Here is a 56694-nt window from a genome sequence, read left to right as displayed (position 1 = left end):
CGCGAGGTGTTCCTGACCGTGCCCACCCGGCTCAAGGAATCGGCCTACGCGCTCGGCTCGACGAAGTGGGAAGTCAGCTGGGACATCGTGCTGCCCTACACCCGCTCGGCGGTGATCGGCGGCATCTTCCTCGGCCTCGGCCGCGCGCTCGGCGAGACCATGGCGGTCGCCTTCGTGATCGGCAACTCGACCCGCTTCACCGCGTCCCTGCTGGAGCCGGGCACCACCATCGCCGCGCTGATCGCCAACGACTTCGGCGAGGCGACCGAGACCTACCGCTCGGCGTTGCTGCTGCTCGGCTTCGTGCTGTTCATCGTGACCTTCATCGTGCTCGCGATCGCACGCCTGATGCTCGGCCACCTGTCGCGCAGGGAGGGCAACTGATGGCCGCCGTCGCGGACAGCGCCACCTTGCGCACCGCCGACGCGCTGTACCGTCGGCGCAAGATCACCAACGCCGTGTCGCTGGTGCTCGCGTGCCTGGCGGCCGGGCTTGGCCTGCTGTTCCTGGGCTGGATCCTGTGGACGCTGGTGGCCAAGGGCATCGGCGGCATCGACCTGGCGCTGTTCACGCAGGACACGCCGCCGCCGATGAGCGCGGGCGGCCTGCGCAATGCCTTCTTCGGCAGCGCGGTGATGTGCCTGATGGCGATCGGCATCGGCACGCCGCTGGGCATCGCCGCCGGTACCTGGCTGGCCGAGTACGGCGCGGCCAGCAAGATCGGCACCGTGGTGCGCTTCGTCAACGACATCCTGCTGTCGGCGCCGTCGATCGTGCTCGGCCTGTTCGTGTACACGCTGCTGGTGATGCAGGCCGGCGGCAACTTTTCTGCGGTCGCAGGCGCGGTGTCGCTGGCTTTCATCGTGCTGCCGGTGGTGCTGCGCACCACCGACGAGATGCTGCGGCTGGTGCCCGCGCAGATGCGCGAGGCGGCGCTGTCGCTGGGCGTGCCGCAGTGGAAGGTGATCGTGCAGGTGATGTATCGATCGGCGATGCCGGGCATCGTCACCGGCATCCTGCTCGCTCTTGCCAGGATCAGCGGCGAGACCGCGCCGCTGCTGTTCACCGCCTTCGGCAACCAGTACTGGAGCGCCGACGTCACCGGCCCGATGGCGAGCGTGCCGGTGGTGATGTACCAGTTCGCCGGCAGCCCGTACACGTGGTGGCAGGATATCGCCTGGGCCGGGGCGCTGGTGCTGACCGGTTTCGTGCTGCTGATCAGCCTGGCGGCGCGCGCGATCGTCTCGCGCAAGCGGGTGAGCCATGACTGAGCTGGCTTCCCGCGTCGCCACCCCCTCCTCCATTCCCATTCGGGCCACGCCCATGAACGACGTCCCCCTTCCCCGCGTCGCGCCAACCGGCCGGCCCATCGAGGCCGCCGCGCCCGCAAAGCTGGCGGCCCGCGGACTCGACTTCCATTACGACCGCTTCCACGCGCTCAAGGGCATCGACCTCGATATCCCGGAGAAGCAGGTCACCGCGCTGATCGGGCCCTCGGGCTGCGGCAAGTCGACCCTGCTGCGCGTGTTCAACCGGATCTACGCGCTGTATCCCAAGCAGGTCGCATCCGGCCAGGTGCTGCTGGACGGCGAGGACATCCTCGACCCCAGGTATCCGATGAACCGGCTGCGCAGCAAGGTCGGCATGGTGTTCCAGAAGCCGGTGCCGTTCCCGATGACGATCTTCGAGAACATCGCCTATGCCATCCGCCACCACGAGAAGCTGTCGAAGGCGGAGATGAACGTCCGCGTCGAGCATGCGCTGCGCCAGGCGGCGCTGTGGGACGAGGTCAAGGACAAGCTCGGCCAGAGCGCGCTGGGCCTGTCCGGCGGCCAGCAGCAGCGGCTGTGCATCGCGCGCGCCGTGGCGCTGCGGCCGGACGTGCTGCTGCTCGACGAGCCGACCTCGGCGCTGGACCCGATTTCCACCAGCCGCATCGAGCAGCTGGTCGAGGAGCTGAAGGTCGACTACACCATCGCCATCGTCACCCACAACATGCAGCAGGCCGCGCGCGTGTCCGACTTCACCGCCTTCATGTACCTGGGCGACCTGGTCGAGCACGGCCCGACCGAGACGATCTTCTCGAACCCGGCGAAGCAGCAGACCGAGGATTACATTACGGGGCGGTTTGGGTGAGGGATGCGCACATCGGACGCCTTCAGGGCGTCCGATGCATCCCGAACGCCCGGCCATGAATGGCCGGGCCGGGCGACCCGGCGCCCGCACTCCCTCGCCAGGGATGGCAGCGACACCCCATCGAACGAAACGCGACCCAGGACACGCCATGACCACCCAACCCCACAGCCACATCGTCAAGAGCCACGACGAAGAACGCAATCGCGTCATCAGCGAGATCCTGCGGATGGGTGGCATGGCGGCCGCGCAGCTGGAGGCGGCGCTGGACGTTCTCGAACGGCGCGACGACAAGGCCGCCGAGCGGATCATCGGCAACGACGAGGAGATCGACAAGCTCGAGCGCGAGATCAGCCAGGACGCGATGACGCTGGCGCTGCGCGGCCCGCTGGCGCGCGACCTGCGCGAGATCCTCGCGACCCTGCGCATCGTTTCGGACATCGAGCGCATCGGCGACTACGCAGCCAACGCGGCCAAGCGATCGATCGCCCTGAACACCCTCCCGCCATTGCCGCACACGCGCGGGCTGCGCGGACTTGGCACGCTGGCCGTGCAGCAGCTGCGCGACGTGCTGGAGGCCTATCGCGACAACGATCCCGACGCCGCGCAGCGCGTCCGCGCGCGTGATGCCGAACTCGACATGGCCTACACCAGCCTGTTCCGCGAGCTGCTGACCTACATGATGGAAGACGCGCGCGCGATCACGCCGTGCACGCACCTGCTGTTCATCGCCAAGAACCTCGAACGCGTCGGCGACCACGTCACCAACATCGCCGAGAACATCTGGTTCCAGGTCCACGCCGACGCGCCGCTGCCGCCGCGCGAAAAGCGCGACGAGACCAATACCGCGACCTGACGCACCGCACTTGCACGGCCCGGCAAGCGCACCGGGCCGCGCCTGCGGGCGAAAGCCCTGAATGCGGGCAGGAAGACAGCCGGCCAGGGCAATTCCACATGTCGGCCGGCGCGGTACCATCGCCTCTCCATACCCGGGCTCCCGCCCGCCCCCAGGAGAGAAGCCATGACCCAGAACAGGAAACCCGTCGCCCTCGCCATCGGCGCCACGCTCGCCGGTGGGCTGATGCTGTCCGGATCGGCGTTCGCATCCACCCCGCTCGCCCAGGGCTACCTGCTCGGCGCGCAGGAAGCCGGCAGCGCCGACAAGGCCAGGGAAGGATCCTGCGGCGCCGACAAGGCGAAGGAAGGCAAGTGCGGCGTCGCCGCGATGGATTCGGACAAGGACGGCAAGGTCTCGCGCGCCGAGTTCGCCGCCGCGCACGCCGACAAGGCCGGCAAGTTCGACGAGATCGACACCAACAAGGACGGCTTCATGGACGCCGAAGAAGGCAAGGCGCACCACGAAGGCCGCTGCGGCTCGGACAAGAAGGCCGACGGCGCGAAATCCGCCGACAAGACCGGCATGGAAGGCAAGTGCGGCGAGGGCAAGTGCGGCGGAATGTGATGCCAGCGCTTCGCCACGCATCGCACGCTGCCAACCGCTGTCGTTGAGGGTCGCTCGAGCGTGGACCTGAAGGACGACGGCGTGGGCCTGGGCCTGCGGCGCTCCCTGCTGGGATCGCTGCGGGCTGCGCCGGCCGGCACGTTCGACTTCCTCGAAGCCGCGCCGGAAAACTGGATCGGCGTCGGCGGCACGCTCGGCGAAGCCTTTGCCGGGCTCGTCTCGCGCCACCCGCTGGTCTGCCACGGACTGTCGCTGTCGCTCGGAGGCCCGGCCGAACTCGACGAGACCTTCCTGCAGCGGCTGCGACGGTTCCTCGATACGCACGACGTCGCGATCTACAGCGAGCACCTGAGCGCCTGCGGTGACAGCCGCGGCCAGCTCTACGACCTGCTGCCACTGCCGTTCACCGCCGAGGCCGTCGCCCACGTCGCGGCGCGCATCCGGCGCGCGCAGGATGTCCTCGGCCGGCGGATCGCGGTCGAGAACATCTCCTATTACGCCGCGCCCTTCCAGGCGATGGACGAGATCGACTTCGTCAACGCAGTGCTCGCCGAAGCCGACTGCGACCTGCTGCTGGACGTCAACAACATCGTCGTCAACGCCACCAACCACGGCTACGACGCGCAAGAATTCCTGCGCGCGCTGCCCTCGGCGCGCGTCCGCTACATCCACGTCGCCGGCCACCGCGACGAAGCGCCGGACCTGAAGATCGACACCCACGGCGCCGCCGTGTCCGACCCGGTCTGGGCGCTGCTGGCCGAGGCCTACCGTGTGCATGGGCGGCGACCGACGCTGCTGGAGCGCGATTTCAACTTCCCGCCGTTCGCGGAACTCGTCGACGAACTCGACATCGTGCGCCGGCAGCTTGCGGATGCGGGCCACGGGGCGCGCCATGTCGCCTGAAGCGCCTGTCGACGGCCTGCACGCGCAGCTCGACGCGCTCGCAAGCTGGATTCGCGAGCCGGCCACGCAGGCGCCGCCGCCGGGCGTCGAACAGCGTCGCCTGGACGTCTACCGCGAACTGTTCTTCAACAATGTCGCCGGCCTGCTGGGCGGTAATTTCCCCGTGTTGCGGCGCATCCACGGCGACGAGCGCTGGCAGGCGCTGGTGCACGCGTTCTACCGCGACCACGACAGCCACACGCCGCTGTTCACCGAGCTTGGGCGCGAGTTCCTGCGCTACCTCGAAGCGCGCGACGAGGACGCGGCGATGCCGTGGCTTCGCGAGCTTGCGCACTACGAATGGGCCGAACTCGCACTGCAGATCAGCGAGGCCACGCGCGAAGACATCGCGCACGACGCGCATGGCAATCTGCTTGCCGGGCGCCCGCTCCCGTCGCCGCTGGCGTGGCCGCTGGCCTACGCATGGCCGGTGCACCGCATCGGTCCCGACTATCAGCCGATGGAGCAGCCGACCGAGCCGACCCTGCTGCTGTTGCGTCGCGAGCCGGATGGGCACGTCAGCTTCCACAGCCTCAGCCCACTGACCTTCCGCCTGTTGCAGCGGCTGGAGCAAGCGCCGGAGCTTTCCGGCCACGAGCAGCTCGAAGCCCTCGCCGCCGAAGCGGGCGCACAGGACGCCGATGCCTTCGTCCGCGACGGCGCCGCAATGCTGGCGCAGCTGCTCCACGAAGGCACTCTCATCGGCACCCGCCCGTAGGTCGGGGCTACGCCCCCGACGCCTTGTCCCTCAACCACGACAGGATGCACGGCGTGACGGTCGACGGACGGTGCGGGCGTCGGGGTCATGCCCCCGACCTACGGCATCGGCCGCGGGACCGTCTGCTAGGCTGGCGCGATGACGCAGACCGACACCGCCGCCCCCGCCTTCCGCAAGATGTCCGAACGCTTCCGCGGCTACCTGCCGGTCGTGGTCGACGTGGAAACCGGCGGCTTCGACTGGAACCGCCACGCGCTGCTGGAGATCGCGGCGATCCCGATCGAACTCGACGACGCCGGCGAACTGGTGCCCGGCGAAGTGGCCTGCGCGCACGTCGTGCCGGCGCCGGGTACCGAGATCGACCCGAAGTCGCTGGAAGTCACCGGCATCATCCTCGACCATCCCTTCCGCCTCGCCAAGCCCGAGCGCGAAGCCCTCGACCACGTCTTCGCCGCGGTGCGTGCGGCGGTGAAGAAGCATGAATGCCAGCGCGCGATCCTGGTCGGCCACAACGCCCACTTCGACCTCAACTTCCTCAACGCCGCAGTGGCGCGCGTGGCGCACAAGCGCAACCCGTTCCATCCCTTCAGCGTGTTCGACACGGTGACCCTGGCGGGCGTGGCCTACGGCCAGACCGTGCTGGCACGCGCGGTGAAGGCCGCGGGTCTGGAGTGGAACACCGAGGAGGCACACTCGGCCATCTACGACGCCGAGCGCACCGCGCAGGTGTTCTGCCGGATCGCCAACGCCTGGCCGCGGGCGGTGGGCGACGACGCGCCCGTTCCGCCCCCCGCGAACCCGTAGGAGCGGCGAAAGCCGCGAGCTTTTGCCTTGGCCCCTCCCCCTGCGAAGGCAGGGGGAGGCTGGGAGGGGGTGCCCACGGTTCGCGCCGATCTCGAAGACACCCCTCCCCAACCCGTCCGGCCCGCCAGCACAGCTGGCGTGCGTTCGTCGGCGCGCGAGCCAATGGCTCGCAAGCGCGCCTCCTCACCCCCTGCCTTCGCAGGGGAGGGAACAAAGCTCGCGGCTGAAGCCGCTCCTGCAAGGACCAGGGGCGCTGCCGAAGATCAGCCCAGCCGCTGCCGCACCGCCTCGAACAGCGTCACGCCGGCCGCCACCGAGACGTTGAGGCTTTCGACGCCCTGCGCGGCGTCGCCGGGCATGGGGATGGTCACCAGCTGGTCGCACTGTTCGCGCGTGAGCCGGCGCAGGCCGTCGGCCTCGCCGCCGAGCACGAGGGCGACGTTGCCGCGCAGATCAAGCGCGTACAGCGATGCATTCGCATCGCCGGCCAGGCCGTAGATCCAAACCCCCAGCTTCTGCACCTCGCGCAGCGTGCGCGACAGGTTGGTCACGCGCACCACCGGCACGCTGTCGGCGGCGCCGGCCGAGGTCTTGCGCACGGTGGCGTTGACCTGCACCGCCTTGTCCTTCGGGATCACGACCGCGGTCGCGCCGGCCGCCGCCGCGCTGCGCAGGCAGGCGCCGAGGTTGTGCGGGTCCTGCACGCCGTCGAGCACCAGCAGCAACGCCTTGCCTTCGGCCGCTTCGACCAGGCCGGGCAATGCGTCCTCGTCCCAGGTCTTCGCCGCGGCGTAGCGCGCCACGGCGCCCTGGTGGCGCAGGCCGCCGGCGACACCGTCGAGTGCGCTCGAAGCGACCCGGCGCACGTCGATGTCCTTGCGTCGCGCGCTGGTTTCGATCTCGGCGATGCGCGGGTTCTTCGCACCTGCCTCGAGCAGCACCTCCCGCACGTTGCCGGCGTCATGTTCGACGGCCGCGGCCACGGCGTTGATGCCGGCGATCCATTGGTTGTCTTTGCTCATGGAGTTGTGTGTTGAAAGGAGGCTGGAGATTGGGGAAAAGTCTGTGGGAGCGGCTTCAGCCGCGAGCTCTTGCTCTGGCCCCTCCCCCTGCGACGGCAGGGGGAGGCTGGGAGGGGGTGCTCACGGTTCGCGATGATCCAGAAGGCACCCCTCCCCAACCCGTCCGGCCCGCCAGCACAGCTGGCGTGCGTTCGTCGGCGCGCGAGCCAATGGCTCGCAAGCGCGCCTCCTCACCCCCTGCCTTCGCAGGGGAGGGAGCAAAGCTCGCGGCTGAAGCCGCTCCCACGACAAAGTTCACTACTGATCCCGCTTTATCCGTGTCGTTCCGTGAAGATCCGTGGCTAATACTTCTTCTTGACCCGCTTCGCCGGCTGCCCCCGCGGCGGCAGCGGCTTCACGCCGTCGCCATCGCCATCCCCGCGAACCAGCCGGAAGTCGATCTTGCGCTCCTCCAGGCTGGCCTTGAGTACCACGATGCGGGCGCGGTCGCCGAGGCGGTACTGGCGGCCGGAGCGCTCGCCGGTGAGGGTCTTGCGGATCGGGTCGAAGTGGTAGTAATCGTTCGGCAGCTGGGTCACGTGCACCAGGCCGTTGACCTTCGACTCGTCGAGCTCCACGAACAGGCCGAAGCTGGTCACGCCGCTGATCACGCCGTCGAACTCGCTGCCCACGTGCTCCTCCATCCACGCCGCGCGGTAGCGCTCGTCCACCTCGCGCTGGGCCTCGTCGGCGCGGCGCGAGCGTTCGGAGCACTGCAGCGACAGCGTCGACATGTCGCTGTGCGAGTAGCGGTAACGCTCGGCGTCGCCGCCGGCCAGGGCGTGCTTGATCGCACGATGCACCAGCAGGTCCGGGTAGCGGCGGATCGGCGAGGTGAAGTGCGCGTAGGCCTCCAGCGCCAGGCCGAAGTGGCCGATGTTCTCCGGCGCGTACACGGCCAGGCTCTGGCTGCGCAGCACCACGGATTCGAGCAGCGCCGCATCGGGGCGCTCGCGCACGGTTTCGAGCAGTTTGCGGAAGTCCATCGGCCGCACCTTCGCCCACGTCGGCATGCGCAGCTTGAACTCCTTGAGGAACTCCAGCAGGTCGGCGTACTTGGCCTCCGGCGGCTTATCGTGGTCGCGGTACGGCGCCGGAATGCCGGCGTCGAGCAGGAACTTCGCCGCCTCGACGTTGGCCGCGATCATGCATTCCTCGATCAGCTTGTGCGCATCGTTGCGCTGGATCATGCCGGCCTGCGTGACTTCGCCCTGCGGGCCGAGCACGAAGCGCACTTCGGAAGTCTCGAAGTCGATCGCGCCGCGCTGGCGGCGCGCCTTGTCGAGCACGCGATAGAGCTGGTGCAGGCGCTCGACCTGCGGCATCAGGTCGCCGATGAAGGCGCGCGCCTGCTGGCGATCCTCGTCGGGTACGCCGTCGCCGACCGCGTTCCAGACCTGGGTATAGGTCAGGCGCTGGTGCGAGCGCATCACCGCCTCGTGGAACTTCGACTTCACCACCTGCCCGCTGCGATCGACCTGCATGTCGCAGACGAAGCAAAGGCGGTCGACCTTCGGCTTCAGCGAACAGATGCCGTTGGACAGGGTCTCGGGCAGCATCGGCACGACGAAGCCCGGGAAGTACACCGACGTGGCGCGATTCTGCGCCTCGTCGTCGAGCGGCGTTTCCGGGCGCACGTAGTGCGAGACGTCGGCGATCGCCACCACCAGGCGGAAGCCGCCGCGGTTGGGCTCGCAGTACACCGCGTCGTCGAAGTCCTTGGCGTCCTCGCCGTCGATGGTCACCAGCGGCAGGTCGCGCAGGTCCACGCGGCTCGCCGCTTCCGACGCCTGCACGTCCACCGGCACGGCCGCGGCCTGGGCCAGCACCTCGGGCGGGAACTCGTGCGGAATCTCGTGGCCGTGGATCGCGGCCTCCACCGCCAGCGATGCGGTCAGCTTGTCTCCCAGCACCGCCAGCACCCGGCCGATCGGCGGGCGCTGCGCGGTCGGCGGCTGCACGATCTCGCACACCACCAGCTGGCCGGACTTCGCGTCCAGCCGCGCGTCGGACGGGATCTGCACGTTGCGCTGGATGCGCGCGTCGTCCGGCACCACGAAGCTGATCCCCGACTCCATCTCGAAGCGGCCGATCATGCGGTTCAGGCGCCGCTCCAGCACCTCGACGATCGCGCCTTCGCGGCCGCGCCGGTCCATGCCGGTGACCGATGCCAGCACGCGGTCGCCGTGCAGCACCTTGCGCATCTCGGCGGGCGGCAGGAACAGGTCGTCGCCCACACCCGAGTCCGGGCGCAGGAAGCCGAAGCCGTTGGGGTTGGCGATCACCGTGCCCGGGATCAGGTCCAGCCGCTCGGCGGGCACGTAGCCACCGCGACGGTTCTGCAGCAGCTGGCCGTCGCGGACCATCGCCGCCAGGCGCTTGCCGAGCGCGTCGAAGCGGTCGGGCTCTGTCAGCCGCAGGCGCTCGGCCAAGGCTTCGGCCGACTGCGGGCCGTCCGCGTCCACCAGCAGCTGCAGGATCGCCTCGCGGCTGGCGATGGGGTTCTCGTAGCGACCGGCCTCGCGCGCCGCGTGCGGGTCGTGGATGCCGCCCGCCCGCAACTTGCCGGCCGCGGGCATCGCCGCCGCGGGCTTGCCCGCACGGGCCGGCTTCGCGGCCGTGGCGGTATCGGGCATCCAGCCCGGCAGCTTCCTGCCTCCCGTCTTTTTGCCGGCGGTTTTCCCGCTGCTGCGCTTCGCCGCCGGCTTGCCGCTTCCGGCACCGGTCTTGCCGCGGCCACTGCCGCGCTTGCTGGGTGTTTTCGCCATCGCGTGGATGTTACACGGCCGCCTGCCACGGCCAGGTGGTCAAGGCGTTGACAAGCCCCGCCTTGCACCGCAACATACGCGGCCTGCACCCGCCCGGGTGGCGGAATTGGTAGACGCACTAGCTTCAGGTGCTAGCGGGGGCAACTCCGTGGAGGTTCGAGTCCTCTCCCGGGCACCAGGTTGTAGAAGACCCCCGCTTGCGGGGGTTTTTCGCGTGTGTGCCCGCGGCCTTCCCGGCCGCCGGGCGCTTGCCGGCCGCCGGCTTCGGGGCTAACTTCGAACCATCTCACCTGATCCGCGGACGACGCGCTCAGCGCGCCGTCCCCTTCCGCCTTGGAGTTCGTCATGGCTGCACCCGAATCACCGCGACCCTCGATCGTCATGTCGCGCCTGGACTACGACCGCATCGAGGCGCTGATCGAAGGCGCCAACGAGCGCGGCGTCGACACCTCCGCGCTGGAGGCCGAGATCACCCGCGCCGACGTCGTCGAACCGGCGCAGATGCCCGGCGACGTGATCAGCATGAACTCCACCGCCCGCTTCCTCGACGAGAACAGCGGCGAAGAGCGCGAGCTGACCCTGGTCTACCCGCGCGACGCCACCGGCGAGCCGGGCCGGGTCTCGATCCTGGCGCCGGTCGGCAGCGCCCTGCTGGGCCTGCGCGTTGGCCAGAGCATCGACTGGCCGATGTCGGGCAACCGCACCATCAACCTGCGCGTGCTGTCGATCAAGTACCAGCCGGAGGCGGCGGGCGAGCTGCATCGCTGAGCCTCCGCAAGCCCGCTGTCCGAAGCCCCCGCCTCCGAGCGGGGGCTTTTTTTGTTCTTCACCCAACTGAAGGGCGGTGGCCAGGCAGAGATCGCGGGCTTCGGAAACAGCGACGTCCCGGCCGCCAGGGCACCGCGGCCCACCAAAGCCCTGTCAGTCAATTGGGCCGCCTCACGCGGATTGGCGAAGAGCCTTTTCTGTTCGGCGTGCCGACCGGTGCGGCCGGTAGAATTGCCTGATCGATTCCGATCCAGGCTTTCCCCGCATGACCGACCCCGAAGTCCGCCCCGCCTTCCACGGTTTCGAGCAGATCCCGCTGCGCGAATACGCCGAGCGCGCCTACCTCGACTACTCGATGTACGTAGTGCTCGACCGCGCCCTGCCCTTCATCGGCGACGGCCTCAAGCCGGTGCAGCGGCGGATCATCTACTCGATGAGCGAACTGGGGCTGGGCGCGACGGCCAAGCCGAAGAAGTCGGCGCGCACCGTCGGCGACGTGATCGGCAAGTTCCACCCGCACGGCGACAGCGCCTGCTACGAGGCGATGGTGCTGATGGCGCAGCCGTTCTCGTACCGCTATCCGCTGATCGACGGCCAGGGCAACTTCGGCTCGCAGGACGACCCCAAGTCGTTCGCGGCGATGCGCTACACCGAGTCCAAGCTCACGCCGATCGCCGAGGTGCTGCTGGGCGAGCTGGGCCAGGGCACGGTCGACTGGGTGCCGAACTTCGACGGCACGCTCGAGGAACCGAGCTGGATGCCGGCGCGGCTGCCGCACCTGCTGCTCAACGGCACCACCGGCATCGCGGTCGGCATGGCCACCGACGTACCGCCGCACAATCTGGGCGAAGTCGTCAGCGCCTGCGTGCGCCTGCTCGACGACCCTGACGCCTCGGTGCGCGACCTGTGCGAACACGTGCGCGGCCCCGACTACCCGACCACCGCCGAGGTCATCACCCCGGCCGCCGACCTGCTGGCGATGTACGAGACCGGCAACGGCAGCATCCGCGCGCGCGCCACGTTCGCCAGGGAAGGCGCCAACATCGTCATCACCGCGCTGCCGTACCAGGTGTCGCCGTCGAAGGTGATCGAGCAGATCGCCGCACAGATGCGTGCCAAGAAGCTGCCGTGGCTGGAGGACATCCGCGACGAGTCCGACCACGCCAACGCCGTGCGCGTGGTGCTGATCCCGCGCAGCAACCGCGTCGATGCCGAACAGCTGATGGGCCACCTGTTCGCCACCACCGATCTGGAACGCAGCTACCGGGTCAACCTCAACATCATCGGCCTCGACGGCCGGCCGCAGGTCAAGAACCTCAAGGCGATCCTGTCCGAATGGCTGTCGTTCCGCGCCGACACCGTCACCCGCCGCCTCAACCACAGGCTGGAGAAGGTCGAGCGCCGCCTGCATCTGCTCGAAGGCCTGCTGGTCGCCTTCCTCAACCTCGATGAAGTGATCCGCATCATCCGCACCGAGGACGAGCCGAAGGCCGCGCTGATCGCCCGCTTCGAACTGTCCGACGAACAGGCCGAGTACATCCTCGAGACCAAACTCAAGCAGCTGGCGCGGCTGGAGGAGATGAAGATCCGCGGCGAGCAGGACGAACTCGACTCCGAGCGCGACCGCCTGATCGCCACGCTTGGCTCGAAGGCGAAGCTGAAGAAACTGATCAAGGACGAGCTGCTCGCGGACGCGAAAAAATTCGGCGACGACCGCCGCTCGCCGCTGGTCGCGCGCGAGGCCGCGCAGGCGCTGGCCGAGACCGACCTGGTCGCCAGCGAGCCGATGACCATCGTGCTCAGCGAGAAGGGCTGGGTGCGTGCGGCCAAGGGCCATGACGTGGACGCGGCCTCGCTGTCCTACCGCGACGGCGACGGCCTGCTCGCCGCGGTGCGCGGGCGCAGCACGCAGCAGGTGGCGTTCCTCGACTCGAACGGCCGCAGCTACTCGACGCTGGCGCACTCGCTGCCGTCGGCGCGTGGCAACGGCGAGCCGCTGACCGGCCGCTTCTCGCCGGCCGCCGGCGCGTCGTTCCAGGCACTGGCCACGGGCGACAACGACGCCCGCTTCGTGCTCGCCTCGTCGCACGGCTACGGTTTCGTGACCCGCTTCGAGAACCTCACCGGACGGCAGAAGGCGGGCAAGTCGCTGCTGTCGCTGGGCAGGGACAGCGGTGCGCGCGTGCTGCAGCCGGCGCCGGTCGCCGCGGTCGACGCCGATCGCATCGTCGCGGTGACCAGCGCCGGGCACCTGCTGGCGTTCCCGGTCTCCGAGCTGCCGGAACTCGACAAGGGCAAAGGCAACAAGATCATCGAGATCCCCAAGGCCAAGCGCGGCACCGAGCACGTGGTCGCGATCGCCGCGGTGTCGCCGGGCGGCACGCTGTCGGTGAAGTCCGGCGCGCGCACGATGTCGCTGTCGTTCAAGGACCTGGACCAGTACATCGGCGCCCGCGCCAGTCGCGGCGGGCTGCTGCCAAGGGGCTGGCAGAAGGTCGAAGGACTGTCCGTCGAGTAGGTCGGGGCTACGCCCCCGACATGCTTCTGGATTCCGCACGAAAAGCCGTCGGGGGCGTAGCCCCGACCTACGGACGGACACATGGACCCTGATTTCTGGCACCAGCGCTGGCGCGACAACAGGATCGGCTTCCACCGGGACCGCGTGATGCCGCTGCTCGAACAGCACTGGCCGTCGCTCGGCCTCGCTCCGGGCAGCCGCGTGTTCGTGCCGCTGTGCGGCAAGTCGCTGGACATGGCGTGGCTGGCGGCGCAAGGGTATCGGGTACTGGGCGTGGAACTGTCGCAAATCGCGGTCGAACAGTTCTTCGATGAGCACGACCTGGCACCGACGACCCGCGAATCACCACTGGGCACGCATTTCACCGCCGGTCCGATCGAGATCATTTGCGGCGACGCCCTCGCGCTCGACGCGCGAACCCTCACCGACTGCGTGGGCGTCTACGACCGCGCCGCGCTGATCGCCCTGCCACGCACGATGCGCGACGCCTACGTGCGCGAACTGCAGGCGCGGCTGCCCGCCGGCTGCCGCGGGCTGCTGATCACGCTCGAATACCCGCCCGGCGAGAAGGCCGGCCCGCCGTTCCCGGTCGACGCCGACGAAGTGCGCCGGCTGTACGACCGCGACTGGCAGGTCGAACAACTCGAACGCCGTGACATCCTCGCAACCGAGCCGAGTTTCGCAGCCGAGGGGGTGACGGCGCTGCATACCAGCGTGTGGCAGATGGAAAAGCGGCACCTGTAGGAGCGACGGAAGCCGCGAGCTTTTGCCCCTCGCAAAGGCCGGGGGGAGGCTGGGAGGGTGCCCACGGTTCGCGCTGATGCTGAAAGACACCCCTCCGCAACCCGTCCGGCCCGCCAGCACAGCTGGCGTGCGTTCGTCGGCGCGCGAGCCAATGGCTCGCAAGCGCGCCTCCTCACCCCCTGCCTTCGCAGGGGAGGGAGCAAAAACCCGCGACTTCCGTCGCTCCTACAATGGCCGGACGCCGGCGGCCGATCCGCTGGGTGCAACCACGGGGAAAGGACGCATGGTCCGTTGGCTCAAACGCATCGCACTGCTGGTCACCACGCTGCTTATCCTGGCCCTGGTCGCGGCCTGGATGCTGTTGCGGGGCAGCCTGCCGAAGCTCGATGGCGAAGCTGCGCTGCCCGGGTTGTCCACGGCGGTCACCGTGCAGCGCGACCGGCTGGGCGTGGTGACCATCGATGCCGCGAGCGAGGCGGACGCGATGCGCGCGCTGGGCTACGTGCACGCGCAGGAACGCTACTTCGGGATGGACCTGATGCGGCGAACCGCGGCCGGTGAACTCTCGGCGCTGTTCGGTCCGGTCGCGCTCGACTTCGACAAGCGCCAGCGCGTGCACCGGATGCGCGCACGCGCAACCGCCAACCTCCGCGACATCGCGGGCGACCAGGCCAGCGCGCTTCGCGCCTACACGGAAGGCGTCAACGCCGGCCTTGCCGGACTCCGCGCGCACCCGTGGCCCTACCTGCTCCTGGGGCAGGCGCCGGAACCCTGGCGCATGGAGGATTCCGCGCTGGCTGGCTACGCGATGTACTTCGACCTGCAGGACGCCGACGGCAGCCGCGAACTGGCACTGTGGAAACTGCAACAGCACTTGCCGCCGGCGCTTTACGCGCTGCTGGCCCACGGCGGCACGAGCTGGGACGCTCCCCTGCAGGGCGGCGCGATCGGCGACGCGGTCCTTCCCGGCCCCGACGAGGTGGATCTGCGCGGATTGCCGGCACCGGCGCGGGGTGAGGTGAAGGGGTCGCGGGCGGCTGCCCTCACTCCACCATCCGCCCTGCGGATGGCCCCCCTCCCTCCCGCGGTGCGGAAGAGAGGCGTCGGCGGGTCGGCCGCGGAGACCGACCTCCATCCGGGCAGCAACAACTTCGCCGTCTCCGGTGCGGTGACGCACGACGGCCGTGCGATCGTCGCCAACGACATGCACCTGGGCCTGCGCGCACCCGGCACATGGTTCCGCGCGCGCCTGCGCTACCCGGACCTGCGCGCGCCGGGCGGCAAGGTCGACGTGCAGGGCTTCACCCTGCCCGGCCTGCCCGCCGTGGTGGTCGGCAGCAATGGCCACGTGGCATGGGGATTCACCAACAGCTACGTCGACAGCACCGACTGGAAGCGCGTCGTTCCCTGCGCGCCGGCGAAACCTGCAACCGCGTCGTGCATCCCGATCACCACGCATCGCGAAATGATCGACATCGCCGGCGCGGACGCCGTGACGCTGATTGTCGAAGACACCTCCTGGGGTCCGATCCTCGAACACGAACCCGACGGCAGTGCGCTGGCGCTGCGCTGGACCGCCCACCTGCCCGGCGCGCTGAACCTCGGGTTGAGCGAGTTCGCCCGCGCCGAAGACCTCACCGCGGTCCTGCGCGCCGCCGACGGCGCGGCCATCCCCACCCAGAACCTGCTCGTCGCCGACAGCGCCGGACACATCGCCTGGCGGCTGCTGGGTCCGCTGCCGCAGCGCACGGGGGGCTGCTCGGCGCAGCGACTGGTCGAGGGCCCCCGGACGGCCGCTCCGGTCGAAGCGGGAACCGCGCCGCCGACGACGGGCTGCCGAGCATGGACGATCTCCACCGCCGCCGCGCCATTGATCGCCAACCCGCCCGACAACCGGCTGTGGACGGCCAACGCTCGCGTCGTCGCCGACGGCGACCTGCAGCGCGTCGGCGACGGCGGCTACGACCTGGGCGCGCGCGCGGCGCAGATCCGCGACGACCTGTTCGCCAGGCAACGGTTCAGCGAGCGCGACCTGCTGGCGATCCAGCTCGACGACCGCGCGCTGTTCCTGCAGCGCTGGTGGCAGCTGCTGCGCGACGAAGCCGCACGCGCGAAGTCGCCGGCGCTTGCCGGGCTTGCGGACGCCGCCGCGCAGTGGGGCGGCCGCGCGAGCGCCGACTCGGCCAGCTATCGCATCGTCCGTGCATGGCGGCTTGCGGTCCTCGCGCGCATCGGCGACGGCCTGGCCGCACCTGCGCAGGCGGCGCTGGGCGACGGATTCGAGATGCCCAAGCTGTCGCAGCTCGAAGGGGTGGCATGGCCGCTGCTGCAACAGCGGCCGGCGCACCTGCTGTCGCGAAGGTTCGCGACCTGGGACGCGCTGCTGGAGGATGCCGCGCAAGAGGTGCGCGACGGTTTGTCCGCGCAAGGACCGCTTGGCCAGCGCACCTGGGGCGAACGCAACACCGCGCACATCTGCCATCCGCTGGCCAGCGCGATTCCCCTGCTCGGCGAGCGCCTGCTGTGCATGCCGCCGGACCAGCTCGACGGCGACGGCAACATGCCGCGCGTGACGGCGCCCGAGTTCGGCGCATCCGAACGCATGGTGGTGTCGCCCGGCCACGAGGCCGACGGCATCGCGCACATGCCCGGCGGCCAGAGCGGACACCCGTTGTCGCCGTTCTGGGGCGCTGGCCACGACGACTGGGTGCACGGAAGGCCAACGCCGTTCCTGCCCGGCAAAACCGAACACACCCTCACCCTGACCCCGTAGGTCGGGGTTACGCCCCCGACGTGCCTGTCGTTACGGGCGAAGGGCCTTCCACGCCGTAGGTCGGGGCTACGTCCCCGACGGCTCTTTGCGGCGAAAAGCGTGTAGGGGACGTAGCTCCGACCTACGGCGCGTTGTGCACGTCCGCGACCGCGCGGCCGGATGGGTCTGCGGCGGCCGCGAACGCCGCATCCCATTCGATCGCCACCGGCGACGAACACGCGATCGACTTGCCACCGGGCACCGTGCGCGCACAGGCGTCGCCGGGAAACGCTTCCTCGAACATGCTGCGGTACCAGTACGCCTCCTTCGTCTGCGGCGGGTTGACCGGAAAGCGCGCCGCGGCCGCGGCGAACGCTTCGTCCCCGACTTGCTGCTCCGCATGCGCCCTGAGTCCGTCGATCCAGCCGTAGCCAACGCCGTCGCTGAACTGTTCCTTCTGCCGCCACAGGATTTCGTCCGGCAGCACGCCCGCGAACGCCTCGCGCAGCACCGCCTTCTCGATCCGGCGCACGCCGTCGGCACGCGTGCCCACCATCTTGTGGCGCGCGTCCATGCGCATTGCCACGTCGAGGAACTCGATATCGAGGAACGGCACCCGCGCCTCCACGCCCCAGGCCATCATCGACTTGTTGGCGCGCAGGCAGTCGTACTGGTGCAGCGCATCGAGCTTGCGCACCGTTTCCTCGTGGAAGGCGCGCGCATCAGGCGCCTTGTGGAAGTACAGGTAGCCGCCGAAGGCCTCGTCGCTACCCTCGCCCGACAGCACCATCTTCACCCCCATCGCCTTGATCCTGCGCGCCAGCAGGAACATCGGCGTCGACGCGCGCACGGTGGTCACGTCGGAGCTTTCGATGTGGCGGATCACGTCCGGCAGCGCGTCGATGCCCTCCTCCACCGTGTAGGTGAAGCCATGGTGCACGGTGCCGAGCGCGTCGGCGGCAACCTGCGCCGCGGCAAGGTCCGGCGCGCCTTCCAGCCCGATCGCGAACGAATGCAGCCGCGGCCACCACGCCTCGGAGCCGTCGTCGTCCTCGATGCGCCGGCGCGCGAAACGTGCCGCGCAGGCGGCGACCAGCGACGAGTCGAGCCCGCCCGAAAGCAGCACGCCATAGGGCACGTCGCTCATCAGCTGGCGGTGTACGGCGCGCTCGAAAGCCTCGCGCAGTTCCCGCGGCGACACCTCAACGCCGAGCGTCGCATCGTGCTCGCGCCAGGCGCGCCGGTAGTAGCGCTGCAGCTGCCCCGTGTCGCTGTCGTACCAGTGGCCGGGCGGGAACTGCGCAACGTCGTCGCACAGCCGCACCAGCGCCTTCATCTCCGACGCCACCCACAGGCGGCCGTCGCCATCGTGGCCCCAGTACAGCGGGCATACGCCGATCGGATCGCGCGCAATCACCGCACGCCCGCGCACTTCGTCCCACAGCGCGAAGGCGAAGATGCCGTTGAGCCGGTCGAGCCACGCGCCCGGATCGGCATCCTGCGCATACAGCGCGTTGATCACCTCGCAGTCGGAGCCGCTCTGGAAAGCGTAGCCGGCAGGCAGCGACTGCTCGAGTTCCTGGTGGTTGTAGACCTCGCCGTTGACCGCGAGCACCAGCGATCCGTCAGCCGACCTCAGCGGCTGCGATCCGCCGGCCGGGTCGACGATGGCCAGGCGCTCGTGGACCAGCAGCGCCCGGCGGCTGGCATGCACGCCACTCCAGTCGGGACCGCGGTGACGCTGGCGTGCGGACAGCGAAAGCGCGAGCGGCCGCAGCGGTCGCAGGTCTGCGCCGGGCCGCAGGTCGAATGCACCGAGGATGGAACACATGGGACAACTCCTTGTGGCCGGCCATGCCGGCGGTGGGAGCGCCCTGCGCAGGAACGAAAACCCGCGCCGGGCGCGGGTTTCGGGATTCCTGGCTGGATCTGTTGCTAGTGGCCTGCCCGGTTGCCCGCCCGCGGATTGCGCACGCGATTATTCGAACCGCGGTTGTTGCGGTTGGACAGGTTGCGGGCAATGGCGGCGGGACGGCAGGACATGCGTCGAAACTAGCGACCGCCGCGGGCGCGGTCAAGCAGCACCGCAATCCTCCTCCACGCCAGTAGTCCCTGAACGGGGGCCGGCGTGACGGCCCGGAATCACCGCCAATTCATCCGTCCTCCCCAAACTTGGACCCCACACACACGCATGGAGAGAACACCATGACCAGCAACCACGGACTGCACGCACTGGCGCTTGCCGTCGGCCTGGGCCTGGGGCTTGCCGCCACCCCCGCGCCTGCGCAGACGGTCGGCTACAACATCCGTACCGGCGACGTCTGGGTCGATACCCGCCTGGGCGAGATCAACGATTACGGCCGGCACTACCGCGACCCCTTCATCGACGAGATGTCCGGGTACTACGGTGCGCCGCGCCCGCTGCTGGTCGAACTGCTCGACCAGCGCGGCTGGGCGCCCGGCGACGTCTACTACGCCTGTGCGATCGCGCATGCGCTGGGCATTCCCTGCATCGACGTGGTGCGCGATTACGACCGCCATCCCGGCCAGGGCTGGGGCGCGGTGGCCAAGCGCATGGGCATCAAGCCGGGGTCGGCCGCGTTCCATGCGCTCAAGCGTGGGCAGGTGGATACCTATCGCCGCTGGGGCCAGACCATCGTGATCGACCGCCCGGTACACGTCGACTGGTCGCGCTCGGGCAACCGCGGCCACTCGCAGGGCAATTCCGGGAACGGCAACCGCGGCAACCAGGGCAACGGGAACCGCGGCAACGCCGGAAACAACAAGGGCAACAACGGCCGCGGCAACAACGGCAATGGCCACGACAACAACGGTCGCGGCAACAATGGCAACGGCAACAACGGAAAGGGAAAGGGCCACGGCAAGCCCTGATCGCTCGCGGTACATCCCTTGAAGCGACGGCCATCCGGTTCCGGGTGGCCGTCGCCGCATCACGGGCCGGTCAACCCGGCAACAGGCGTTCGAGCAGCGCCAGGTAAAGGTCCGGCAGCGCTTCCAGGTCGGCCACGCGCACGTGTTCGTCGACCTTGTGGATGCTGGCGTTCACCGGCCCGACCTCGATGCACTGCGCGCCCAGCGGCGCGATGAAACGCGCGTCCGACGTGCCGCCGCCGGTGCTCTCTTCCGGCGGCCCGCCCGCGAACGCCGCCAGCACCTCGCGCGCAGCGACGCGCAGCGGGCCTTCCGGGGTGAAGAACGGTTCGCCGCTGCGGTGCCAGGACAGCGCGAAGTCGAGGCCGTGGCGTTCGAGCATCGAGGCGATCTCCGCCTCCAGCTTCGCCGCGGTCCAGTGCGGGTTGTAGCGCAGGTTGAACAGCACCTGCAGCTCGCCCGGGATGACGTTGCTGGCGCCGGTGCCCGCGTGCACGTTGCTCATCTGCAGGCTGGTCGGCGGGAAGCTGTCGTAGCCGTCGTCCCAGCGCCGCGCGGCCAGCTCGGCCAGCGCTGGCAGTGCCTCGTGCAGCGGATTGCGCGCCTGGTCCGGATAGGCGACGTGGCCCTGCACGCCGCGCACCACCAGCGTGCCGGTCAGCGAACCGCGGCGGCCGACGCGCAGCAGGTCGCCGAGCACGCGCGTCGACGAGGGCTCGCCGGTGATGCACCAGTCGATGCGCTGGCCGCGTTCGGCAAACTCGCGCGCAACGCGGCGCACGCCGTCGATCGCGTCGCCCTCCTCGTCCGAGGTCAGCAGCAGCGCCACGGTGCCGGCATGGTCCGGATGCGCGGCGACGAAGCGCTCCAGCGCCACCACGAACGCGGCCACGCTGCCCTTCATGTCCGCCGCACCGCGGCCGTAGAGCGCGCCGTCGCGGACCTCCGGCGCGAAGGGGTCGCTGGTCCACGCCTGGCGCGGCCCCGGCGGCACCACGTCGGTATGCCCGAGCAGCACCAGCACCGGGCCGCCCTGGCCGTGCGTCGCCCAGAGGTTGTCGACCTCGCCGAAGCGCAGCTGCTCGCAGGCGAAACCGGCGCGACGCAGGCGGGCGGCCAGCAACGGCTGGCAGCCGGCATCGTCGGGGGTCACGGATGGCCGCGCGATCAGTTCGCAGGCCAGATCAAGGACATCGCTCATGCGCCTATCCTAGCCGTAGGGCGGGTCTCGACCCGCCGTTGGCACGTCGGGCCCTTGCGGGAGACGCGCATCCGGCAAGGAAGGCGGGTCGAGACCCGCCCTACTGGATGCCGAAACGTTTCTTGAAGCCGTTGTCGCTGAAGCCCTGGGTCATGACGCCGTCGTCGGTGACCACCACCGGGCGCCGGATCAGCTGCGGGTACTCGCGCAGCAACAGCTTCCACTCCGGATCCGACGCCGCGGCCTTACGGTTGTCGGGCAGCTGCCGCCAGGTGGTCGAGGACTTGTTGACCAGCGCCGCGAAGCCGCCCGCCTGCCGCGCCCATTCCACCAGCATCTCCGGGGTCGGCTTGTCCTCGCGGTAGTCGACGAATGCATGCACCACGCCGAAGCGGTCCAGCCACTTGCGCGCCTTGCGGCAGGTGTCGCAGTTCTTCAGTCCGTACAGGGTGGTGGTCATGCTGTGCCCCGGGTGTTCACGATGCACGGCATGATGCCGAAAACCGCGGCGCGCGGCGACCGGAAGCCGCCACGCGGGCAGGCCGGTCGCCTCAGCGCTTCACAACCGGCAGCTCGATGTAGCTGGCCGCGTCCGCCGAATGATGCACGGCGTTGTCCGCCACCACCACCTCACTCTCGGTTTCGTTGGAGCCGCCGGTGTTGAGGTTGCGGGCGAACTTGGGGAAGTTCGAACTCGTCACCTCGACACGGATGCGATGCCCCTTGTCGAAGCGGATCGATGTCGTGATCGGCGTCGGCTTGAGGGTGTACACCTGCCCCGCCTGCATCAGCTCGGGCTGCGTGTAGCTGTCGCGGTAGCGCGCGCGCTGCATCGTGTCGCCGATGATCCAGGCGGTGCCGTCCGGCGCCACGTCGACCAGCTTGACCGCGAAATCGGTATCGCGCGCACTCGACGACACCTTCAGCACGGCGTCGACGAAGCCGCTGACCTCCATCGGCTCTTCCAGCGGTTCACTGGTGTAGACCAGCACGTCATGCCGCGATTCGATCTGGCGCTGGTCGAATGCGCCCGCGGTCACCAGGCCACCGTTGCAGCAGTCGCCGCCACCGATGGTCTGCACCGGGTTCGCGGGGTCGTAGCGGTAGCGATCAGCCGGCTCATCGCCGGCCGGTGCCTCGAACGACAGCACGCCGTCGCCGTACATCGAGTTCGCGTGTCCGTCCGAGCGCAGGTACATGCGCACCGGTTGCGCGGCCTTGGGCGGCCACTGGCTGTCGGACTGCCAGCGGTTGGCGCCCATGGTGAAGTAGCGCACGTGCGGCGTGCCCGATGCGAACGCGGCCGGCTTGTCCTTGAGCCAGCGGTCGAAGAACGCCCAGATCTGCTCGTCCACCGGGAAGCTCGCATCGCCCATCTCGCGGTCGCCGACCTTGTAGTCCTCACCGAGCCTGGAAAACTGGCAGTGCGGGTTCGGGCCGATGACGACGTACTGGTTGGCGCTGGCCTCGCGGTCGGAGTTGACCGTGCTGGCGTGGTTGAACAGTTCCATGTTCGGGCCGATCGACACGTCGTACCAGCTGTTGAACCACAGCGCCGGCACGCCCCAGCCCATCGAATCGTCGTACAGGCCGCCGGTCTTCCACGCCGGGTCACCCGGGCCGCGCGCGATCAGCTCCTCGAAGGTGCCCGGCGGCTCGTCCAGCGACGACAGCAGTTCGGCGTACGGCAGGTGGCGGATGTGCTTCGGCCAGTCGACCTTGGGCTTCTCCGTGTCCAGGTCGTTGTACTGCGCCACGCGCGCGCGCATTTCGCCCTTGAGGTCCTGCGGCAGCTGCGCGCGCAGCGGGTTGTCGACGCCGTACATCCACACCGCGAACAGCGTGCGCGGCACGCCGCCGGTGTAGAAGTTGCCCTGCTCCCAGAAGCGGCCGACCTTGCCGATGCCCGCACCTGCCGCCATCGGCACCATCGCCGCGTGCGCCGGATGGTCCATGCCCGCCAGCGCGAGCTGCCATTCGGCCGACGACGAGCAGCCCAGCGTGCCGACCTTGCCGTTCGACCAGGGCTGGTCCGCGATCCATGTCAGCATGTCGTAGCCGTCGGTCTGCGGATAGCCGAGGATCTCGTAATCGCCCTGGCTGAAGTAGCGGCCACGCTCGTTCTGGACGATGAAGGCGTAGCCGCGGCGCACGGCCTCGATCGCGTAACGCGCAGTGCCACCGCGCACGTTGTGTTCGTTGTACGGCGTCTTCCACAGCACCGTCGGCAGCTTGCCGGTCGCGCCCTTGGGGCGCCAGATGTTGGTCGACAGCCCGATGCCGTCGCGCATCGGCACCAACACCGCCTTCTCCGAATCCGCGATCGCGGACAGCTCCTTGCGCAGCCCTTCATCGCTGTAGCGCGACAGGTCCTGCGCGGAGGCGGCCGACGCAACCACGAGCGCCGCTATCAGCAAAATGGTGGAAAACGACTTCTTCATCACGTGCCTCCCCTGCAACGATCCCCCGTGTGTCGCACGCCCGGCGCCCGGCTACCCCTGCCGGAAGTCATGCCCGCGCGATTCAGTCCGCCAAACCGCGCAGCAGTTCATTGATCGAGGTCTTCGATCGCGTCCTCGCATCGACCTGCTTGACGATCACCGCGCAGTACAGCGAATGCGAGCCGTCCTTCGCCGGCAGCTGGCCGGACACCACCACGCTGTACGGTGGCACCGAACCGTAGCTCACTTCCCCGGTCGCGCGGTCGTAGATGCGCGTGCTCTGGCCGAGGAACACGCCCATGCCGATCACGCTGTGGTGGCCGACGACGAACCCCTCGACAACCTCCGAGCGCGCGCCGATGAAGCAGTGGTCCTCGATGATCGTTGGCGCCGCCTGCAGCGGCTCCAGCACGCCGCCGATGCCCGCGCCGCCGGAGATATGGCAGTGCTTGCCGACCTGCGCGCAGGAGCCGACGGTGGCCCAGGTGTCTACCATCGTTCCGGCGCCGATGTGCGCGCCGATGTTGACGAACGACGGCATCAGCACCACGTCCTTGCCGATGAAGCTGCCGCGACGCGCGATCACGCCCGGCACCACCCGCACGCCGAGCTTGCGGAACGCGGCCTCGTCGAACTCCTCGAAGCGCAGCGGGATCTTGTCCCAGAACGGCGACGGATAGCTTTCGACCAGTTCCATGTCCTGCACGCGGAAGTACAGCAGCACGGCCTTCTTGAGCCACTCGTTGACCGTCCAGCCGCCCTTGCCGTCGGGTTCGGCGACACGCAGGTCGCCGCTCTCCATGCGTTCGATCACGCGCTCGACCACCGGACGCGTCGAACCCTCCATTTCCTCGGGCGTGAGCGTGCCGCGGCGCTCCCAGGCGCTTTCGACCATGAACTTCAGTTCATCCTGCGCCGGCGGCGCGGGGGTGGTCTTCTTCGTTGCCGCCTTCTTCGTGGTCTTCTTCTTCGCGGCGGCCTTGGGGGGACTCATCGTTTCACTTCTCCATCGATGCGCGACAGCAGCGCGTCGCGCAGTGCGTCGCGGCTGTCCTGGTTCAATGCGGTGTTGTCGGGTTCGCTGATGCGGAACACGTCCTCCGCGCGCTCGCCGAAAGTGGCGATGCGCGCATCGTGCACGCGCAGGTGGCGCTTGCGCAGCACGTGCGCGATGTCGGCCAGCAGTCCCGGGCGGTCGGTGCAGACCAGGCTGAGCACGGTCTGGCCGCCCTCGGCGCCGTCGTCGAACTGGATGCGCGGGACGATGCGGAAGTGGCGCAGGTGGCGCGGCTGGGTGCGCCGCGCCGGGCGGATGCGCTCGAGCGGGCCGGACAGGGCCTCGGTGAGCCGGCGTTCGATCGCCGCGATCGACGTCGGCTGGCGCGTGTCGCCGGGCAACACCTGGAAACTGTCGAAGATCGTCCCGCCGGGGCCGTCGAGCGCACGCGCCTGCTGGATCTCAAGGCCCAGCCGGTCGAGGCTGATCACGATCGCGGCGAACAACCCGTCGCGGTCGGGCGAATGCACGAACACTTCCAGCGCATGGTCGCCGGCATCGAGCGAACGCACCGCGACCACCACATCCCCCGGCGCCGCGTCGCGCAGCGCCAGCGCCTGCCAGGCCACCTGGTCGGGCCGCGCGCGCAGGAAGCTGTACTCGGGGAAGCGCAGGAACAGCGTGCTGGCCTCGTCGTCATCGATGTCGTGCGTCGACAGCAGCCCGCGCACCGCCGCGCGCGTCTCGGCGATGTGCTCGATCGCCGCGACCGGGTGTTCCACGCCCTGCCGCAGCGCCAGCCGGGTGAACGTGCGCAGGTCGGCGAGCAGGCGGTCCTTCCATGCGTTCCACAGCTTGGGCGAGGTGCCGGCGATGTCGGCGCAGGTCAGCAGGTAGAGGTAATCCAGGCGCTCGCGGTCGGCGACCTGGGTGGCGAAGCGGTGGATCACCACCGGATCGGAGATGTCCTGCTTCTGCACGGTGATCGACATCAGCAGGTGCTTGCGCACCAGCCAGACGACCAGCGCGGTGTCGGCGGCCGGCAGCGCGTGCGCGGCGCAGAACGCCTGCGCGTCCTCGGCGCCGACTTCCGAATGGTCGCCGCCCCGGCCCTTGGCGATGTCGTGGAACAGGCCGGCCAGCAGCAGCAGCTCGGGCTTGCGCAGCGTCGGCCAGACCTCGCGCGCGGTGGCGAACCGGTCGTCTTCGGGCGCGGGTTGCCCGAACGAGGCCAGGTTGCGCAGCACCGCCAGCGTGTGCTGGTCGACGGTGTAGACGTGGAACAGGTCGAACTGCATTCGCCCGGAGACCTGCGCGAACGCCGGGATCCAGCGCCCCAGCACGCCCAGCCGCGCCATCCGTTCAAGCGTGGGCACCGGCCGCTCGCCGCGCAGCAGGGCCATGAAGCGCCCGCGCAGCTCCGGAGTGGCCGCTGCGTAGCCGGGCACCAGGTCCAGCGCCTCGGCCAGCGCGCGCGCGGTCTGCGAATGCAGGCCGCGGGCATCGCGCCGCGAAGCCCAGGTGGCGAACAGCTCGAACACCTGCGCCGCATCGCCGTGCGGCCAGTCCGGGTCGCGCGCGGCCAGGTAGCCGCGGCGCAGTTCGAAGCGCGCATCCAGCGGCTCGGGCGCGGCGGTGCCGTCGAAGTGCTCCTCGAAACGCTGCAACAGGCGGTCATTGACCCGGCGCACGATCGCAGCGGCGCGATAGAACACCTGCATCATCTGCTCGACGCCGAGGTTGCGGGCGTCGTCGGCGTAGCCCAGGCGCGCGGCCAGCGTCTTCTGGTAGTCGAAGCGCAGGCGTTCTTCATGGCGGCCGGCGACCAGGTGCAGGCCGAAGCGCAGGCGGCCGAGCGCCTCCTGCTCGCGCTCGAGCGCCGCGGCCTCGTCGGCGCCGACGTGGCCGAGCCCGACCAGCGCATCGAGCTCGCGCGCGCCGAAGCTGCGCAGCGCCATCCAGCCCAACGTGTGCAGGTCGCGCAGCCCGCCGGGGCCGTCCTTGAGGTTGGGCTCGAGGTTGTCGGATGTGTCGCCGAAGCGTTCGTGGCGCTGGCGCTGCTCCTCGGCCTTGGCGAGGAAGTAGTCGCGCGCGGGCCAGACCTTGTCCGGCGCGATCGACGCGGCCAGCGCGCTGCGGTCGGCGATGTCGGCGACCAGCGGGCGGGACTCGAGCAGCGCGGTGAGCACGGTCGGATCCGCGGCGGCCTGGGTGCACTGCGCGGGCGAACGCACCGCGTGGCTGGCCTCCAGGCCGATGTCCCACAGCAGCGCGAAGAAGCAGGCCAGCGCGTCGCGGCGGGCGTGCTGCTCTGCTTCGTCGGCCAGCACCAGCAGGTCGATGTCCGAATGCGGGAACAGCTCGCCGCGGCCGTAGCCGCCGACGGCGAACAGGGCCAGCTGCGCGGCGCCGGGAACGCAGCGCGCCCAGGCGTCGCGGATCAGGCCGTCGATGGCACGGGCACGATCGGCGACCAGGCGGTCGACCGCCTCGCCCCGGTCGAAGCGCGCCGCCAACGCGGCATCGGTGCGGGCAAGCGCGTCGCGGGCGGCCTGCAGCCAGGCCGCCTCGTCGTCCGCGCCTGCAGGGGTCGCCGCGTCGGAGGGTGCGGCGTCGTTCACGTCAGCCGCCGGCGGCGTCGCCCGGCCCGAGCGTGAGCACGTCCACGCCGGTCGCGGTCACGGCGATCATGTGCTCCCACTGCGCCGACAGCCTGCGGTCCTTGGTGACCACGGTCCAGCCATCGGGCAGCACCTTCGCGTGGCGCTTGCCCTCGTTGATCATCGGCTCGATGGTGAAGGTCATGCCCTCCTGCAGCACCAGGCCCTCGCCCGGCCGGCCGTAGTGCAGCACCTGCGGTTCGTCGTGGTAGACCTTGCCGATGCCGTGGCCGCAGTACTCGCGCACCACCGAGAAGCGCTCGCCTTCGGCGTACTGCTGGATCGCATGGCCGATGTCGCCCAGGGTCGCGCCCGGCTTCACCGCGCGGATCCCGCGCCACATCGCCTCGTAGGTGGCATCGACCAGCCGCCGCGCCATCACCGACGGCGTGCCCGCGTAGTACATGCGGCTGGTGTCGCCGTGCCAGCCGTCCTTGATGACGGTGACGTCGATGTTCAGGATGTCACCGTCCTTGAGCACCTTCGACTCATTCGGGATGCCGTGGCAGATGACGTTGTTGACCGAAATGCAGGTGGCCTTGGGATAGCCGCGGTAGCCGACGTTGGCCGGCGTGGCCTGCTGCACGTTCACGATGTGCTCGTGGCAGATGCGGTCCAGCTCCTCGGTGGTCACCCCCGGCTTCACGTGCGGGGCGACGACCTGCAGGACTTCGGCGGCAAGGCGGCCGGCCTCGCGCATCTTCTCGATCTCGGCGGGGGTCTTGAGGTGGATGGTCATCCGGAAATTATCGTCGATCCGGCCCGGTTCCGCTGGACTGGCCGGGTAGTCGCCCCGCGCGCAGGTGTCCGCCCCGGCGAACGCTTTGCGCCCTGCCCCCTCATGAATCCCGTGTGAGCAGTGTGAACTTGGCGGCTGAAATGTGACGCCACACCCAAAATGCGACGTTGTACGTCACATTTCCCCGCTTTTTTTTCCGTTCCTGCGCCTGGAGCCCTGCGGGCGGAGGGCGTTTCGTCTTCGCTAACACGCTCCGCGGGATTGGCACGCTTCATGCATCGGAGCTCCGGTGACCGGATGTCATCGAGATCGTCCAAGGGGACGGGGCCGCCCGGCGCCCATCGTGCCGATCTCGAGCCGGACCCGGCTTTTCCGAATCCGAAATCCACAAACCCGAGGACACCACGATGCGCCTGCTCACCAAGACCCTGCTCGCCGCCGCCGCGATCGCCGCCATGCCGATGGCCGCCAACGCCGAATCGCAATACGTCAGCGGGAGCGGCAGTGCCAATGCCCGCCTGGACTTCCAGGTCACCGTCCCGCGCATCCTGTTCCTGCAGGTGGGCACGGGCGCCGACGGCACCACCAACCCGGCGATCGACCAGATCTCGTTCGTGGTGCCGGCCGCGAGCCTGGGCAACGGCACCGCCGTGGCCGCCACCGCCGGCTCCGGCGACGTGGGCAACGGCACCGTCACCGCCAAGGTGCTGGGCAACAACGGCACGATCACCTTCACCTCGACCACGCTCGGCGCGCTGGAGAACGGTGCCGGCGACAGCATCTCGTACAGCGAGGTCAACACCGCCGTGGCACCGCTGACCAGCGCCATCCCGCTGCAGCACCCGACGCTGGCCGACGGCGCGACCACCACGCTCACGCTGAGCCCGGCGACCGGTAAGCTCGTCCAGCGCGATGCGCAGTGGACGTACACCTACGCCAACTCCGTCGTGGCCGCGCCCGGCACCTACGGCGGCGTCAACACCAACAACAGCCGCGTGACCTACACCGCGGCGATGCCGTAAGGGCACGACCGAAGCCACCCGGACCGGCCTTCCAGGCCGGTCCCTCCGCTCCCGTCAGGAACCAGCATGAAATTCCGCCGCGCGATTCCACTCGCGCTGTGCCTGGCGCTGTCCGGCATGGCGCCCGCCACGCAGGCCTTCGTCGTCAACATCGACGGCAGCGGCCTCCTGGGCGGTGCATCGGTCTACCTGCGCGTGGGCGACGGCGTGTACAGCGGCAACTTCATCAACCACGGCACGCCGGGCAACGGTGGCCCGCTGAACCGCGTCTCCGTCACCGTACCGGCCGCGATGCTGGGCAACGGCAGCAACCTCGCGATGACCAGCAACGCCACGGAGCCGCGAAGCTTCTACGACAGCTTCGTCTTCTGCAACGTACCGCAGCAAGTCTATGTCGGCGGTTTCAACCGCGGCGGCCTGCTTACCGGCGGCGACACCGTGCTGACCGTGACCGCGCCAACCCACCTGGTCAGCGCGAACGGCGACACCATTCCCTTCTCGCAGATCAGCTGGACCAGCAGCGGCAACGGCGATGCCGCCGGCTCACAGCCGTTTCCTGCCGGCACCTTCAGCGGCGGCACGCAATCGCTGGGAAGCTTCCCGAAAAACACCTGGCGGGAAAGCTGCCACACCTTTTCCTACGGCAACGATGCGATCGTTCCCGCCGGCACATACAACGGGCGCGTGACCTACACGCTGACGGTGCCATGAGAGCGCGCAGCCGCCACCCGTTCTGCGCGGCATTGTTGGCCGCGGCCTGGCTTGCGGCGGCCGTCCCCGCCGTCGCCGGGCAGACCTACCCCGTCGACGACAGCGCCAGCCAGGTGCTGGGCAGCACGCTGCGGCTCAAGCCAGAGGTGATGCCGGCGCGCGGACGCCCGCTGTACATGGTCTCGGGCGAGATCGCGGTGCAGGTACGCCTGGATGTTTCGCCCTGGCAGGGCCGCAACGGACGCATCTACATGCTGCTGCCGGACCAGCCCGCGGGCGCGCTGACCGCCACCTGGACCACGCGCGGACGCCTGCTGCCCGGCGTGCTGCGCGCCGGCGAACGCGCGCTGGTCTACGCCGGCCCGCTCCCCGCCCGCCTGCTCGAGGACACCATGCGCCTGCGCGTCGACGCGGACGGACGCAGGTTGCCGCCGTCCGAGCAAGTCGCCTTCTCGTTCGAAATCGACCTGGATTCACCATGACGCTCCGACGCCAACGCACCGTTTCCGCGCTGCTGCTCCTGGCCTGCCTGTCCTGCGGCAGCGCATTCGCGCAGGGCTTCTCCGCGCTGGTCTCCCCTCCCCGCTTCGAGGACAGCGCCAGCGCCGGCGACACGTACCGCAACGTCATCGAAATCAACAACGTCTCCGGCAGCGCCACCCACTTCACGGTGCAGACCGCGGACTGGACGTTCAAGCCCGATGCCACCGTCGAGTTCTCGGACGCGCTGGCCCCGGGCAGCTGCAGGCCGTGGGTGGGCCTGGAGTCCGCGGAGATCGACCTTGCGCCCAACGCCAGGCGCCGCTACCGGTTCGAGGTGCGTGTTCCGGCCGATGCACCGGCCGGCGAGTGCCGCTTCGCGATCATGATCGAAGGCGACCCGCAGACCGTGGGGGGCGGCGCCGCGGTACCGGTGTCCGGACGCATCGGCGTGATCGTCTACCTGGCGATCGGCGACGCCGCGGCCAACCTGGAAGTCGTCGGCCACGAGGCACGCACGATCGAAGGCAACCTCGTTCCGGTGCTGACCGTGCACAACCACGGCAATGCACACGGGCGCCTGCAGGGCTTCGTCGACGGGACGGACGCCAGCGGCCGGTCCTACGCGCTGCAGCCCGCGACGCTGCCGATCCTGCCTGGCGAAACCCGCGACATCGCGCTGGTGCCGCAGGCCGACAACGAGGCCGCCGCCGCACCGGTGATCGCCTGGCCGCTGCGGCTGCACGGCCGCCTGGACTGGGGCCGGCAGCGCCTCGACATCGCCGCGACCATCGACAAATGACGATCCCCGGCCACCGGCGCCTGGCGCTCGCGATCGCGATCGCCGGCAGTCTCTCGATGGGCGCGGCACGGGCGCAGGAAGCCGCGGGCGCGGCGCAAGAGCCCTACGTCGACCGCATCATCTCGCCGCAGCAGCTGCAGCCCCTGCCGCCCGAGGACGACGAAACGGCCGACGACACCGGCCTGCCGCGCTCGTTCCGGATCGAGGCCGTGGCCAGCCGCAACGAGTACGGCGACGACAGCTTCGACGAACAGGGCCTTTCCATCGGCGGCTTCCGTGAGACCGCGTCGTGGGGCGCCTTCTCGCTCGACGCCACCGTCTTCCACAGCGATCGCCGGCGCTTCAACGGACTCGGCGCCAATGACGGCGACATCGGCGGCCTGGCCACGCTGTGGCAGCGCAACCTGTACCTGGGCAACGGCTGGCGCGTGGACAACGGGCTGGGCGTGCTGAACACGCCGGCGCCCCCGCTGCAGCGCAGCCAGTACCGGTTCTTCCTGCCGACCGTCGCCTTCGCCGGCGCCAGCAGCGAATGGCACAGCGCCGGAAACGGCCTGCTGCTGCAGGGCGGCTTCGGCCGGGCTGGCGTCTATACCGGCACGCGCGTGGTCGGCTTCGACGTCGCCGACGGCAACGTCGCGGCCCTGGGCGCGCAGTGGCAGTGGGCGCCGCAGTGGACCGGCGCGGCCTCGTTCCTCGGCACCCACGGCCGCATCGTGCCCGACGACCTGGGCGAGCCGGTGTTCGAACCCGGCGACACGCAGGCGCTCTACGCGGCTGCCGCATGGCAGGGCGAACGCGACCGCGCGCAGTTCAACGTGCTGGGCAGCGACGGCGACCCGGGCAGCGCGACCGGCGCCTGGATCGATATCGACTCCGTGCGCGGGCGCTACCGGCACAACTTCGGCGCCTACCGCCTCGGCCAGGGCCTGGCATGGGGCGCGCTGCCGATCAACAACGATGTCGAGGGCGGCTACTACCGGATCGGCTACCAGTACGGGCGCTGGAACTGGAACGCCGGACTCGACGGCATCCATTCGCTGTCGGGTGATGGTTTCGACGGCCTGTACGCATCCGGGTACGTGCGCTACCAGGCCAGCAGCACGCTGGGCTACGGCGGCAGCCTGAACCTGCGCGACGCCATGGACACCAGCCACAGCCTGCAGCTGTTCCTCGACAAGCAGACCGGCTGGGGCCAGACCCGGGTACAGGTCGACGAAGCCAGCTCCGGGGGGCGTTCGGACAGCTGGCAGGTCAGCCTCGACCAGGCATTCCCGCTGCGGCAGGGCACGCGGCTGTCGGCCTCGATCGCGCACGGCTCCCTGCACTACGACGACGACATCGACGCCACCACCACGACCACGCTGGCGCTGTACGGCGGCCGTGAGCTGACCGATCGCCTGACCGTCGACGGCAGCGCGCGCTGGACCCACGGCAACGGCAGCGAGGCCTTCCGCGGCACCGACCTCAACATCGGCCTGAACTGGCGCGTCACGCCGCGCTGGTCGCTGAGCGCGGCGTTCTACCAGAGCCGGGGGTCGCGGCGCTCGCCGTTCATCCTCGACCCGCTGGTGACCGGGACGCCCTTCATCTCGCTGCCGCGCAATCGTTCGGTGTTCCTGACCCTGCGCTACGAACTCAGCGCAGGGCGTCCCCAGGGCGTGATCGGCGGCGCGCCGGGCGGCCCGACCGGCACCGTCGCCGGCAGCCTGTTCCTGGACGACAACGGCGACGGCGTGCGCGGCGCGAGCGAGCAGGCCGCGGCCAACGTCACCGTGCTGCTGGACGGTCGCTTCGCGGTGCGCACCGACAGCCTCGGCAACTTCGAGTTCCCGCGCGTGGCCGCCGGCAGCCACACCCTGACCGTGGTCCCGGACAACCTGCCGCTGCCGTGGTTCGTCGCGCCCGGCGACGCGCAGCGTACCGTGCAGGTCCGCGTGCGGCAGGCGACCCGGGTCGACATCGGCGCCCGGCGGCAACCCTAGGCCTGGCCGGGCCTTCCACCGGCCGCTGCGCGGCTGCCGTGCATGCGCGGGCCCCGTTGCCCGTGGCCGCCCAGTCGTTTGCCTCGCGGCCTTCCGGACCGCTATAATCCCGCGGTTCCCCCGGCCGCGGCCGGGAAACCGCCCACGCCGGGCGTCACCGGCGAATACACACCCGCTGCAAACACCCGTTCCGGGGTGTCTTTCGCCAGTCTGGAGCCAAGGCTCCGGCACGTTTGACTGGCGGGGGATCTGGACACGGAGGCAGCGGGGAGGCCCAACCCCGGAACCGTCGCCCAGGCCGCCCATGCGGGCAGCCGGCGAGCCGCCCCTCCTTCCGGCGGCCAGGTTCCCCATCAGGAGTCACCAGCAATGCCCCAGATCACCATGCGCCAGATGCTGGAAGCCGGCGTGCATTTCGGCCACCAGACCCGCTACTGGAACCCCAAGATGTCGCCGTACATCTTCGGCGCCCGCGGCAAGATCCACATCATCAACCTCGAGAAGACCGTGCCGCTGTTCGGCGACGCGATGAACTTCATTTCCAGCATCGCGCAGAAGCGCGGCATGATCCTGTTCGTCGGCACCAAGCGCAGCGCGCGCGAGGCGATCAAGGAAGAAGCCGAGCGTTGCGGCATGCCGTACATGACCCAGCGCTGGCTGGGCGGCACGCTGACCAACTTCCGCACGGTGAAGGCCTCCGTGTCGCGCCTGAAGACGCTGGAAGCCGGCGAGACCGACGGCAGCTTCGACAAGCTGGTCAAGCACGAAGTGCTGGGCCTGCGCCGCGAGCGCGAGAAGCTGGAAGCCTCGCTGGGCGGCATCAAGGAGATGGGCCGCCTGCCGGACGCGCTGTTCGTCATCGACATCGGCCATGAAGACATCGCCATCAAGGAAGCCAGGAAGCTCGGCATCCCGGTGATCGCCGTGGTCGACACCAACTACGACCCGGCCCTGGTCGACTACCCGATCCCCGGCAACGACGACGCCATCCGCGCCGTGCAGCTGTACGCCGCCGCCGCCGCCGACGCCGTGCTGGAAGGCAAGGCCGCCGCGCCGAACGTGGCCAGCGTGCGCGAGGAAGAGTTCGCCGACGCCGATGGCGACAAGCCCGCCCGCCGCGCCCCGGCGAAGAAGGCCCCGGCCAAGCGCGCATCGGCCAAGGACGATGGCAAGGCCGAGGCGCCGGTTGCTGCCGAGGCCGCTGCTGCCGAAGCCCCGGCCGCGACCGAAGCGACGCCGGCTGCGGACGCCGCAAAACCTGCCGCGGAGTAATCCGCCGGTCACGCAGCCGCGCCAGAGTGCGCGGCTGCCCATTTCCCTTGCGGGAGCGGCTTCAGCCGCGAGCTTTCCACGATGCCACGCGCCACCAGGGCCGGACGAGCGTCGCCGGGCCTGGCAGTCATGTATTGCCAAGCGAGTGGTCCGCCCCCATTTCGACCGCATGAAGCTCGCGGCTGAAGTCGCCCCCACACCCACGAATCACGAGGTTTTATCCATGGCTGAAATCACCGCATCCCTGGTCAAGGAACTGCGCGAGCGCACCGGCGCCGGCATGATGGAATGCAAGAAGGCACTGACCGAGACCAGCGGCGACGTCGATGCCGCCGCCGAGGCGCTGCGCAAGTCGGGCCTGGCCAAGGCTGACAAGAAGGCCGGTCGCGTCGCCGCCGAGGGCCGCATCGCGATGGCCCGGGAAACCGGCAAGGCCGTGCTGGTCGAGGTCAACTCCGAGACCGACTTCGTCGCCAAGGACACCAACTTCATCGCCTTCGCCGAAGCCGTCGCCAACGCCGCGCTCGGCGCCACCGATGTCGAGGCCCTGAAGTCGGCCAGCGTCGGCGGCAAGACCGTCGAGGAAGCGCGCGCCGAGCTGATCGCCAAGATCGGCGAGAACGTGCAGGTGCGCCGCATGGTCCGCATCGACAGCGACAACAACGTCGCCGCCTACGTGCACGGCGGCCGTATCGGCGTGCTGGTCGAGGTCAAGGGCGGCGACGCCGAGCTGGCCCGCGGCCTGGCAATGCACGTGGCGGCGATGAACCCGCCGCACATCAAGGCGTCCGACGTCCCGGCCGACTTCGTCGCCAAGGAGAAGGAAATCGAGCTGGCCAAGATGTCCGAGAAGGACAAGGCCAAGCCGGCCGAGATTCTGGAGAAGATCATCGGCGGCAAGATCGCCAAGATCGTCAACGAGGTCACCCTGTACGGCCAGCCGTACGTGCTCGACACCAACCAGACCGTCGAGGCCGTGCTCAAGGCCGCTGGCGCCGAAGTGGTCGGCTTCCAGCGCCTGGCCGTCGGCGAGGGCATCGAAAAGGTGGTCGAGGACTACGCCGCCGAAGTGATGAAGCAGGCCGGCCTGGCGTAAGCCGCGCCGACGCCGTCATCCTGAAAAGGCCGCGGGGAACCGCGGCCTTTTTCTATGGTTCTTCCCGGAACCAACAAGGGACGGTGGCAATCCAGGCAGGTGACCTGTATCGCGGGCGTCGGAAACAGCGTTGTCCCGGTTCGTTGACGCGGCTTTTGTCAGCGCCGAGAGGATCAAGAGCCGTCGGGCGCATAGGCCCGACCTACGGGGTCGCCCGATCCGGTTGAAGCGGATGGGCCGTAGGTCGGGGTTACATCCCCGACGCGCTTTCCGCTCCGTTCGCAGGCCTATCCCTCGGAGCGATTCGCGGCCTCACGGTCGCGCTCGTATCGCCTTGCAAGCTCGAACGGCGGCAGCCACGACTCGCGGCGGACGGTCCACAGCTCGTAGGTCGGTACCAGCTGGTCCGGGGCATCCAGGGACCCGAGGTTCACTTCGACCTCGTCGTCGCTGCGCCCGAAGACCGAGGAGCCGCAGCGCGGGCAGAAGAACCGTCCCGCGTAGTCGCGCGTTTCGCCTTCGATCGCCACCGCATCCCGCGGGAATATCGCGGAGGCGTGGAACAGGGTGCCATGGTGCTTGCGGCAATCGAGGCAGTGGCAGATGCCGACCCGGTACGGAGGCCCCGATGCCACGATCCGGACGTCGCCGCACAGGCAACCGCCTGTGAATCGATCCATGCCGTGTCTCCTCTGGATCACACGCGCGGAAGGTTGCGCGCGAGCCGGGCGCGCGGAAGTGATCAGTCCGCCAGCGCGTAGATCGCCGGCAGGTTGCGGCCCTGTTCGTGGAAGTCCATGCCGTAGCCGAACACGTAGCGGTCCGGCACCTCGACACCCACGTAGTCGGCGCAGACGCCATCGACGCAGCGGTCGTGCACCTTCACCGCCAGCACCGCGACGCGCACGTCGGCGGCGTCCTGGTCTTCGCACCAGCGGGTGACCGCCTTGAGCGTGTGGCCCTCGTCGAGGATGTCGTCGACCAGCAGCACGCGCCGCCCTTCCATCGACGTGGCCGGGCGGTGCAGCCAGGCAAGGCCGGAACCTGAGGTGTTGCCGCGGTAGCGGGTGGCGTGCAGGTAGTCGAACTCGACGTCGAGCCCGCGCTCGCCGAGCGCGAACGCCAGCCGCGCCGCGAACGGCATGCCGCCGTGCATGATGGTGACGAACAGCGGCGGCCGCGCATCGTCGGCGTAGTCGTCGCGGATCGCGTCGGCCATGCCCTCGATCGCGGCCTCGAGCGCGGCGCGTTCGTGGATGACATCCGCGTTGTCCAGGACGTCGGCCAGCCGCGGCGTGCTCATGCGATGCTCCCGAAGCCGGATTGCGCGTGGCGCACGTCGGCCAGCAGGCCGTCCCAGCCCATCGCGCCGCGGCCCAGCAGGCCGGTCAGCGCCATCGTGTTGAGGCTTCGCCCTTGCACGGCAGCCAGCGATTCGTCGACCAGTTCCGGATGGCAGACCAGGACCACGTCGCAGCCGGCGTCCAGGTGCGCGTCGATGCGCGCCTTCACCCCGCCGGCGGAGAACGCCGCGGCCATGCCGATGTCATCGGAGAACACCACGCCGCGAAAGCCCATCTCCTTGCGCAGGATGTCCTCGATCCACACCCGCGAATAACCCGCCGGCTCGGGTGCCACTTGCGGGTAGGCCACGTGCGCGAGCATCACCGCGTCCGCGCCCGCCTCGATGCCGGCCGCGAACGGAATGAGATCGCTCGCGCGCATCTCGTCCAGGGTGCGGGTGTCGACGGCGTCGTCGAAGTGCGTGTCCTCGCGCACCGTGCCGTGGCCGGGGAAGTGCTTGATCGTCGCCGCCATCCCGGCCTCGTGCATGCCGCGGATGTAGGCGCGGGTGAACTCGGCGACCACCTGCGGTTCGTCGGAAAACGCGCGGTTACCGATGGCAAGGTTGCCGCGACCCAGGTCGACCACCGGCGCGAAGCTCAGGTCGACGCCGCTGGCGAGCACTTCGCTGGCCATCACCCACGCGTGCTGTCGCGCGCGCTCGAGCGCGGCCGCCGGGTCGGCGGCGTACTGGCGGCCGAACTCCTCCAGCGGAGGCAGCGCGCTGTAGCCCTCGCGGAAGCGCTGCACGCGCCCGCCTTCCTGGTCGACGCAGACCAGCTGCGGACGCGGCGCGGCCTCGCGGATCGCGGCCGACAATTCGGCCACCTGCGCCCTGGAAGCGAAGTTGCGCTTGAACAGGATCACGCCGGCGCAGGCGTCGTGCTGCAGCCAGTCGCGCTCCTGGGCGTTCAATTCGGTGCCGGCGACGCCGATCACGAGCATGGACGTTGGACCTCGGGGATGACGAACCGCATTGTCGCGCAGTCGAGGTGTCGGGTGTAGGGCGGGTCTTGACCCGCCTTGGGCCGGCCGGATTGGCGGGTCGGGCGCCGCCCTACCAGGTGGTGAAAGGATGCGATGCGAGCGCGAGGTTGTAGTAGCGCGCGTCGTCGGTGACTTCCGCGCCCAGCCACGACGGATGCTCGAAACGCTCGTCGGCGGCGTCGAGCTCGATCTCGGCCACCACCAGGCCGGCGTTGTCGCCGAGGAATTCATCCACTTCCCACAGGTGGCCGGCGTGGTTCACGTAGTGGCGGCGCTTGTCGACCAGCCCGCCCACGCACAGCGCCAGCAGCGCACGTGCGTCCTCGACCGGGATCGGGTAGTCGAATTCCTGCCGTGTATGGCCGGCTTCGCGCGACTTCAGGTTCAGGAATGCCTTGTCACCGGCGATACGCACGCGTACCGAAGCGCGCTGCGCGCCGCCGTCCATTGCCGCCTGGTCATTGATGTAGCCCTGCGCCATGGGCACGACCTCGTGAGCTTCCGCGCGCCAGCCGTCGTTGGTGACGAGGAACTTGCGTTCGATTTCGATGGGCATGGGGAGGCCGGGATTCGGGATTCGGGATTCGGGATTCGGGATTCGGGATTCGGGCAGATTATCGCCAGACGCCCGTGCTATTCCGAATCCCCAATCCCGAATCCCCGCCCTCAAGGCTCGAACATCGCGATCGACTCGACGTGCGCCGTGTGCGGGAACATGTCCATCACCCCCGCCGCGCGCAGCTTCCATCCGCGCTCATTGACCAGGTAGCCGGCGTCGCGCGCCAGCGATGCCGGGTGGCAGCTGACGTACACGATCCGCTTCAGCCCCTTCAGCGGCAGCTGCTTGAGCACCGCGTCCGCGCCCGAACGCGGCGGGTCGAGCAGCAGCCGGTCGAAGCCGGCGCGCATCCAGGCGTGCCCGGACAGGTCCTGCGCGAGATCGGCGGCATGGAACTGCGCGTTCGGCAGGCCGTTGTGCAGGGCGTTCTCGCGCGCACGGGCCACCAGGCCCGAATCGCCCTCCACGCCCACCACTTCGTCCGCCACCCGCGCCAGTGGCAGCGTGAAGTTGCCGAGCCCGCAGAACAGGTCCAGCACGCGCTCGCCCGGCTGCACGTCGAGCAGTTCCAGCGTGCGCGCGATCATCTTCTCGTTGAGCCCGGCGTTGACCTGGATGAAGTCCAGCGGGCGGAACTTCAGCGCGATGTCCCAGGCAGGCAGCCGGAACGACAGCTGCGGATCGGCTGGCCACAGCGGGTGCACTGAATCCACCCCGCCCGGCTGCAGGAACAGCGCGAAGCGGTGCGCCTGCGCGAAGGCGAGCAACGCCGCGCGGTCGCTCTCCGACAGCGGCTGCAGGTGGCGGAACACCAGCGCGACGCCGTCGTGGTCGGCAGTGGCGTCGCCGGCAATGAACTCGACCTGCGGAATGTCGCGGCGCCCGTCCATGCCGTCGATCAGCGCCGACAGCGCCGGCATCGCCACGCCGATCGCCGGGATCACGGTGTGGCATTCGGACAGGTCGGCGACGAAGCGCGGATCGCGCTCGCGGAAGCCGACCAGGGTCTTGCCCTTCTTCTCCACCCGGCGCACCGAGAAGCGGCCCTTGCGGCGATAGCCCCAGGCGGCGTCGATCAGCGGCGGCAGCAGGGCGTTCGCGCTGACGTGGCCGATGCGCTCCAGGTTCTCGAGCAGCACGCGCTGCTTGGCCAGGATCTGCTTCGATTCGGCCAGGTGCTGCAGCGCGCAGCCGCCACAGGTGCCGAAGTGGGGGCAGCGCGGATCGACGCGATCGGGCGAGGCGTCCAGCACCTCCAGCGTCACCGCCTCGTCGAAGCTGCGCGAGCGCGCGGTCTGCTTCGCCATGACGTGTTCGCCGGGCAGCGCGCCGGCGATGAACACGGTCTTGCCGGTGTCGCGGCGGGCGACGCCGCGGCCGTCGTGGCTCAGGTCGAGGATGTCGGCGGGGAACGGCGTCTGGTCGAGTCGGGCCACGTGGCGGAAGCTGCGTGCTCAGGGCTGCGCATTGTCGCAGATGCGGTTTGGGGCCGCGCTTTGCGCTGAAGCGAGAAGCAGATCCCCCGCTGCGCTGCGCTCCGCCGCCCCCTTCTCAAAGGGGGCTCAAAAGCGGTCCGACCTGGAGCCGACGACGCGAGGCGCTGCTTTCCTGAGCCCCCTTTGAAAAGGGGGCGGGCCGGCGCGCAGCGCCGGGCGGGGGATTTGCTTTTGATCTTGCCGTTGCCTTCCCCTACTTCTGCTTCCAGCTGCCGCCGGACTGGTACCACCAGCCGGACCTGGCACTGGCGATCCACTGTTTCGCGAACACCTCGCGGATCTGCGATTCCCACTCAGGGTGCTTGTTGGCGACTGCGATCTCGCGGTACACCGCGCGCGCGTCGCGGTTCTGGTCGGCGACCGCCTTGTTGACGGCGACCCGCTCGGACAGCGCGATCTTCGAGGCGTCACGCACGGCCACTTCGCCGTTGCCGGTGAAGCCCAGGGCGCCGGAATCGAAGTGCTTGCGCAGCGCGCTGTCGAAGCGGCCGGCCATGCGCGCCTGGATCGCCTGGATCGCCGGCGTCTTGAGGCTGATGTCCGGCGTGCCCTGCGCATGCGCGGTGCCGATGCCCAGCAGGCTCAGCGGATCGAAGCGCAGCACCATGCCGCCGCCGTCGCCCGCGGGCTCTTCGACCGGTGGCAGTGGCGTCGACGGCTGCGCGTCCTCGCCGATGACCTTGTCGACGAACTCCTTCGCCGCCTCCCGGGCTTCGGCCGCGGGGAAGTAGACGTTGATGGTGACGCAGGCGGTGAGCGCCAGCACGGCGATCGGCATTCCCATCCAGCGGCGGCGCATGGCGTTCTCCTTTTGAGGGGCTGATGACTGCTTCATTCAAACACGGGCTTGACGTCGCCGCTGCCCACCGCGGCCAGGCGCTCGACCAGGGTCGGCCAGTCGACGTTGCGGTTGAATCCCACCACGTCCAGCCGCGGGATGCCGGCGCCTTCGACGATAGTAAATCCGTCGCCTGCTGAATGCAGGCCGCCCATGGCGCAGACCTGGTTCGCGAGCCGGCAGGAAATGCCGATGCGGGAATAGCCGAAGTCGTCGAACAGGCCGATCAGCCTTGCCTGCAGGCTGCCGGCGAACGAGGCGTCGCCGACGCTGGAGATGTTCTGCACCGCGCGCTGGCTGATGCGCTGGCGCACGCCTTGGCGGCGCACCGTGTGCAGCTCCGCGTCGAAGGCGACCGGTGACCAGTCGACCAGGCGCAGGTCGTCGATGCGCCCGTCCAGGCGCCCGCTGATGCTGCCGAAGTCGAACACCTCGGTGATCGCCAGCAGGTCGAGGTCGTGCAGCGCGAAGTCGGCCGACAGCGTCGGCGCGACCCCGAACGGCCGCTCCATCGACAGCGACGTCACCTCGACCCGGCCGTCGAAGACCTGCATCGACAGGCCGCCGTCGAAATCCAGCCGGTCGCCGGCATAGCGCGCCACCGGGATGGTGCCGTCGAGGGTGCCGCGGAACGCCGGCCCGCCCAGCGACTGCGACAGCTCGCCGAGCTGCAGCCCCTGCAACGCGAGCCCGAACCCGATGCGCAGGCCCTCGTCGCCAGCCGGCGGCTGCAACACGATGCCGTCGAATCGCACCTGCCCGCCCAGCATCGGCACCGCCACCGGCGCGCGCGAGCGCAGTGCGCCGTCGGCGCTGCGCCACGGCAGCGTTGCCGCGCCGAACTCGATGCCCTGCAGCGATCCCGAGCGCCAGCGCAGTTCACTATCGACCGGGGCGCTGCCGGACAGCCGGACGTCGCCGTCCAGCCCGGCGAACGCCAGCCCCTTGCCTGCCGCATCGAGCGAAATGTCGTGCAGCCGCGCATCCACCGATGCCAGGCGCCCGTCGGCCATCCGCACCCGAGCATCCAGCGCGCCGCTGCCGGACAGGTCGGGCAGGCCGGCGATCGCAAGCCATCCGGACAGGTAACGCGCGGCGAGCCCGGGCAGGTCGCCGCTGCGCAGTTCGATATCCAGATCCTTCAGGCTGGCGTCCGGGCCAAACGCTGCCGAGCCCTGCGCCACCAGCGCCTCACCGTCACGCCACTGGATCGACGACAGCGACCAGCCCCGCGCTCCGTCCCCCAGCGCATCGAGGGCGAACGGCACGGGTGTTTCGGGCAGCACGACGTAGGTGGTGCCGTACAGGAACTGGCCGCCGCGCAGCTCGCCGTCGAGCGCGAGCAGCGTCGTGCCGACAGGTTTGCGGTAGTCGATCCGGAAGCGGCCGCCGAGCTGTTCCGCGGCGATGCTGCCGTCCGGGGTTTCGAGCGCGCCGCCGGCGAGCGCCAGCGTGCCGTCGACGCGCAGCGGGCGGTTCGCGGGCGTGCGCACGGCAAGCTGCCCGTCGACAGTGCCCGCGGTGAGCCGACCATCGCTCCAGGCCTGCGAGGACAGCGCCTGTACCCACGCCACCGGCACGCGGGCCAGGTCGAGCACCGTGTCGTCCGGCGTCGCGGCGCTGCGATGCAGGGCGAAACGGGCGTCGCCCTGCGAAAGCGCGGCGTCGGTACTGCCGCTGGCCAGCGCCACCGAAAGCCGGAACGACTTGCCGCCCGCTGCATGCAGTTCCCCGTCGCACTGCCAGCCGCCCTGCCCGTCTCGCGCAAGCGGGCAGCGCCATTCGAGGGACTGGAAGTGGTAACCGAGATCCGCCGCATCGACGCGCCCGGCGCGCAGCCGCAGTTCACCGGTCGCGGCCTGCGCCGGCCAGTCGAGCCGCACTTCCACGCCTTCGAGCGTGACGACCGCGGTGGTCACGCGCTCGATCTTCGCGGTCATCGTCCGCGCCTGCGCGGGCAGGACGCTGGCGAGCAACAGCAGCGGCAGCAGGTGTAGGATCGCCCGGGGCATGGACGCAGCATACCCAGCACGCGTGAGCACCGGCTGATGCGCCGTGGACATGCCTTCCCGAAAGCCGACGATCGAAGTCAACGGAGGACCTGATGACGGCAAGAATCCTGCTGGTCGAGGACGACCCCACCACCTGCGCATTCCTCGCCGCCGCTGCGCAGGGCGTACCCGCCGAAGTCGACATCGCAGGAAGCTGCGCGGCCGCGCTCGCCCTGGCCGGCGAGCACGACCGGCACGACCTGTGGCTGATCGACGCCAACCTGCCCGATGGCGACGGCGCGGGCCTGCTGGCCGCGCTGCGTGCCCGCGGCCTGCGCGCGCCGGCGCTGGCGCACACGGCGGCCCGGGAGCCCGGAATCCTTGCCGCATTACGCGAGGCCGGATTCCGCGAGGTGCTGGTCAAGCCGATGCCGGCCACGACCCTGCAGCTGGTAGTGCGCGACGCACTCGGCGCACGCGTGCGCGAAGCGCCACTGGCTGCGGCGCCCGCCCACTTCGATGCGGGCGCCTGGGACGATGTGGCGGCGCTGGCCGCCCTCAACGGCGAGCAGGCGCACGTCGATGCATTGCGCAAGCTGTTCCTCGACGAGTTGCCCGACACCCGCGACGGCGTGCGCGACGCGGCGCGCGCCGGCGATGTCGAACGCCTGCGTGCGGCGCTGCACCGGCTGCGCGCGAGCTGTGGTTTCGTCGGCGCCGCGCGCATGGCCACCAGCGTCGAGGAACTGCAGGCCGCGCCGGACTCGGAGTACGCGCTCGCCCGGTTCCTGCAGGCCGCTCAGGACACCTTGTCGTCGGCGCCCGTCCCCGGCGACGCCTGACCCGGCACCGGGGGCGCGGCAATGCGCCCCAGTTCGCCCATCAGCTCCCAGGACTTCAGCCCGCGACCGCCCAGGTAGTGCGCCAGCACCGTCCGCAGCGCGCGGCGCAGGCCCTGCAGGTCGTCGGCGCCGGGCATTTCGTCGCCGGCCAGCGCGAGCAGGGCGCGGCCGGTCGCGGTCTGGCTGCGGCCAGCGGCGTCGATGCGCTCGCTGAGCACGCGGCGCGGGCCGTGTTCGGGATCCAGGCGGTAGCGCGCGGCGGGGTCGATCGCGCCGCCGTCGCCATCCCGTGACAGGTCGAAGCCAAAGCCGAGCGCGTCGAGCAGGTCTCGCTCGAAGCGGCGCAGCGTCCATGACAGCGGCGCGTCTTCGCGCAGGCGTTCGCGCACCTGCCCGAACAGTTCGTACAGCCCCGAGTGCGGATCCTGGCGCGGCGCCAGCCGCAGCGTCAGTTCGCTGACGTAGAAGGCGGCAAGCCCGGCATCACCGGACAGGCGCGGCGCGGCGTCGATCGCCTCGGCTGCGCGCAGCTGCGCCAGCTCGCCGCGCTGCACGCCGTCGAAGCGGATGTGCTGCAGCGGCTGCAGCGCCGCGCGCAGTACGTGCTTCTTCGGCCCCTGCACGCCGCGCGCGACCAGGCCAAGGCGGCCGTGGTGTTCGGTCAGCAGTTCCAGCAGCAGGCTGGTCTCGCGCCAGGGGCGGGCGTGGAGGACGTAGGCGGGTTCGGCGTCGTAGCGCATGTCTGGGGGCTGGGATCTGGGGGCTGGGTGCTGGGGGCTGGGGCTGGGGCTGGGGCTGGGGAAGATCAAATGCAGCCGCGAAAGACCACTGCTTTTAGCCCCCAGCCCCCAGATCCCAGTCCCCGCTACTCATACCCCAGCGTCTTCAAAGCCGCCTCGTCGTCCGACCAGCCGGCGCGCACGCGCACCCAGGTTTCAAGGAACACCTTGCTGTCGAACAGACGCTCCATCGACTGCCGCGCCTTGGTGCCGATGTCGCGCAGGCGCGCGCCGCCCTTGCCGATGACGATCGCCTTCTGGCCGTCGCGCTCGACCCAGATCACCGCACCGATCCGCAGCATCGTGCCGTCGACAGTGAACGATTCGATCTCCACCGTGGTCGCGTACGGCAGCTCCGCTCCGAGCTGGCGCATCAGCTGTTCGCGCACCAGTTCGCCGGCGAGGAAGCGCTGGCTCTTGTCCGTGATCTCGTCTTCGCCGTACAACGCGGGCTGTTCCGGCAGCAGCGCCAGCAACGCGGAGACCAGCGCCTCCAGTCCGTTGCGCTTGAGCGCCGAAACCGGATGCACGGCTGCGAAGTCGCGCCCCTCGGTGGCCTTCTGCAGGTAGGGCAGCAGCATGGTCTTGTCGCGGATGCGGTCGACCTGGTTGACCGCCAGCACCACCGGCACGCCGGCTTCGCGCAGGGCTTCGAACGCCAGCGTGTCCTCCTCGTCCCAGCGCCCGGCCTCGACCACCAGCACGGCGGTATCCACGCCCTCCAGCGCGCCACGCGCGGCACGGTTCATCATCCGGTGCATGGCCGTGGACGATTGCTTGCCCTCGCCGCGGTGGATGCCGGGCGTATCGACCAGCAGCAGCTGGCCCTCGGGGAAGGTGGCGATGCCAAGCAACCGGTGGCGCGTGGTCTGCGGGCGGTTGGAGACGATGCTGACCTTGGCCCCGACCAGGGCGTTGACCAGGGTGGACTTGCCGACGTTGGGGCGGCCGATGACGGCGACCTGGCCGGCGCGGTGCGGGGCGGGTTTCATGCGCGCATTGTAGGGCGGGTCTTGACCCGCCGCCGGCGACGGATGGCCTGTCCTGAAAGCCGATGGCGGGTCGAGACCCGCCCTACGGAGTCTCGAGCTGCGCCAGAACGGCCTCGGCGGCGGCCTGCTCGGCGGCGCGCCGCGAGCCGCCCTCGCCCTCGGCGGTAATCGCCGGTTCGGCCAGGGTGCAGGCGACGCGGAAGACCTTGGCGTGGTCGTCGCCGGATTCAGAGATCAGCTCGTAGGCCGGCAGCGCGCGCTGCCGGGCCTGCAGCCACTCCTGCAGCCGCGTCTTGGCGTCCTTGCCCACCTTGCCGGCGGGCGTGTCGTTGACGCCGACCGCGAACCAGGGCAGCACCACCTCGCGGCAGGCGTCGAAACCGGCATCGAGGTAGATCGCGCCGACCAGCGCCTCGAGCGCGTCGGACAGGATCGAGTCGCGGCGGTGGCCGCCGGACTTCATCTCGCCGGGGCCGAGGATCAGCTTCGGCCCCAGGTCCAGCGCGCGCGCGATGGCCGCCAGCGAGGATTCGCGCACCAGCTCGGCGCGGGCGCGGGTCAGCGCACCCTCGTCGGCCTTCGGCCAGCGCCTGTACAGCGCCTCGGCGACGATCAGGCCGACGACCGCATCGCCGAGGAACTCCAGCCGCTCGTTGTGCGGGACGCCCGCACTGCGGTGGGTCATCGCCTGCGCCAGCAGGTCCTGGTCGGCGAAGGCGTGCCCGGCGAAGCGGACGGGCTCGACGTCAGCCGCCATCGCCCATGTTGGTCAGCTGCTCATCGGCGTGGAACTTGCCGACCACGTCGAGGTTGCCGACCAGTTCCTTGCGGACTTCGTAGTTCACTTCCATGTCCCAGCCGGGGCCGTCCTGGCGGCGCTGCAGGGTGACGTGCTCGGGCTTGACGTTCTCCGAGTAGCTGATGTTGAGGCGGCGGAAGAACAGGTTCTTGATCTTCGCCGGGTCCTGCTTGGCGATGCCCGGCTCGGCCTGCAACCCCTTGAGTGCCTGCCGCACCGAGTAGTACTCGGAATACATCGAGAACAGCTTCATGCCGATGTAGGCGGCGAAGCCGACCACTGCCAGCACGATTATGAAACTCATCAGGGTCATGCCGCGTTGCGTGCGTTTCATCAGTTCTCCCCCGGTTGATGGCGTACTGCGGTCAAGGAATCCGGTTGCCGATCCGCGACGTGTCGAAATTGTGCTTGCACAGGCTCGTGATGCTGTCGCAGTTGAGCCAGATCAGGAAGGCCTTGCCCCGGATGTTCTGCTCGGGCAGGTATCCCCAGAACCGGCTGTCGTCGCTTCTATCACGATTGTCGCCCATGACGAAATAGTGCCCGGCCGGGACCGTCATCGGGCCCTTCTCCCCCTGGTCGACGAACGGCAGCCGGTCGATCTCCAGGACCTGGTGCTCGTGCCCCGGGATCTGCTCGACCAGCAGGCTGGCCCCGGTCATCTCGGCGCCGCTACCCACGCCGACGTACTCGCCGACGCGTTCGTAGGCGAGCGGCTTGCCGTTCACGAACACCTGGTTGTCCTTGTACTCGATGGTGTCGCCCGGCAGGCCGATCACGCGCTTGATCCAGTCCTGCTCCGGGTGCTGCGGCGGCTTGAACACCACCACGTCACCGCGCTCCGGCTCGCCGACCGGCACGATCTTGGTGTTGCTGATCGGCAGGCGCAGGCCGTAGGCGAACTTGTTGACCAGGATGAAGTCGCCGGTCAGCAGCGTGGGCATCATCGAGTTCGAGGGGATGCGGAACGGTTCGGCCACGAAGCTGCGCAGCACCAGCACGATCGCCAGCACCGGGAAGAAGGCCTTGGCGTAGTCCACGTACCACGGCTCCCTGCCCTCGTCGAGCAGGCCGGCATTGGCCGCGCGGCGCTTGGCGAGGAACAGGTTGTCCAGCAGCCAGACCAGGCCGCTGAGGAGGGTCAGGACGACCAGGGCGATTTCAAACCAGCGCATCTTTGCTCCTTCGGAGCCGGGAATCGGGAATAGGGAATGGGGAATCGGAACAGCAGTTTCGTGGAATCCCTGGCCACCCTCCGACGCGGTCGGTGCGAGGCTCCCGGCTTCTTCGATTCCCTATTCCCTATTCCCCATTCCCCGCTATTTGTCCTGCTGCAACACCGCCAGGAAGGCCTCCTGCGGGATCTCGACGCGGCCGACCTGCTTCATCCGCTTCTTGCCTTCCTTCTGCTTCTCCAGCAGCTTCTTCTTGCGCGAAACGTCGCCACCATAGCACTTGGCCAGCACGTTCTTGCGCATCGCCTTGACCGTGGTGCGGGCGATGATCTGCGAGCCGATGGCGGCCTGGATGGCGACATCGAACATCTGCCGGGGAATCAGTTCCTTCATCTTTTCGGTCAGTTCGCGGCCGCGGCGGTCGGCGTGGCTGCGGTGCACGATCAGCGACAGTGCGTCGACCTTGTCGCCGTTGATCAGCGTGTCCACGCGCACGAACGGGCCGGCGTCGAAGCGCAGGAAGTGGTAGTCGAGCGAGGCGTAGCCGCGCGACACCGACTTGAGCCGGTCGAAGAAGTCCAGCACCACCTCGGCCATCGGCAGCTCGTAGCTGATCTGCACCTGGCTGCCCATGTAGGTGATGCCGACCTGGCTGCCGCGCTTCTCCTCGCACAGGGTGATCACGTTGCCGACGTAGTCCGGCGGGGTGAGGATGTTGGCGCGGATGATCGGTTCGCGGACCTCTTCGATCTGGTTCACCGGCGGCAGCTTGGCCGGGTTGTCCAGCGGGACCACGGTTCCGTCGGTCCTGAGCACTTCGTAGATCACCGTCGGCGCGGTGCTGATCAGGTTCAGGTCGTACTCGCGTTCCAGGCGCTCCTGCACGATCTCCATGTGCAGCATGCCCAGGAAGCCGCAGCGGAAACCGAAGCCCATCGCCTCGGAGCTTTCGGGCTCGAAGCGCAGCGCGGCGTCGTTCAGGCGCAGCTTGTCCAGCGCCTCGCGCAGGTCGGGATAGTCCTCGGCGTCGACCGGGAACAGCCCGGCGAACACCCGCGGCTGCATCTCCTGGAAACCGGGCAGCGGCTTCGGCGCGGGGTCGCCGGCAAGGGTGAGCGTGTCGCCGACCGGCGCGCCGTGCACGTCCTTGATCGAGGCGTTGATCCAGCCCACCTCGCCCGCCTTCAGCGCGGCGGTTTCCTTGCGCTTGGGCGTGAACACGCCGACGTTGTCGACCTGGTGGGTGCGGCCGGTCGACATCACCAGGATCTTGTCGCCGGGCTTGATCTGGCCCTGCATCACGCGCACCAGCGAGACCACGCCCAGGTAGTTGTCGAACCACGAGTCGATGATCAGCGCCTGCAGCTTGTCGGTGTCGCGCGGCTGCGGCGGCGGGATGCGGGTGACGATCGCCTCCAGCACTTCCTCGACGTTGAGGCCGGTCTTGGCGCTGACCGCGACCGCATCGGACGCGTCGATGCCGATCACCGCCTCGATCTCGGCCTTGGCGCGGTCGATGTCGGCGGTGGGCAGGTCGATCTTGTTGAGCACCGGCACCACTTCCAGCCCCTGCTCCACCGCGGTGTAGCAGTTGGCCACCGACTGCGCCTCGACGCCCTGCGCGGCGTCGACCACCAGCAGCGCGCCCTCGCAGGCGGCCAGCGAACGGCTGACCTCGTAGCTGAAGTCGACGTGGCCGGGGGTGTCGATGAAGTTGAGGTGGTAGGTCTGGCCGTCTTTCGCGGTATACGGCAGCGATACGGACTGGGCCTTGATGGTGATGCCGCGCTCGCGCTCGATCGGGTTGTTGTCGAGCACCTGCGCTTCCATCTCGCGCGCGGTCAGGCCGCCGCAGATCTGGATGATGCGGTCGGCCAGCGTCGACTTGCCGTGGTCGACGTGGGCGATGATGGAAAAGTTGCGGATGTTCCGCATCGGGTCGGACATGGGCGGGCGTCGGTAATGGCCGACGGCGCGGCCTTGCGGGGTAAACGCGGCATTATCGCACGCTTGGCCGCGCTTCCCCGCTGGCCCGGGCATCCTGCGCCCCGCGCGCCGCAACGTGGCCACGCGGATGCTTCCACCGATCGTGCGCCTCTCCGGGCTGCCGGAGAGGCGGCCGTTCACTCGGCGTCGTCCGCCCGCGGGGTCACCGCGAAGAAGCGGGTCGAATTGCCGCGGCGGACCAGCAGCATCACCGTCTCCCCGGGCTTGACGCCGGCCAGGGCCTTGTCGAAGGCAGCGACGCTGCCGACCTTCTCGTTGCCCACGCGCAGCACGATGTCGCCGGGCTGCAGGCCGGCCTCGCGCGCGGCCAGCCCGTCGACGCGGGCGATGCCAACGCCTTCACCGGGTTCCAGCCCCGCCTGGCGGCGGTCGTTGGCGTCCAGTTCCTGGCCCACCAGGCCCAGCGGATTGGCGGAGGTGTCGGCCCGGCCCTGCGGACCGCGCGGCATCGGCTGCCGGGAGGCGCCGGGCAGCAGGCTCGGGTCGAGTTCGCCAAGCGTCACGCGGATGTCCTTCTGCTTGCCGTCGCGCAGGATGCCGAGCGTGACCTTGGTACCCGGCGCCATTGCGCCGACGATCGGCGGCAGGTCGCTGGACTGGCGGATTTCGGTACCGTCGATCGAGCGGACCACGTCGCCGATCCGCAACCCGGCCTTCTCGCCGGCGCTGCCGGGAGTGACGTCGTTGATCAGCGCGCCGCGCGCATCGGGCAGGCCCAGGCCTTTGGCGTCTTCCGCAGTGATGGGCTGCAAGGTCACGCCGATCATGCCGCGACGCACCTTGCCGGTTTCCTTGAGTTGCTTGACCGCGCCCATCGCCAGGTCGATCGGGATCGCGAAGCTCACGCCCATGTAGCCGCCGGAGGCGCTGAAGATCTGCGAGTTGATGCCGATCACCTCGCCGCGCACGTTGAGCAGCGGGCCGCCGGAGTTGCCCTGGTTGATCGCCACGTCGGTCTGGATGAACGGCACGTACTGCTGCTGCGCGTAGCGGTTGCTGCGGCCGACCGCGCTGATGATGCCGGCGGTGACCGAGTGGTCGAGGCCGAACGGCGAACCGATCGCGATCGCCCACTGCCCCGGCTTGAGCGCGGCGGAATCGCCGATGCGCAGCGTCGGCAACCCGGTCGCCGGGATCTTCAGCAGGGCAACGTCGGACTGCTCGTCGCTGCCCACGACCTCGGCGGTGAATTCGCGGCCGTCGGAGAGCTTGACCTTGACCTCGTTCGCACCGTCGACCACGTGGTGGTTGGTCAGCACGTAGCCATCCGGCGAAATGATGAAGCCGCTGCCCATCGATTCGCCGTGCGGCTGCGGCCCCTGGCCGGGCTGGCCGGGGAACGGGAACCCGTCGGGGCCGAAGAAGCGGCGGAATATCTCGGGGATGTCCTGCTGCTGCACCGCCTGCGAGCGCGCCGAGGCGCCGCCACCGATCTCCGCCACCACGTTGACCACTCCGGGACCGACCTGTTCGACCAGCTGGGAAAAGTCCGGCAGGCCGGCGACCGGCGTCGGCGCGGTGGACAGGGTCGACTGCTGCGCGGTGGCGGTGGCGACCGGCAGTACCACGGCGGTGGTCGCGGCAGCGGTGAGGACGATCAGGACAGCGGCTTGCAGTGGAGCTTTCATCGGCAAAGCACCTTCGACTTCAGGCAACGGGAAACGGGAATGAGCGCGCCCTCGGGGCGCCGCGGGCAGTACCAGCAGCGCGCGCCGTCAGCGCGGCCCGCTGGCGGTGGGCTGCGGTTCGGCCTGCGCCGGTGGCAGCTCCACGCGCGGCTCGAACGGGTGGAACGGATGCCGCTCCTGCGGATGCTCCTGCGCCATGCCGCCGTAGCCGACCGTGAAAGCGTCCCGGGCCGGCAAGCCCGGCAGGATCGCCCGCGGCCACGGGCGCGGCTGCATCGGCTGGGTGGTGAACAGTTCGGACACCGTACTGGAGGCCGGCGAATCGGCCTCGGCCAGCGCGACCGGTGCCGGCAATGCGTCCGTGGCCAGCGGCGACGACGCAGTGGACGCGCCGCCGGCGGCGACGGCCACCGCCACGGGCGCCTGGGAGTCACGGCGGACGCGGGACGCCGCCCGCTGCTGCTGGCCGCGCGACGCACGGCGCTGGGCTGCGCGGCGCGGCACTTCGGCCGCGGCGACCGCCGTCGCCAGCGTGGAGGCGACGTCCGGCGCCTGCGTGGGCGCGGCAGGCATTACAGGCTCGGGCGAAGGCATGGCCGGCGCATCGGCGCCGGGGGCCGCCGTGCTGGCGACGACCTGGGCCGGCGCAGTCGTCTCGGGCCCGGGCGCTGGCGCCTGGCGGCCGACGAACAGCGCAGCCATTGCCACCGACGCGGCCAGCGCGGCACCGCCGCCCCAGCGCGCCCAGCGCGGGTGTTTCGGGGCCGTGGCGGCACCGGCGGCCGGTGCAACGTCGCGCTGGCCGACGATGGCGTCGGCGACGCGGCGCGAGAAATCCGCCGGCAACAGTGCGCCCTGGCGGCCGCGCATGACCTCGCCGCAGACCTGCCAGCGCTCCCAGCACGCGGCCAGTTCGCCGTCGTGCTCGAGCCGGCGCAGCATGAACTTCGCCTGGTCGGGCAGCAGCTCGCCATCGAGCATCGCCGAGAGCTGCTGGCGGTGGTGGTCGTCGAGTTTGTCGGTCTGTGGCTGGGTCATGTCGTTGGCTTGTGTGTCGTCACGCGATGTCACCTGGCTGCACGCTCAGGCCCGGTTTCGACCCCCATCAGCGGCCGGAGTTCCACATCGATCGCCTCGCGGGCGCGGAAGATCCGCGAGCGTACCGTGCCGATCGGGCAATCCATGCGCTGCGCGATCTCCTCGTAGCTCAGGCCCTCGACCTCGCGCAGGGTGATCGCGGTGCGCAGTTCCTCGGGCAACGCGTCGACCGCGCGCATCACGGTCTGCTCCATCTGCTGGCGCGCCAGCTCGCGGTCGGGCGTGTCGGTGTCGCGCAGGCGCACGCCCGAATCGAACTGCTCGGCGTCGCTGACGTCGATGTCCTCGGTGGGCGGTCGGCGCTTGTGCGCGACGAGGTGGTTCTTGGCGGTGTTCACGGCGATGCGGTGCAACCAGGTATAGAACTGGGCGTCACCGCGGAAGTTCCCGATCGCGCGGTAGGCGCGGATGAAGGTGTCCTGGGCCACGTCCTGGCACTCGCTCCAGTCGGAGATGTAGCGCCCGATCAGGGCTGCGATCCGATGCTGGTACTTGCGCACCAGCAGGTCGAACGCGGCGCTGTCGCCGCGCTGCACGCGGCGGACCAGTTCCTGGTCCAGGTCCTGTCCCTGTTGTGTGTCCACGACTTCGGCCATCGGGCCGGTACTCCCTGGGGGCCCGGCGGCGCGGCTGGGCGTTATGACATGGGCTTGCGAAGGAAAGTTCCGCGGCGGCATCGTGTTTCATCTGGGGCCGGGGCGCGCCTGCCACAAGCCATGCCGGCCCGGGAGGGGCGTTTCAAGCGCCGATTTGACGCCGATCGAACATCATCTGGATGATAACGGGCCCCCAGGCACGTTAACGGACCATTCCCATGATTGCAGGGCTCGACGGACTGCGCTTCAGCCACTGGCAAGCCGAGCAGCGCGAGGACGGCATCGTCGTGCTCACGTTCGACCGCGCCGGCGAGTCGGTCAACACCTTCGCCCAGGACGTGCTGATCGAGCTGGAGGCGCTGATCGAACGCCTCTCGCTGGACCCGCCGAAAGGGCTCGTGCTGCGCTCCGGCAAGGCCAAGGGCTTCATCGCCGGTGCCGACATCCGCGAGTTCGCTGAATTCGACGCGAAGGGCACCATCGGCGACTCGATCCGCCGCGGCCAGCAGGCGTTCCAGCGACTGGCCGAGTTGCGCTGCCCGACGGTGTCGGCGATCCACGGTTTCTGCATGGGCGGCGGCACCGAAATCTCGCTGGCCTGCGACTACCGCGTGGCCTCGAACGACCCGTCCACCCGCATCGGGCTGCCCGAGGTGAAGCTGGGCATCTACCCCGGCTGGGGCGGCAGCGTGCGCCTGCCACGGCTGGTCGGCGCGCCGGCGGCGTTCGACATGATGCTGACCGGACGCACGCTGTCGGCGTCGGCGGCGAAGGCGATCGGGCTGGTCAACAGGGTCGTCGATCCGGCGAACCTGCTCGACGCCGCGGTCGCGCTGGCACAGAAGGGCACGACGCGGCCGTTCAAGCAGCGTTTCCTGGCGTGGATCACCAACACCTGGCCGGCGCGGCAACTGCTGGCGCCGCAGATGGTCAAGCAGGTCGCGCGCAAGGCGCCGAAAGCGCACTACCCGGCGCCGTACGCGCTGGTCGAGACCTGGCGCCGCAGCAGTGGCGGCACGCAGGCGCTGCTGGCGGCCGAGCGCAAGTCGGTGGTCAAGCTGGCCGGCACGCCGACCGCGCGCAACCTGACCCGCGTGTTCTTCCTGCAGGAACGGCTCAAGGGCCTGGGCGGCAAGGACTCCGGCATCAAGCACGTGCACGTCGTCGGCGCCGGCGTCATGGGCGGCGACATCGCCGCCTGGGCCGCGTACAAGGGCTTCGAGGTCACCCTGCAGGACCGCGAGCAGCGCTTCATCGACGGCGCGCAGGTGCGCGCGGGCGAGTTGTTCGCGAAGAAGGTCAAGGACGAGGCGAAGCGGCCGGAAGTCGCCGCGCTGCTGAAGTCCGACCTCGCCGGCGACGGCATCCCGGACGCCGATCTCGTCATCGAGGCGATCATCGAGCAGGCCGAGGCCAAGCGCGAGCTGTACGCCGCGGTCGAACCGCGGCTGAAGGCCGACGCGCTGCTCACCACCAACACCTCGTCGATCCCGCTGGCCGAACTGCGCGGGCATATCCAGCGCCCGGCGCAGTTCGCCGGCCTGCACTATTTCAACCCCGTCGCACTGATGCCGCTGGTGGAAATCATCCACCACGACACGATGGCGCCGGAGACCGGACAGCGCCTGGCAGCGTTCTGCAAGGCGATCGGCAAGCTGCCGGTGCCGGTGGCCGGCACGCCGGGCTTCCTCGTCAACCGGCTGCTGTTCCCGTACATGCTGGAAGCGGCGACCGCGTATTCGGAAGGCGTTCCGGGCGCGGTGATCGACAAGGCGGCGGTGAAGTTCGGCATGCCGATGGGGCCGATCGAACTGATCGACACGGTCGGGCTGGATGTCGCCTCCGGCGTCGGCCAGGAGCTGGCGCCCTTCCTGGGCCTGGAGATCCCGCCCGCGCTCGCGACGCCACCGGAACCGGGCAAGCGCGGCAAGAAGGACGGCCAGGGGCTGTACGCCTGGGCCGAGGGCAAGCCGAAGAAGCCCGAGGTGCCGAAGGACTACAAGGCGCCCGAAGACCTCGAAGACCGGCTGGTCCTGCCGCTGCTCAACGAGGCGGTGGCCGCGCTGCACGACGGCGTGGTCGAGGATGCCGACCTGCTCGACGCGGGCGTGATCTTCGGCACCGGCTTCGCCCCGTTCCGTGGCGGCCCGATCCAGTACATCCGCGAAACCGGCGCCGACGCGGTGCTGGAGCGGCTGCAGGCGCTGCAGGCGAAATACGGCGAGCGCTTCGCGCCGCGACAGGGTTGGGATTCGCCGGCGCTGCGCGGCTGAGCCCCGGTTCCTGTGGGAGCGGCTTCAGCCGCGAGTTCTTCCTTTCCAATCGGGAAGCTCGTGGCTGAAGCCGCTCCCACAACAGCCCATCCTCAGCGCCTGAACCAGCCAGCGATGCTGTAACGGTCGTCGCGCGCCCAGGGGCTGACCAGCGTGACCTGGTGCATCTGCGGCACGCGGAACAGGCTCAGCGAGTTCCAGTACGGGACGAAAGTCTCGATGTCGGCGCCGCCTTCGAGGAACTGCAGCTGCCCGCCCCAGTCCGGCTGCCAGCCGCGGCCGAGATTGATGACGTAGGCGAACGCGCGGTCCTCGTCCTTCGCGCTGTCGTTGTGCGCGTTGAGGAAGTGGCCCTGGCGATAGCGCGCGGCCATCGCGCTGACCATGCGGATGCCGCGGTCACCGGTGAGCTCGTGGGTGAAGGCGATGAACTGCGGGCTGTTGAGGAACTCGAGCACCACGTGCAGGAGCAGGCCGGGGTCGCGACCGTCGCGCAGCGCCTCGACCATGCGATAGCGGTCGAACACGAACTCGAAGCCTTCGCGCGCCCGCGCATACGCCGCGCGCAGCAGTGCGCCGTCCTCGCCCGGCGCGGGAAGCGGGCCTTCCAGCGCCAGGTCGGCACGCTGCGACACCTCCCACGGCACGTCGTGTTCGAGGCATTCGCGGATGCGATCTGCCGCCGAGTCCTGGAGGAAATCGCGGATCTGCACGCGGCCGCGTTGCGACAGTTGCGTCCGCCAGGGTTCGATGTCGAGTTCGTTGCTGATCATTGCATTGGCCGTCCCGGTCGCGGCTTCCGCCTTCCGGCAGCGCGCTACCGGCGCGGATCACATCGTGTTGGTCGGCTTGTCCGCACCGAGCGCGCCGGCGAGCAGGGTTTCGATGCGGCCCTTGACCGTGTCGCCCTCCGGCGTGTCGGCGAACTGCACGCCCACGCCCGCAGTGCGGTTGCCCTGTGCGCCGGTAGGCGTGACCCAGACCACCTTGCCGGCCACCGGCAGGCGCTCGCTGGACTCGGGCAGGGTCAGCAGCACGAAGACCTCGTCGCCGAGGAAGTAGCGCCTGGGCGTGGGCACGAAGATGCCGCCGTGCTTCAGGTACGGCATGTAGGCCGCGTAGAGCTGCGCCTTGTCCTTCACCGCCAGCGACAGGATGCCCTGCCGTGCGCCGCCTGCTGTCGTGCTCATGCCCTGCCCCTTGCTTGCGTGATCGCGCCGCCGTCTCCGCGCCAGGCCAGCAGCAGCTCGGCGACCGCGAGGTCCGCGCGAACCGTGGTCTGCAGCAGCTCGCGGGTGCGGTTGGCCGCGTCGAACCAGGCGGCCAGCTTCCGGATTCGCGCCGGTTCGGTCAAGCCGGCGGCTTCGGCCTCGGCCAGGACAAGGTCGGCGGCGTGGCGCAGGCGCATCGCCGCGTCGCCGCCGCTGGTCCAGCGCTGCGCGGTCTCGACCGCACCGAGTTCACCGCGCCCCAGTTTCACCAGGTCTGCGGCCACTTCGCGCCGCAGCGCGATGCCGCCGTCTTGCAGCCACGCATCGGCAAGGCCGGGATGGCCGCGCGCGGCCTCCAGTGCCTCGTCCGCGACCTTCGGCGCGTGTCCCTGCGCCTGCAGCCAGGCCCGCGCCTCGTCGCGGGGCGGCAGGGGGACTTCGAGCCGCTGGCAGCGGCTGCGGATGGTGGCCGGCAGGCGCGCCGGGTTGGACACGACCAGCCACAGGTAGCGCCCGGGCTGGGGCTCCTCCAGCGTCTTGAGGATGGCGTTCCAGGCGTGGTAGTTGACCGCATCCGCGGGCTCGACGATGGCGACCCGCGTTCCCGACTCCGACTCCGACGAAAGCCCGAGCCGCGCCGACAGTTCGCGCATCTGGTCGATCACGATCTCGGTGCGCGGCTTGGCCGGCGACGGCCGCAGCTTCCATTCGTAGCCGACCAGCAGCAGGTCAGGATGCGAACTGTGGCCATCCGGGTGCGCCAGCGACCCGTCCGGCCGGACCTCCACCGGATCACGCTGCGCGCGCGCGCCGAACAGGCGGCAGCTGCGGCAACCGCCGCATGGCGCGCCACCCGCACCCTTGTCCGTGCACAGCGCGTACTGCGCCAGCGCCTCCGCCACCGCGCGCTTGCCGAGCCGTTCCGGGCCGCACAGCAGCAGCGCGTGGCCGAGCCGGCCGTTGTCCATCGCCGCGCGCGCCCGTTCGTAGGCGCGGCGCTGCCACGGCGCGAAGGCGGCCAGGCCCGTGGGTGCGTCCATCAGGCCGACTCCCGCCATGCGCGCAGCTGCGCCACCGCTTCGTCGGCGACGGCCTGCGCGGGCTGCGAGGC

The 56694-nt window shown here is 69.8% G+C and carries 51 protein-coding genes and 1 tRNA gene (2 of these 52 running past the window's edge); 23 read left to right on the top strand and 29 right to left on the bottom strand.

Features of this window, described 5'->3' with window-relative positions:
* The 8 genes from pstC to rnt all read left to right on the top strand — a co-directional run.
* Positions 1-384, top strand: the end of a protein-coding gene (gene pstC / locus ACFONC_RS14110; protein ID WP_386745093.1) for a phosphate ABC transporter permease subunit PstC. 573 nt of this gene lie to the left of the window's left edge; the window shows 384 of its 957 coding nt (coding positions 574-957); the start codon falls outside the window, past its left edge; the stop codon is at positions 382-384.
* Positions 384-1271, top strand: coding sequence for a phosphate ABC transporter permease PstA (pstA, locus tag ACFONC_RS14105; RefSeq protein WP_386745091.1), 888 nt, complete (start codon positions 384-386; stop codon positions 1269-1271). Before pstC ends, pstA begins: the two co-directional genes overlap by 1 nt.
* 52 nt (positions 1272-1323) lie before the next feature.
* Complete coding sequence (pstB, locus tag ACFONC_RS14100; protein WP_386745089.1) at positions 1324-2136, top strand: phosphate ABC transporter ATP-binding protein PstB; 813 nt, start codon at positions 1324-1326, stop codon at positions 2134-2136.
* A gap of 148 nt (positions 2137-2284) precedes the next feature.
* Positions 2285-2989 (top strand): phosphate signaling complex protein PhoU, encoded by a 705-nt coding sequence (phoU, locus tag ACFONC_RS14095; protein WP_386745087.1) that lies wholly within the window; start codon positions 2285-2287, stop codon positions 2987-2989.
* 165 nt (positions 2990-3154) lie between these two features.
* Positions 3155-3595 (top strand): hypothetical protein, encoded by a 441-nt coding sequence (locus ACFONC_RS14090; RefSeq protein WP_386745086.1) that lies wholly within the window; start codon positions 3155-3157, stop codon positions 3593-3595.
* A 60-nt stretch (positions 3596-3655) separates the two neighbouring features.
* A complete protein-coding gene (locus tag ACFONC_RS14085; protein WP_386745085.1) occupies positions 3656-4498 on the top strand; it encodes an HvfB family MNIO-type RiPP peptide maturase in 843 nt (280 codons plus the stop codon).
* Positions 4488-5255, top strand: coding sequence for an HvfC family RiPP maturation protein (locus ACFONC_RS14080; protein WP_386745084.1), 768 nt, complete (start codon positions 4488-4490; stop codon positions 5253-5255). Before ACFONC_RS14085 ends, ACFONC_RS14080 begins: the two co-directional genes overlap by 11 nt.
* Before the next feature lie 138 nt (positions 5256-5393).
* Positions 5394-6059: a ribonuclease T gene (gene rnt / locus ACFONC_RS14075; protein WP_386745082.1), complete on the top strand. Its 666-nt coding sequence runs from the start codon at positions 5394-5396 to the stop codon at positions 6057-6059.
* Positions 6060-6322: 263 nt separating this feature from the next.
* Here the strand turns inward: rnt and rlmB are convergent, their stop codons facing one another.
* Both rlmB and rnr read right to left on the bottom strand, forming a co-directional pair.
* Positions 6323-7081 carry a 23S rRNA (guanosine(2251)-2'-O)-methyltransferase RlmB gene (gene rlmB / locus ACFONC_RS14070; RefSeq protein ID WP_386745081.1) on the bottom strand — a complete coding sequence of 253 codons (759 nt, stop codon included), beginning with the start codon at positions 7079-7081 and terminating at the stop codon, positions 6323-6325.
* Positions 7082-7422: 341 nt separating this feature from the next.
* Positions 7423-9888 (bottom strand): ribonuclease R, encoded by a 2466-nt coding sequence (rnr, locus tag ACFONC_RS14065; protein WP_386745079.1) that lies wholly within the window; start codon positions 9886-9888, stop codon positions 7423-7425.
* 91 nt (positions 9889-9979) lie between these two features.
* Between rnr and ACFONC_RS14060 the strand changes: the two genes are divergently transcribed.
* The 5 genes from ACFONC_RS14060 (at position 9980) to ACFONC_RS14040 (ending at position 16691) form a co-directional block, all read left to right on the top strand.
* Positions 9980-10066 (top strand) — tRNA-Leu (locus tag ACFONC_RS14060).
* A 167-nt stretch (positions 10067-10233) separates the two neighbouring features.
* A complete protein-coding gene (gene rnk / locus ACFONC_RS14055) occupies positions 10234-10656 on the top strand; it encodes a nucleoside diphosphate kinase regulator (protein ID WP_386745078.1) in 423 nt (140 codons plus the stop codon).
* 265 nt (positions 10657-10921) lie between these two features.
* Entirely contained in the window at positions 10922-13174 is a 2253-nt protein-coding gene (gene parC, locus ACFONC_RS14050) for a DNA topoisomerase IV subunit A (RefSeq protein WP_386745077.1), read from the top strand.
* A gap of 81 nt (positions 13175-13255) precedes the next feature.
* A complete protein-coding gene (locus ACFONC_RS14045) occupies positions 13256-13918 on the top strand; it encodes a thiopurine S-methyltransferase (RefSeq protein WP_386745076.1) in 663 nt (220 codons plus the stop codon).
* Positions 13919-14201: 283 nt separating this feature from the next.
* Complete coding sequence (locus ACFONC_RS14040) at positions 14202-16691, top strand: penicillin acylase family protein (RefSeq protein ID WP_386745074.1); 2490 nt, start codon at positions 14202-14204, stop codon at positions 16689-16691.
* 121 nt (positions 16692-16812) lie between these two features.
* Here the strand turns inward: ACFONC_RS14040 and asnB are convergent, their stop codons facing one another.
* A complete protein-coding gene (gene asnB, locus ACFONC_RS14035) occupies positions 16813-18501 on the bottom strand; it encodes an asparagine synthase B (protein WP_386745072.1) in 1689 nt (562 codons plus the stop codon).
* A 374-nt stretch (positions 18502-18875) separates the two neighbouring features.
* On the opposite strand from asnB, the gene ACFONC_RS14030 reads away from it, so the two are divergent.
* Complete coding sequence (locus ACFONC_RS14030) at positions 18876-19562, top strand: hypothetical protein (protein ID WP_386745070.1); 687 nt, start codon at positions 18876-18878, stop codon at positions 19560-19562.
* Between the two features lie 70 nt (positions 19563-19632).
* Here the strand turns inward: ACFONC_RS14030 and dapE are convergent, their stop codons facing one another.
* From dapE to map, 6 genes are all read right to left on the bottom strand, one after another.
* On the bottom strand, positions 19633-20763 hold the full coding sequence (gene dapE / locus ACFONC_RS14025; protein ID WP_386745068.1) for a succinyl-diaminopimelate desuccinylase: 1131 nt from the start codon (positions 20761-20763) through the stop codon (positions 19633-19635).
* Positions 20764-20863: 100 nt separating this feature from the next.
* Positions 20864-21223, bottom strand: coding sequence for a Spx/MgsR family RNA polymerase-binding regulatory protein (locus tag ACFONC_RS14020; protein ID WP_386745066.1), 360 nt, complete (start codon positions 21221-21223; stop codon positions 20864-20866).
* Between the two features lie 91 nt (positions 21224-21314).
* Entirely contained in the window at positions 21315-23204 is a 1890-nt protein-coding gene (locus ACFONC_RS14015) for a CocE/NonD family hydrolase (protein WP_386745064.1), read from the bottom strand.
* 82 nt (positions 23205-23286) lie between these two features.
* Positions 23287-24198, bottom strand: a complete 912-nt coding sequence (dapD, locus tag ACFONC_RS14010; protein WP_386745062.1) for a 2,3,4,5-tetrahydropyridine-2,6-dicarboxylate N-succinyltransferase — start codon at positions 24196-24198, stop codon at positions 23287-23289.
* The gene (gene glnD / locus ACFONC_RS14005; protein WP_386745060.1) at positions 24195-26822 is read right to left on the bottom strand and encodes a [protein-PII] uridylyltransferase; all 2628 of its coding nucleotides are present in this window, start codon (positions 26820-26822) and stop codon (positions 24195-24197) included. The genes dapD and glnD overlap by 4 nt, the downstream gene beginning before the upstream one ends.
* Before the next feature lies 1 nt (position 26823).
* Positions 26824-27600: a type I methionyl aminopeptidase gene (gene map / locus ACFONC_RS14000; protein ID WP_386745058.1), complete on the bottom strand. Its 777-nt coding sequence runs from the start codon at positions 27598-27600 to the stop codon at positions 26824-26826.
* Between the two features lie 407 nt (positions 27601-28007).
* Between map and ACFONC_RS13995 the strand changes: the two genes are divergently transcribed.
* From ACFONC_RS13995 to tsf, 7 genes are all read left to right on the top strand, one after another.
* The gene (locus ACFONC_RS13995) at positions 28008-28622 is read left to right on the top strand and encodes a hypothetical protein (protein WP_386745056.1); all 615 of its coding nucleotides are present in this window, start codon (positions 28008-28010) and stop codon (positions 28620-28622) included.
* Between the two features lie 66 nt (positions 28623-28688).
* On the top strand, positions 28689-29333 hold the full coding sequence (locus ACFONC_RS13990) for a hypothetical protein (RefSeq protein WP_386745055.1): 645 nt from the start codon (positions 28689-28691) through the stop codon (positions 29331-29333).
* Positions 29330-29815, top strand: a complete 486-nt coding sequence (locus ACFONC_RS13985; protein ID WP_386745053.1) for a hypothetical protein — start codon at positions 29330-29332, stop codon at positions 29813-29815. Before ACFONC_RS13990 ends, ACFONC_RS13985 begins: the two co-directional genes overlap by 4 nt.
* Positions 29812-30615, top strand: coding sequence for a COG1470 family protein (locus ACFONC_RS13980; protein WP_386745052.1), 804 nt, complete (start codon positions 29812-29814; stop codon positions 30613-30615). Before ACFONC_RS13985 ends, ACFONC_RS13980 begins: the two co-directional genes overlap by 4 nt.
* Positions 30612-32600: a carboxypeptidase-like regulatory domain-containing protein gene (locus tag ACFONC_RS13975; RefSeq protein WP_386745050.1), complete on the top strand. Its 1989-nt coding sequence runs from the start codon at positions 30612-30614 to the stop codon at positions 32598-32600. The genes ACFONC_RS13980 and ACFONC_RS13975 overlap by 4 nt, the downstream gene beginning before the upstream one ends.
* A gap of 369 nt (positions 32601-32969) precedes the next feature.
* Positions 32970-33872, top strand: coding sequence for a 30S ribosomal protein S2 (rpsB, locus tag ACFONC_RS13970; RefSeq protein WP_386745049.1), 903 nt, complete (start codon positions 32970-32972; stop codon positions 33870-33872).
* Between the two features lie 223 nt (positions 33873-34095).
* Positions 34096-34968, top strand: a complete 873-nt coding sequence (gene tsf / locus ACFONC_RS13965; protein WP_386745047.1) for a translation elongation factor Ts — start codon at positions 34096-34098, stop codon at positions 34966-34968.
* Positions 34969-35255: 287 nt separating this feature from the next.
* On the opposite strand, the gene ACFONC_RS13960 is transcribed toward tsf, so the two are convergent.
* The 7 genes from ACFONC_RS13960 to ACFONC_RS13930 form a co-directional block, all read right to left on the bottom strand.
* Complete coding sequence (locus ACFONC_RS13960; RefSeq protein WP_386745045.1) at positions 35256-35648, bottom strand: GFA family protein; 393 nt, start codon at positions 35646-35648, stop codon at positions 35256-35258.
* Positions 35649-35710: 62 nt separating this feature from the next.
* Positions 35711-36271, bottom strand: a complete 561-nt coding sequence (locus ACFONC_RS13955) for a hypoxanthine-guanine phosphoribosyltransferase (RefSeq protein WP_386745042.1) — start codon at positions 36269-36271, stop codon at positions 35711-35713.
* Positions 36268-37257, bottom strand: a complete 990-nt coding sequence (nagZ, locus tag ACFONC_RS13950) for a beta-N-acetylhexosaminidase (RefSeq protein ID WP_386745041.1) — start codon at positions 37255-37257, stop codon at positions 36268-36270. Before nagZ ends, ACFONC_RS13955 begins: the two co-directional genes overlap by 4 nt.
* A gap of 112 nt (positions 37258-37369) precedes the next feature.
* Positions 37370-37855, bottom strand: coding sequence for a CYTH domain-containing protein (locus ACFONC_RS13945; RefSeq protein WP_386745039.1), 486 nt, complete (start codon positions 37853-37855; stop codon positions 37370-37372).
* Between the two features lie 110 nt (positions 37856-37965).
* Entirely contained in the window at positions 37966-39294 is a 1329-nt protein-coding gene (rlmD, locus tag ACFONC_RS13940; RefSeq protein ID WP_386745038.1) for a 23S rRNA (uracil(1939)-C(5))-methyltransferase RlmD, read from the bottom strand.
* A 253-nt stretch (positions 39295-39547) separates the two neighbouring features.
* Complete coding sequence (locus tag ACFONC_RS13935; protein ID WP_386745036.1) at positions 39548-40153, bottom strand: DUF1318 domain-containing protein; 606 nt, start codon at positions 40151-40153, stop codon at positions 39548-39550.
* A gap of 32 nt (positions 40154-40185) precedes the next feature.
* The gene (locus ACFONC_RS13930; RefSeq protein WP_386745034.1) at positions 40186-42204 is read right to left on the bottom strand and encodes a hypothetical protein; all 2019 of its coding nucleotides are present in this window, start codon (positions 42202-42204) and stop codon (positions 40186-40188) included.
* A 92-nt stretch (positions 42205-42296) separates the two neighbouring features.
* Between ACFONC_RS13930 and ACFONC_RS13925 the strand changes: the two genes are divergently transcribed.
* Positions 42297-43025 carry a response regulator gene (locus ACFONC_RS13925; protein WP_386745032.1) on the top strand — a complete coding sequence of 243 codons (729 nt, stop codon included), beginning with the start codon at positions 42297-42299 and terminating at the stop codon, positions 43023-43025.
* Here the strand turns inward: ACFONC_RS13925 and recO are convergent.
* From recO to rpoE, 9 genes are all read right to left on the bottom strand, one after another.
* The gene (recO, locus tag ACFONC_RS13920) at positions 42983-43765 is read right to left on the bottom strand and encodes a DNA repair protein RecO (protein ID WP_386745030.1); all 783 of its coding nucleotides are present in this window, start codon (positions 43763-43765) and stop codon (positions 42983-42985) included. The genes ACFONC_RS13925 and recO overlap by 43 nt on opposite strands.
* A 125-nt stretch (positions 43766-43890) precedes the next feature.
* On the bottom strand, positions 43891-44796 hold the full coding sequence (era, locus tag ACFONC_RS13915) for a GTPase Era (protein WP_386745029.1): 906 nt from the start codon (positions 44794-44796) through the stop codon (positions 43891-43893).
* Positions 44797-44878: 82 nt separating this feature from the next.
* Positions 44879-45553, bottom strand: coding sequence for a ribonuclease III (gene rnc / locus ACFONC_RS13910; RefSeq protein ID WP_386745027.1), 675 nt, complete (start codon positions 45551-45553; stop codon positions 44879-44881).
* Positions 45543-45929: a DUF4845 domain-containing protein gene (locus ACFONC_RS13905; protein ID WP_386745025.1), complete on the bottom strand. Its 387-nt coding sequence runs from the start codon at positions 45927-45929 to the stop codon at positions 45543-45545. The genes rnc and ACFONC_RS13905 overlap by 11 nt, the downstream gene beginning before the upstream one ends.
* A gap of 31 nt (positions 45930-45960) precedes the next feature.
* Positions 45961-46770: a signal peptidase I gene (lepB, locus tag ACFONC_RS13900; RefSeq protein ID WP_386745023.1), complete on the bottom strand. Its 810-nt coding sequence runs from the start codon at positions 46768-46770 to the stop codon at positions 45961-45963.
* Positions 46771-46914: 144 nt separating this feature from the next.
* A complete protein-coding gene (gene lepA, locus ACFONC_RS13895; protein ID WP_386745172.1) occupies positions 46915-48705 on the bottom strand; it encodes a translation elongation factor 4 in 1791 nt (596 codons plus the stop codon).
* Positions 48706-48893: 188 nt separating this feature from the next.
* The gene (locus ACFONC_RS13890) at positions 48894-50405 is read right to left on the bottom strand and encodes a DegQ family serine endoprotease (protein WP_386745021.1); all 1512 of its coding nucleotides are present in this window, start codon (positions 50403-50405) and stop codon (positions 48894-48896) included.
* A gap of 87 nt (positions 50406-50492) precedes the next feature.
* Positions 50493-51443, bottom strand: coding sequence for an RseA family anti-sigma factor (locus ACFONC_RS13885; protein ID WP_386745019.1), 951 nt, complete (start codon positions 51441-51443; stop codon positions 50493-50495).
* A 29-nt stretch (positions 51444-51472) separates the two neighbouring features.
* Positions 51473-52099: an RNA polymerase sigma factor RpoE gene (rpoE, locus tag ACFONC_RS13880; RefSeq protein WP_386745018.1), complete on the bottom strand. Its 627-nt coding sequence runs from the start codon at positions 52097-52099 to the stop codon at positions 51473-51475.
* 218 nt (positions 52100-52317) lie between these two features.
* On the opposite strand from rpoE, the gene ACFONC_RS13875 reads away from it, so the two are divergent.
* Positions 52318-54372 carry a 3-hydroxyacyl-CoA dehydrogenase NAD-binding domain-containing protein gene (locus ACFONC_RS13875; RefSeq protein WP_386745016.1) on the top strand — a complete coding sequence of 685 codons (2055 nt, stop codon included), beginning with the start codon at positions 52318-52320 and terminating at the stop codon, positions 54370-54372.
* Between the two features lie 92 nt (positions 54373-54464).
* Here ACFONC_RS13875 and ACFONC_RS13870 read toward each other — a convergent pair whose 3' ends face one another.
* The 4 genes in view from ACFONC_RS13870 to tmk are tightly spaced (at most 57 nt apart) and all read right to left on the bottom strand, a layout consistent with a single transcriptional unit that may run on beyond the window.
* On the bottom strand, positions 54465-55145 hold the full coding sequence (locus ACFONC_RS13870) for a 2OG-Fe(II) oxygenase (protein WP_386745014.1): 681 nt from the start codon (positions 55143-55145) through the stop codon (positions 54465-54467).
* Between the two features lie 57 nt (positions 55146-55202).
* Positions 55203-55562, bottom strand: coding sequence for a PilZ domain-containing protein (locus tag ACFONC_RS13865; RefSeq protein WP_386745013.1), 360 nt, complete (start codon positions 55560-55562; stop codon positions 55203-55205).
* The gene (locus tag ACFONC_RS13860) at positions 55559-56623 is read right to left on the bottom strand and encodes a DNA polymerase III subunit delta' (protein WP_386745011.1); all 1065 of its coding nucleotides are present in this window, start codon (positions 56621-56623) and stop codon (positions 55559-55561) included. Before ACFONC_RS13860 ends, ACFONC_RS13865 begins: the two co-directional genes overlap by 4 nt.
* Positions 56623-56694, bottom strand: the 3' end of a protein-coding gene (gene tmk, locus ACFONC_RS13855) for a dTMP kinase (protein ID WP_386745009.1). It continues 585 nt past the right edge of the window; 72 of the gene's 657 nt are visible here — the last part of the coding sequence; its start codon lies beyond the right edge, outside the window — the gene reads right to left on this strand; it ends in the stop codon at positions 56623-56625. Before tmk ends, ACFONC_RS13860 begins: the two co-directional genes overlap by 1 nt.

Source organism: Luteimonas soli (genome assembly GCF_042648865.1).
GTDB lineage: Bacteria > Pseudomonadota > Gammaproteobacteria > Xanthomonadales > Xanthomonadaceae > Luteimonas > Luteimonas soli.
Note: the sequence above shows the minus strand (reverse complement) of the source record. Positions and strands in the feature narration are given on the sequence as shown.

Excerpts from the sequence above, each read along its gene's own strand:
- asnB (WP_386745072.1), bottom strand. The coding sequence starts at position 18,501 with ATGTGTTCCATCCTCGGTGCATTCGACCTGCGGCCCGGCGCAGACCTG.
- tsf (WP_386745047.1), top strand. The coding sequence starts at position 34,096 with ATGGCTGAAATCACCGCATCCCTGGTCAAGGAACTGCGCGAGCGCACC.
- ACFONC_RS13955 (WP_386745042.1), bottom strand. The coding sequence starts at position 36,271 with ATGAGCACGCCGCGGCTGGCCGACGTCCTGGACAACGCGGATGTCATC.
- ACFONC_RS13930 (WP_386745034.1), bottom strand. The coding sequence starts at position 42,204 with ATGCCCCGGGCGATCCTACACCTGCTGCCGCTGCTGTTGCTCGCCAGC.
- era (WP_386745029.1), bottom strand. The coding sequence starts at position 44,796 with ATGAAACCCGCCCCGCACCGCGCCGGCCAGGTCGCCGTCATCGGCCGC.
- ACFONC_RS13945 (WP_386745039.1), bottom strand. The coding sequence starts at position 37,855 with ATGCCCATCGAAATCGAACGCAAGTTCCTCGTCACCAACGACGGCTGG.
- rpsB (WP_386745049.1), top strand. The coding sequence starts at position 32,970 with ATGCCCCAGATCACCATGCGCCAGATGCTGGAAGCCGGCGTGCATTTC.
- ACFONC_RS13865 (WP_386745013.1), bottom strand. The coding sequence starts at position 55,562 with ATGAGCACGACAGCAGGCGGCGCACGGCAGGGCATCCTGTCGCTGGCG.
- dapD (WP_386745062.1), bottom strand. The coding sequence starts at position 24,198 with ATGAGTCCCCCCAAGGCCGCCGCGAAGAAGAAGACCACGAAGAAGGCG.
- ACFONC_RS14080 (WP_386745084.1), top strand. The coding sequence starts at position 4,488 with ATGTCGCCTGAAGCGCCTGTCGACGGCCTGCACGCGCAGCTCGACGCG.
- ACFONC_RS13995 (WP_386745056.1), top strand. The coding sequence starts at position 28,008 with ATGCGCCTGCTCACCAAGACCCTGCTCGCCGCCGCCGCGATCGCCGCC.
- rnc (WP_386745027.1), bottom strand. The coding sequence starts at position 45,553 with ATGGCGGCTGACGTCGAGCCCGTCCGCTTCGCCGGGCACGCCTTCGCC.
- nagZ (WP_386745041.1), bottom strand. The coding sequence starts at position 37,257 with ATGCTCGTGATCGGCGTCGCCGGCACCGAATTGAACGCCCAGGAGCGC.
- recO (WP_386745030.1), bottom strand. The coding sequence starts at position 43,765 with ATGCGCTACGACGCCGAACCCGCCTACGTCCTCCACGCCCGCCCCTGG.
- rnt (WP_386745082.1), top strand. The coding sequence starts at position 5,394 with ATGACGCAGACCGACACCGCCGCCCCCGCCTTCCGCAAGATGTCCGAA.
- phoU (WP_386745087.1), top strand. The coding sequence starts at position 2,285 with ATGACCACCCAACCCCACAGCCACATCGTCAAGAGCCACGACGAAGAA.
- ACFONC_RS13870 (WP_386745014.1), bottom strand. The coding sequence starts at position 55,145 with ATGATCAGCAACGAACTCGACATCGAACCCTGGCGGACGCAACTGTCG.
- map (WP_386745058.1), bottom strand. The coding sequence starts at position 27,600 with ATGACCATCCACCTCAAGACCCCCGCCGAGATCGAGAAGATGCGCGAG.
- ACFONC_RS13875 (WP_386745016.1), top strand. The coding sequence starts at position 52,318 with ATGATTGCAGGGCTCGACGGACTGCGCTTCAGCCACTGGCAAGCCGAG.
- ACFONC_RS13885 (WP_386745019.1), bottom strand. The coding sequence starts at position 51,443 with ATGACCCAGCCACAGACCGACAAACTCGACGACCACCACCGCCAGCAG.
- rpoE (WP_386745018.1), bottom strand. The coding sequence starts at position 52,099 with ATGGCCGAAGTCGTGGACACACAACAGGGACAGGACCTGGACCAGGAA.
- rnk (WP_386745078.1), top strand. The coding sequence starts at position 10,234 with ATGGCTGCACCCGAATCACCGCGACCCTCGATCGTCATGTCGCGCCTG.
- ACFONC_RS13960 (WP_386745045.1), bottom strand. The coding sequence starts at position 35,648 with ATGGATCGATTCACAGGCGGTTGCCTGTGCGGCGACGTCCGGATCGTG.
- ACFONC_RS13975 (WP_386745050.1), top strand. The coding sequence starts at position 30,612 with ATGACGATCCCCGGCCACCGGCGCCTGGCGCTCGCGATCGCGATCGCC.
- ACFONC_RS13905 (WP_386745025.1), bottom strand. The coding sequence starts at position 45,929 with ATGAAACGCACGCAACGCGGCATGACCCTGATGAGTTTCATAATCGTG.
- pstB (WP_386745089.1), top strand. The coding sequence starts at position 1,324 with ATGAACGACGTCCCCCTTCCCCGCGTCGCGCCAACCGGCCGGCCCATC.
- ACFONC_RS13990 (WP_386745055.1), top strand. The coding sequence starts at position 28,689 with ATGAAATTCCGCCGCGCGATTCCACTCGCGCTGTGCCTGGCGCTGTCC.
- ACFONC_RS14015 (WP_386745064.1), bottom strand. The coding sequence starts at position 23,204 with ATGAAGAAGTCGTTTTCCACCATTTTGCTGATAGCGGCGCTCGTGGTT.
- lepB (WP_386745023.1), bottom strand. The coding sequence starts at position 46,770 with ATGCGCTGGTTTGAAATCGCCCTGGTCGTCCTGACCCTCCTCAGCGGC.
- rnr (WP_386745079.1), bottom strand. The coding sequence starts at position 9,888 with ATGGCGAAAACACCCAGCAAGCGCGGCAGTGGCCGCGGCAAGACCGGT.
- lepA (WP_386745172.1), bottom strand. The coding sequence starts at position 48,705 with ATGCGGAACATCCGCAACTTTTCCATCATCGCCCACGTCGACCACGGC.
- ACFONC_RS14040 (WP_386745074.1), top strand. The coding sequence starts at position 14,202 with ATGGTCCGTTGGCTCAAACGCATCGCACTGCTGGTCACCACGCTGCTT.
- ACFONC_RS13935 (WP_386745036.1), bottom strand. The coding sequence starts at position 40,153 with ATGCGCCGCCGCTGGATGGGAATGCCGATCGCCGTGCTGGCGCTCACC.
- ACFONC_RS13985 (WP_386745053.1), top strand. The coding sequence starts at position 29,330 with ATGAGAGCGCGCAGCCGCCACCCGTTCTGCGCGGCATTGTTGGCCGCG.
- dapE (WP_386745068.1), bottom strand. The coding sequence starts at position 20,763 with ATGAGCGATGTCCTTGATCTGGCCTGCGAACTGATCGCGCGGCCATCC.
- pstA (WP_386745091.1), top strand. The coding sequence starts at position 384 with ATGGCCGCCGTCGCGGACAGCGCCACCTTGCGCACCGCCGACGCGCTG.
- rlmB (WP_386745081.1), bottom strand. The coding sequence starts at position 7,081 with ATGAGCAAAGACAACCAATGGATCGCCGGCATCAACGCCGTGGCCGCG.
- ACFONC_RS13980 (WP_386745052.1), top strand. The coding sequence starts at position 29,812 with ATGACGCTCCGACGCCAACGCACCGTTTCCGCGCTGCTGCTCCTGGCC.
- ACFONC_RS13860 (WP_386745011.1), bottom strand. The coding sequence starts at position 56,623 with ATGGACGCACCCACGGGCCTGGCCGCCTTCGCGCCGTGGCAGCGCCGC.
- ACFONC_RS13925 (WP_386745032.1), top strand. The coding sequence starts at position 42,297 with ATGACGGCAAGAATCCTGCTGGTCGAGGACGACCCCACCACCTGCGCA.
- ACFONC_RS13890 (WP_386745021.1), bottom strand. The coding sequence starts at position 50,405 with ATGAAAGCTCCACTGCAAGCCGCTGTCCTGATCGTCCTCACCGCTGCC.
- parC (WP_386745077.1), top strand. The coding sequence starts at position 10,922 with ATGACCGACCCCGAAGTCCGCCCCGCCTTCCACGGTTTCGAGCAGATC.
- ACFONC_RS14030 (WP_386745070.1), top strand. The coding sequence starts at position 18,876 with ATGACCAGCAACCACGGACTGCACGCACTGGCGCTTGCCGTCGGCCTG.
- ACFONC_RS14020 (WP_386745066.1), bottom strand. The coding sequence starts at position 21,223 with ATGACCACCACCCTGTACGGACTGAAGAACTGCGACACCTGCCGCAAG.
- ACFONC_RS14090 (WP_386745086.1), top strand. The coding sequence starts at position 3,155 with ATGACCCAGAACAGGAAACCCGTCGCCCTCGCCATCGGCGCCACGCTC.
- ACFONC_RS14045 (WP_386745076.1), top strand. The coding sequence starts at position 13,256 with ATGGACCCTGATTTCTGGCACCAGCGCTGGCGCGACAACAGGATCGGC.